The sequence below is a fragment of the Patescibacteria group bacterium genome, from assembly GCA_041675205.1.
In the GTDB taxonomy this organism is placed as follows: Bacteria; Patescibacteriota; Patescibacteriia; order GWA2-46-9; family GWA2-46-9; genus JBAYUF01.
The window spans coordinates 1-46,964 of the sequence record JBAYUF010000007.1; the positions used below are offsets into that span (position 1 = coordinate 1).

63 protein-coding genes are annotated in these 46,964 nt (G+C 48.4%); 62 read left to right on the forward strand and 1 reads right to left on the reverse strand.

The features are described 5' to 3' along the window. The 52 genes from WC052_04570 to WC052_04825 form a co-directional block, all read left to right on the forward strand. Window positions 1-205, forward strand: a 205-nt coding sequence (locus WC052_04570) for a hypothetical protein (protein ID MFA7286903.1), incomplete at its 5' end; no start/stop codon positions are given. 12 nt (window positions 206-217) lie between these two features. Further along, entirely contained in the window at window positions 218-340 is a 123-nt protein-coding gene (locus WC052_04575) for a hypothetical protein (protein MFA7286904.1), read from the forward strand. A gap of 3 nt (window positions 341-343) precedes the next feature. Then, complete coding sequence (locus WC052_04580; protein MFA7286905.1) at window positions 344-580, forward strand: hypothetical protein; 237 nt, start codon at window positions 344-346, stop codon at window positions 578-580. Between the two features lie 358 nt (window positions 581-938). Then, window positions 939-1,421 (forward strand): hypothetical protein, encoded by a 483-nt coding sequence (locus WC052_04585; GenBank protein MFA7286906.1) that lies wholly within the window; start codon window positions 939-941, stop codon window positions 1,419-1,421. Beyond that, window positions 1,421-3,145, forward strand: a complete 1,725-nt coding sequence (locus tag WC052_04590) for a phage terminase large subunit family protein (protein ID MFA7286907.1) — start codon at window positions 1,421-1,423, stop codon at window positions 3,143-3,145. The genes WC052_04585 and WC052_04590 overlap by 1 nt, the downstream gene beginning before the upstream one ends. After that, on the forward strand, window positions 3,146-3,883 hold the full coding sequence (locus WC052_04595) for an FkbM family methyltransferase (GenBank protein ID MFA7286908.1): 738 nt from the start codon (window positions 3,146-3,148) through the stop codon (window positions 3,881-3,883). It abuts the gene before it with no gap. Then, window positions 3,883-5,721 carry a phage portal protein gene (locus tag WC052_04600; protein ID MFA7286909.1) on the forward strand — a complete coding sequence of 613 codons (1,839 nt, stop codon included), beginning with the start codon at window positions 3,883-3,885 and terminating at the stop codon, window positions 5,719-5,721. The genes WC052_04595 and WC052_04600 overlap by 1 nt, the downstream gene beginning before the upstream one ends. A 35-nt stretch (window positions 5,722-5,756) precedes the next feature. Beyond that, the gene (locus WC052_04605; GenBank protein ID MFA7286910.1) at window positions 5,757-7,877 is read left to right on the forward strand and encodes a phage major capsid protein; all 2,121 of its coding nucleotides are present in this window, start codon (window positions 5,757-5,759) and stop codon (window positions 7,875-7,877) included. A 68-nt stretch (window positions 7,878-7,945) separates the two neighbouring features. Next, the gene (locus tag WC052_04610) at window positions 7,946-8,746 is read left to right on the forward strand and encodes a hypothetical protein (GenBank protein ID MFA7286911.1); all 801 of its coding nucleotides are present in this window, start codon (window positions 7,946-7,948) and stop codon (window positions 8,744-8,746) included. 64 nt (window positions 8,747-8,810) lie between these two features. Then, window positions 8,811-9,386 (forward strand): hypothetical protein, encoded by a 576-nt coding sequence (locus tag WC052_04615; GenBank protein MFA7286912.1) that lies wholly within the window; start codon window positions 8,811-8,813, stop codon window positions 9,384-9,386. After that, window positions 9,386-9,796 (forward strand): hypothetical protein, encoded by a 411-nt coding sequence (locus WC052_04620; GenBank protein MFA7286913.1) that lies wholly within the window; start codon window positions 9,386-9,388, stop codon window positions 9,794-9,796. The genes WC052_04615 and WC052_04620 overlap by 1 nt, the downstream gene beginning before the upstream one ends. Beyond that, complete coding sequence (locus tag WC052_04625) at window positions 9,796-10,203, forward strand: hypothetical protein (protein ID MFA7286914.1); 408 nt, start codon at window positions 9,796-9,798, stop codon at window positions 10,201-10,203. Before WC052_04620 ends, WC052_04625 begins: the two co-directional genes overlap by 1 nt. Then, window positions 10,203-10,640 carry a hypothetical protein gene (locus tag WC052_04630; GenBank protein ID MFA7286915.1) on the forward strand — a complete coding sequence of 146 codons (438 nt, stop codon included), beginning with the start codon at window positions 10,203-10,205 and terminating at the stop codon, window positions 10,638-10,640. Before WC052_04625 ends, WC052_04630 begins: the two co-directional genes overlap by 1 nt. Then, window positions 10,627-10,986, forward strand: coding sequence for a hypothetical protein (locus WC052_04635; GenBank protein MFA7286916.1), 360 nt, complete (start codon window positions 10,627-10,629; stop codon window positions 10,984-10,986). Before WC052_04630 ends, WC052_04635 begins: the two co-directional genes overlap by 14 nt. Then, entirely contained in the window at window positions 10,986-11,990 is a 1,005-nt protein-coding gene (locus WC052_04640) for a hypothetical protein (GenBank protein ID MFA7286917.1), read from the forward strand. Before WC052_04635 ends, WC052_04640 begins: the two co-directional genes overlap by 1 nt. Before the next feature lie 81 nt (window positions 11,991-12,071). After that, the gene (locus WC052_04645; GenBank protein MFA7286918.1) at window positions 12,072-12,488 is read left to right on the forward strand and encodes a hypothetical protein; all 417 of its coding nucleotides are present in this window, start codon (window positions 12,072-12,074) and stop codon (window positions 12,486-12,488) included. A gap of 17 nt (window positions 12,489-12,505) precedes the next feature. Beyond that, window positions 12,506-12,859 (forward strand): hypothetical protein, encoded by a 354-nt coding sequence (locus WC052_04650; protein ID MFA7286919.1) that lies wholly within the window; start codon window positions 12,506-12,508, stop codon window positions 12,857-12,859. Next, window positions 12,846-14,849, forward strand: a complete 2,004-nt coding sequence (locus WC052_04655) for a hypothetical protein (GenBank protein MFA7286920.1) — start codon at window positions 12,846-12,848, stop codon at window positions 14,847-14,849. Before WC052_04650 ends, WC052_04655 begins: the two co-directional genes overlap by 14 nt. Next, window positions 14,833-15,690: a discoidin domain-containing protein gene (locus WC052_04660; GenBank protein MFA7286921.1), complete on the forward strand. Its 858-nt coding sequence runs from the start codon at window positions 14,833-14,835 to the stop codon at window positions 15,688-15,690. The genes WC052_04655 and WC052_04660 overlap by 17 nt, the downstream gene beginning before the upstream one ends. After that, the gene (locus WC052_04665) at window positions 15,690-18,344 is read left to right on the forward strand and encodes a LamG-like jellyroll fold domain-containing protein (protein MFA7286922.1); all 2,655 of its coding nucleotides are present in this window, start codon (window positions 15,690-15,692) and stop codon (window positions 18,342-18,344) included. The genes WC052_04660 and WC052_04665 overlap by 1 nt, the downstream gene beginning before the upstream one ends. Beyond that, a complete protein-coding gene (locus WC052_04670; protein MFA7286923.1) occupies window positions 18,344-21,094 on the forward strand; it encodes a hypothetical protein in 2,751 nt (916 codons plus the stop codon). Before WC052_04665 ends, WC052_04670 begins: the two co-directional genes overlap by 1 nt. 10 nt (window positions 21,095-21,104) lie before the next feature. Then, a complete protein-coding gene (locus tag WC052_04675) occupies window positions 21,105-21,515 on the forward strand; it encodes a 3TM-type holin (GenBank protein ID MFA7286924.1) in 411 nt (136 codons plus the stop codon). 1 nt (window position 21,516) lies between these two features. Beyond that, window positions 21,517-21,807 carry a hypothetical protein gene (locus tag WC052_04680; protein ID MFA7286925.1) on the forward strand — a complete coding sequence of 97 codons (291 nt, stop codon included), beginning with the start codon at window positions 21,517-21,519 and terminating at the stop codon, window positions 21,805-21,807. Continuing rightward, window positions 21,795-22,019 carry a hypothetical protein gene (locus WC052_04685; protein MFA7286926.1) on the forward strand — a complete coding sequence of 75 codons (225 nt, stop codon included), beginning with the start codon at window positions 21,795-21,797 and terminating at the stop codon, window positions 22,017-22,019. Before WC052_04680 ends, WC052_04685 begins: the two co-directional genes overlap by 13 nt. A gap of 16 nt (window positions 22,020-22,035) precedes the next feature. Beyond that, a complete protein-coding gene (locus WC052_04690) occupies window positions 22,036-22,470 on the forward strand; it encodes a M15 family metallopeptidase (protein ID MFA7286927.1) in 435 nt (144 codons plus the stop codon). After that, window positions 22,470-23,147: a glycosyltransferase family A protein gene (locus WC052_04695; protein ID MFA7286928.1), complete on the forward strand. Its 678-nt coding sequence runs from the start codon at window positions 22,470-22,472 to the stop codon at window positions 23,145-23,147. Before WC052_04690 ends, WC052_04695 begins: the two co-directional genes overlap by 1 nt. A gap of 315 nt (window positions 23,148-23,462) precedes the next feature. Next, entirely contained in the window at window positions 23,463-23,720 is a 258-nt protein-coding gene (locus tag WC052_04700; GenBank protein MFA7286929.1) for a hypothetical protein, read from the forward strand. Between the two features lie 3 nt (window positions 23,721-23,723). Continuing rightward, window positions 23,724-24,467 carry a hypothetical protein gene (locus tag WC052_04705; GenBank protein MFA7286930.1) on the forward strand — a complete coding sequence of 248 codons (744 nt, stop codon included), beginning with the start codon at window positions 23,724-23,726 and terminating at the stop codon, window positions 24,465-24,467. Next, window positions 24,451-25,320 carry a hypothetical protein gene (locus WC052_04710; GenBank protein ID MFA7286931.1) on the forward strand — a complete coding sequence of 290 codons (870 nt, stop codon included), beginning with the start codon at window positions 24,451-24,453 and terminating at the stop codon, window positions 25,318-25,320. The genes WC052_04705 and WC052_04710 overlap by 17 nt, the downstream gene beginning before the upstream one ends. Before the next feature lie 557 nt (window positions 25,321-25,877). Then, the gene (locus tag WC052_04715; protein MFA7286932.1) at window positions 25,878-26,231 is read left to right on the forward strand and encodes a hypothetical protein; all 354 of its coding nucleotides are present in this window, start codon (window positions 25,878-25,880) and stop codon (window positions 26,229-26,231) included. Then, window positions 26,228-26,539, forward strand: coding sequence for a hypothetical protein (locus tag WC052_04720; GenBank protein MFA7286933.1), 312 nt, complete (start codon window positions 26,228-26,230; stop codon window positions 26,537-26,539). Before WC052_04715 ends, WC052_04720 begins: the two co-directional genes overlap by 4 nt. Next, window positions 26,536-27,357 carry a hypothetical protein gene (locus WC052_04725; GenBank protein ID MFA7286934.1) on the forward strand — a complete coding sequence of 274 codons (822 nt, stop codon included), beginning with the start codon at window positions 26,536-26,538 and terminating at the stop codon, window positions 27,355-27,357. Before WC052_04720 ends, WC052_04725 begins: the two co-directional genes overlap by 4 nt. Continuing rightward, complete coding sequence (locus WC052_04730; protein ID MFA7286935.1) at window positions 27,357-27,500, forward strand: hypothetical protein; 144 nt, start codon at window positions 27,357-27,359, stop codon at window positions 27,498-27,500. Before WC052_04725 ends, WC052_04730 begins: the two co-directional genes overlap by 1 nt. A gap of 102 nt (window positions 27,501-27,602) precedes the next feature. Continuing rightward, entirely contained in the window at window positions 27,603-28,115 is a 513-nt protein-coding gene (locus WC052_04735; protein ID MFA7286936.1) for a hypothetical protein, read from the forward strand. 37 nt (window positions 28,116-28,152) lie between these two features. Continuing rightward, the gene (locus tag WC052_04740) at window positions 28,153-28,593 is read left to right on the forward strand and encodes an NUMOD3 domain-containing DNA-binding protein (GenBank protein ID MFA7286937.1); all 441 of its coding nucleotides are present in this window, start codon (window positions 28,153-28,155) and stop codon (window positions 28,591-28,593) included. 119 nt (window positions 28,594-28,712) lie between these two features. Then, complete coding sequence (locus tag WC052_04745; GenBank protein MFA7286938.1) at window positions 28,713-29,273, forward strand: hypothetical protein; 561 nt, start codon at window positions 28,713-28,715, stop codon at window positions 29,271-29,273. An 8-nt stretch (window positions 29,274-29,281) separates the two neighbouring features. Then, the gene (locus WC052_04750; protein MFA7286939.1) at window positions 29,282-30,106 is read left to right on the forward strand and encodes a hypothetical protein; all 825 of its coding nucleotides are present in this window, start codon (window positions 29,282-29,284) and stop codon (window positions 30,104-30,106) included. Window positions 30,107-30,193: 87 nt separating this feature from the next. Further along, complete coding sequence (locus WC052_04755) at window positions 30,194-31,027, forward strand: hypothetical protein (GenBank protein MFA7286940.1); 834 nt, start codon at window positions 30,194-30,196, stop codon at window positions 31,025-31,027. Then, complete coding sequence (locus tag WC052_04760) at window positions 31,027-31,296, forward strand: hypothetical protein (protein ID MFA7286941.1); 270 nt, start codon at window positions 31,027-31,029, stop codon at window positions 31,294-31,296. The genes WC052_04755 and WC052_04760 overlap by 1 nt, the downstream gene beginning before the upstream one ends. Beyond that, window positions 31,296-32,357, forward strand: coding sequence for a glycosyltransferase (locus WC052_04765; GenBank protein ID MFA7286942.1), 1,062 nt, complete (start codon window positions 31,296-31,298; stop codon window positions 32,355-32,357). The genes WC052_04760 and WC052_04765 overlap by 1 nt, the downstream gene beginning before the upstream one ends. An 83-nt stretch (window positions 32,358-32,440) precedes the next feature. Beyond that, window positions 32,441-32,662, forward strand: a complete 222-nt coding sequence (locus WC052_04770) for a hypothetical protein (GenBank protein ID MFA7286943.1) — start codon at window positions 32,441-32,443, stop codon at window positions 32,660-32,662. 97 nt (window positions 32,663-32,759) lie between these two features. After that, the gene (locus WC052_04775; GenBank protein MFA7286944.1) at window positions 32,760-33,257 is read left to right on the forward strand and encodes a hypothetical protein; all 498 of its coding nucleotides are present in this window, start codon (window positions 32,760-32,762) and stop codon (window positions 33,255-33,257) included. Further along, window positions 33,232-35,277, forward strand: a complete 2,046-nt coding sequence (locus tag WC052_04780; GenBank protein MFA7286945.1) for a DNA polymerase — start codon at window positions 33,232-33,234, stop codon at window positions 35,275-35,277. Before WC052_04775 ends, WC052_04780 begins: the two co-directional genes overlap by 26 nt. Window positions 35,278-35,288: 11 nt before the next feature. Further along, window positions 35,289-35,522 (forward strand): hypothetical protein, encoded by a 234-nt coding sequence (locus WC052_04785; protein ID MFA7286946.1) that lies wholly within the window; start codon window positions 35,289-35,291, stop codon window positions 35,520-35,522. A 2-nt stretch (window positions 35,523-35,524) separates the two neighbouring features. After that, on the forward strand, window positions 35,525-35,749 hold the full coding sequence (locus WC052_04790; protein ID MFA7286947.1) for a hypothetical protein: 225 nt from the start codon (window positions 35,525-35,527) through the stop codon (window positions 35,747-35,749). Further along, window positions 35,749-36,318: a dATP/dGTP diphosphohydrolase domain-containing protein gene (locus WC052_04795; protein MFA7286948.1), complete on the forward strand. Its 570-nt coding sequence runs from the start codon at window positions 35,749-35,751 to the stop codon at window positions 36,316-36,318. Before WC052_04790 ends, WC052_04795 begins: the two co-directional genes overlap by 1 nt. Before the next feature lie 8 nt (window positions 36,319-36,326). Then, a complete protein-coding gene (locus WC052_04800; protein MFA7286949.1) occupies window positions 36,327-36,935 on the forward strand; it encodes a nucleoside 2-deoxyribosyltransferase in 609 nt (202 codons plus the stop codon). After that, entirely contained in the window at window positions 36,932-37,468 is a 537-nt protein-coding gene (locus tag WC052_04805; GenBank protein ID MFA7286950.1) for a hypothetical protein, read from the forward strand. The genes WC052_04800 and WC052_04805 overlap by 4 nt, the downstream gene beginning before the upstream one ends. Continuing rightward, window positions 37,443-38,510 (forward strand): adenylosuccinate synthetase, encoded by a 1,068-nt coding sequence (locus tag WC052_04810; GenBank protein ID MFA7286951.1) that lies wholly within the window; start codon window positions 37,443-37,445, stop codon window positions 38,508-38,510. The genes WC052_04805 and WC052_04810 overlap by 26 nt, the downstream gene beginning before the upstream one ends. Continuing rightward, window positions 38,510-38,947 (forward strand): hypothetical protein, encoded by a 438-nt coding sequence (locus WC052_04815; GenBank protein ID MFA7286952.1) that lies wholly within the window; start codon window positions 38,510-38,512, stop codon window positions 38,945-38,947. Before WC052_04810 ends, WC052_04815 begins: the two co-directional genes overlap by 1 nt. 26 nt (window positions 38,948-38,973) lie before the next feature. Then, the gene (locus WC052_04820; protein MFA7286953.1) at window positions 38,974-41,055 is read left to right on the forward strand and encodes an AAA family ATPase; all 2,082 of its coding nucleotides are present in this window, start codon (window positions 38,974-38,976) and stop codon (window positions 41,053-41,055) included. A gap of 384 nt (window positions 41,056-41,439) precedes the next feature. Next, the gene (locus tag WC052_04825; GenBank protein MFA7286954.1) at window positions 41,440-42,114 is read left to right on the forward strand and encodes a hypothetical protein; all 675 of its coding nucleotides are present in this window, start codon (window positions 41,440-41,442) and stop codon (window positions 42,112-42,114) included. Window positions 42,115-42,170: 56 nt separating this feature from the next. Here WC052_04825 and WC052_04830 read toward each other — a convergent pair whose 3' ends face one another. Further along, on the reverse strand, window positions 42,171-42,425 hold the full coding sequence (locus WC052_04830; protein ID MFA7286955.1) for a hypothetical protein: 255 nt from the start codon (window positions 42,423-42,425) through the stop codon (window positions 42,171-42,173). A 37-nt stretch (window positions 42,426-42,462) separates the two neighbouring features. Between WC052_04830 and WC052_04835 the strand changes: the two genes are divergently transcribed. The 10 genes from WC052_04835 to WC052_04880 form a co-directional block, all read left to right on the forward strand. Then, entirely contained in the window at window positions 42,463-42,840 is a 378-nt protein-coding gene (locus tag WC052_04835; protein MFA7286956.1) for a hypothetical protein, read from the forward strand. A 9-nt stretch (window positions 42,841-42,849) separates the two neighbouring features. Then, window positions 42,850-43,230, forward strand: coding sequence for a hypothetical protein (locus WC052_04840; protein MFA7286957.1), 381 nt, complete (start codon window positions 42,850-42,852; stop codon window positions 43,228-43,230). Then, entirely contained in the window at window positions 43,227-43,598 is a 372-nt protein-coding gene (locus tag WC052_04845) for a hypothetical protein (protein MFA7286958.1), read from the forward strand. Before WC052_04840 ends, WC052_04845 begins: the two co-directional genes overlap by 4 nt. 241 nt (window positions 43,599-43,839) lie before the next feature. Beyond that, a complete protein-coding gene (locus WC052_04850) occupies window positions 43,840-44,370 on the forward strand; it encodes a hypothetical protein (protein ID MFA7286959.1) in 531 nt (176 codons plus the stop codon). A 543-nt stretch (window positions 44,371-44,913) separates the two neighbouring features. Next, window positions 44,914-45,153 (forward strand): hypothetical protein, encoded by a 240-nt coding sequence (locus WC052_04855; GenBank protein MFA7286960.1) that lies wholly within the window; start codon window positions 44,914-44,916, stop codon window positions 45,151-45,153. Between the two features lie 12 nt (window positions 45,154-45,165). Further along, window positions 45,166-45,387, forward strand: a complete 222-nt coding sequence (locus WC052_04860; GenBank protein MFA7286961.1) for a hypothetical protein — start codon at window positions 45,166-45,168, stop codon at window positions 45,385-45,387. Between the two features lie 234 nt (window positions 45,388-45,621). After that, a complete protein-coding gene (locus tag WC052_04865) occupies window positions 45,622-45,933 on the forward strand; it encodes a co-chaperone GroES (protein MFA7286962.1) in 312 nt (103 codons plus the stop codon). Further along, entirely contained in the window at window positions 45,930-46,220 is a 291-nt protein-coding gene (locus WC052_04870) for a hypothetical protein (GenBank protein MFA7286963.1), read from the forward strand. Before WC052_04865 ends, WC052_04870 begins: the two co-directional genes overlap by 4 nt. Continuing rightward, window positions 46,217-46,600 (forward strand): hypothetical protein, encoded by a 384-nt coding sequence (locus tag WC052_04875; GenBank protein MFA7286964.1) that lies wholly within the window; start codon window positions 46,217-46,219, stop codon window positions 46,598-46,600. Before WC052_04870 ends, WC052_04875 begins: the two co-directional genes overlap by 4 nt. After that, window positions 46,597-46,964: hypothetical protein (locus tag WC052_04880; GenBank protein MFA7286965.1), on the forward strand; the 368-nt coding region annotated here is incomplete at its 3' end. The genes WC052_04875 and WC052_04880, both read left to right, overlap by 4 nt.

Genomic DNA, 46,964 nt, shown 5'->3' on the forward strand with positions numbered 1-46,964 from the left:
CTATAACCGCCACATGTATGAAAAACTTTATGCCGCATCACACGACGTTAAAAACCACAGTCGTGCAGCGCGTCGTTCGATGTGGAAACAGGCGGGCCGTCACTTGGCGGAGTGGAAAAAACCGCTTAGTTTGTCAGATCAGTTCCGTCATGCGATGGAAGAAGCAATGATCAATGGCGATCGTACGGTTAATCACACCCTATAGCAAGGAAATGTCATGTATTACGTTATTTGCTTTGTCGTTGGCGTCACCTTGGGCTACTTTTTTGATCTTCGCATCGCCGAGGTGCTGCACAAGATTCGGCGTGTGATCGTTAACGTCCGTGTGCCCAAAGAGTAGACGATGCCGATTCCCACACCCAACGCCGATGAAAAACGCAGCAAGTTCGTATCACGTTGTATGAATGATGCCGTCATGAAACGGGAATATCCGAATCAAAAACAGCGTGCGGCCATTTGCGAAAAGGCGTTCGACGAGAAAAAACATGCTGCCTTAATTGCCGTCATGACGGCACGCAATTTTACGCCTTGCCAGATCAAAGCGGAAATCGCCCGCATCGAACGTGAGCAGGGAGAATGACATGCCCTTGTACGTTTATGAGTGTTATGACTGTGGCCATCAGGTAGAAGAGTTGCGACTCTTCAAAGACAGGGATAAGCCGAAACGTTGCACCAGTCCTTATTGTCTTGCAGGTGGTGATCTACAACGTGTGATTACGGCGCATGCTTCCACACCTAGTAAATGGAGAGTGTAATGCTGATCTACGATCTCATTCATTCAGCATGGCGCAATCATCCGGCCCACCCGTCTACGATGTCAATGTGTGAATCGGAGAAAAAGATTTAGCCGCAGTATGACGCGGTTTCTCCATGGGACTGGGTGTTTGCGGTGTGCGCCCAGTCCCAACAATTTATCTTATACACCGTATGAGGTTCACATGAAAAAGTTCATCACAATCGTCCTTTGTGTGTTGATATTGTCGTTTGTGATACCGTCCAATTTGGCGGGTCAAGCATCACAACAGTCCACCAATGAATGCGTGGTTTACAACGCTGGACAGTACGATGTGTGCATACTCAAAGGTGGACCGGTAGCCAACCCAAGTTTCCTACTGGTGGGCCGTTTGTCCACGTGTGATTCGACGTTTAACGTCCAAGGTGGTCTCGTCGGCAATCCCAGCGACAGTGCGTTTGTGCAAATGGATATGTACGCCCAGCGCATGCTGTCCACCGACAGTTGCGCCGTGGTCGAATTTTTCGCCTTGAATCTGGACGGCAGTGCTGTACGTGCGATCATCGAGCGTGACGGTCTGGCCGAAATCATCATCGTCGGCGAAACGAACTTCCTTCGCATCAGTTGCTCCGCCGAAGGTGAAACCATCCTCATCAATTTTCTTACTCCGGAACCGAACACGATTTAATGGACAAATCTCCTGTGGCAACCTTATCACGTGATGCCCAGATGCTAACTGGTGCAGGTCTTGACAAAATGGCGGACAACTATCCGCGTTTGTTCATGGCCATGATGCACCATCGCACGACTAAAGGCGATCGCATGACGTTCCGTGATAAGCCATGGTTGACAGCGATTTATAAGGACAACAGCCATGACATGGTGATCATCAAGTGCTCCCAAGTCCACATGACGGAGCACGCCTTGTGTGCGATGTTTACTCTTGCCAATAAGGGTAAACGCGGTATGTATGTGCTACCCAGCAAGGAACACCGACGTACCTTCGTTGCCGATCGCATCAATCGACTGAAAGATTACAGCCCACTGTATGCCAATGCCATCAAGAGTGGTGATACGGAAAGCGACAGCAACGTATACAAGTCGCTGTTCGGCCATGGCTGGAAATATGTGGGCAGCAACGTCAAGACCGATTTCTTTGAGTTCCCATGTGATGCGCTATTTTTCGATGAATTTGACCTGCTTGATCAGGACAACCTGCCGTACGCCTATGATCGTATTGCCAACTGTTCGCATCCTTACGTGTGGAAATTCGGTAATCCCACACGTGATAACTTCGGCATTCACAAAGAGTTTCTTGATTCGGACCAGAAGGAGTGGCACGTAACGTGTGAACATTGCGGTCATGAACAGATACTGGAATGGGAAACGCATTTCGTCGAGCCATACCTCAACACATGGAAACTGCGCAGCCCGTCCGGTCAGGCCATCTGCTTTAACTGTCATAAAGAATTTGATCGTCTCGGTTTTGGTCATTGGATTGCGATGAATCCGGGTGTGGGCCGTGTGAGTGGTTACCGTATCAGCAGGTTGTTCACTAACAAAAGCAAAAAACCGAATGACATCATTTGGCTGTTTAAGAAGTTCATCCTTGCACAGAATGACCCGACCTTACTGCAAAACTTCTATAACAACTATCTCGGCGTAACGTACGAGAATGTCGATTTCAAACTGTCGAAGGAAGCGATGCATCGTAGTATCTATGCGGGCGCAAAATTTGAATACGACCCGCATATTTTTCGCACGGTAATGGGTGTGGACCAAGGTAGCAAGTTCACATGTGTGATCAGTATGGTTTGGGCCGGCGAATTGATTGACATTCATTATGCCAACGTCGATCGTTGGGCCGATGTGGAAAAACTGGAAGCGGATTTCAATGTTGTATGTACCGTCATTGATGCGGCCGGTGGTGGCTATAATGAAACGCGTGATTTCGTGAAAGCCAAGGGTCACCGGTGGATGTGTTATTATCGACCTAAAGATCAGGTTAAGACCGAGTACAACCAAGATTATTCGAAGCAAGTGCTGGAGACGAATCGCACGGAATGTCTCGATGCCATGGTTAAAATGATCTTGGATAAGAAATCACACGTCAGGTCCGATTTCATTCATGCCAGCAATAAGCAATACCTTGCCCAGATGATGACTCCAGCGCGTGTGACTGATGCCAACGGTCGTCCTGTATGGACCAAAGGTAAAGATCACTATTTTCATGCAAGTGCCTACCGTTACTTGGCATTTAAAGTCAGTGGCATGCGGAGTAGTGTTGCCGCTGGCACCAGTTGGCACACCGGTGAAGCGTCCGAGTCCAAACAGCAAGACCCGAAAGCACGTGTAATTGGTGAACGTCCGACCAAGGACAAAAAATCCAAACCTAAAAGCTGGTCAGTATAAATGGCTACTCTGTATAAGATGCATGACTGTGGTTACAAGAAATGTGCACCATGCCACATGAAAAGCTATGAAGCGACCGAAATCGACTATGTATGTGATTATCTCGACCGCATCACACTATTCGGTAAACTGAACGGTGTATTCGTGGACATTGGTGCACACGTTGGCCTGTGGTCATTGTCGATGTCCGAATGGTATATTAATCGTTATGCCATCGTTCCCATTATCTACGCTTTGGAGCCGGAGTCAAAAAATTTCATGCAGTTATGCCGTAATGCACAACAGAGTGATACTGGAATACGGCCCGTTCAGGCTGCTGCATGGAATAAGAATACGCATCTATTTTTAAAAACGAATGAAAATCCGGGTCGCCACCAAGTCATCGATGTAAAATCGCAACAGGCTCAAATGATGCGCGTTCAGGCTGTCGCATTGGATAACGTCGTACGTGATGATGCCAATCGGCAAATCGATGCCATCAAGATTGACGTTGAAGGGGCCGAATTGCAGGTACTTAACGGCGCACGTGGTATTTTTGATGCGAATAAAAATCTACTCGTAGTTGTGGAATACAGTATTGAGCACCTTGCCGAATACGGTACGCACCCCAACCAGATTACCGGTTTTATGCAAATGAATGGATTTACACCCGCACGTGAACTTGATAAACACATCGTCGAGACCATCTGCGTCGACGACTTGAAGCGGGTGATATTCATTAAAGGAGACCTTAGTTGATGCGGCATTTTATAAAAACGATTTGGCAATCGGTCCGCAATTTTATTACACTCAAGGACCGTGTTGCCAATGTGGAGATCGAACGTCGTTACAGCACGTTGGATTGGGCGCAACGGCAACCGAAGACTAAACATGATCTTGATGCGCCGAAGGTTAACGCCAACGTGTACATCGCCACACGTGCCATCGCCGATGCGATTAAAGGCTTGCCCGTTAAAATCGTTGAGGTGGAAACGGTTGGTGGTGTGGAACGCGAAGTGGATGATAATGATCATCCTGCCAATGAATTACTACGCAATCCGAACACCGAACATTCATGGTCCGATGTCGTTGATCACATCGTCAAGTCATATCTCAACGATGGCAACGCCATTTTGACCATTGAACTGTTGACCGGCCCGAATGAATTTGCCCAGATTTGGCCGCGTGACCCGCGTTTGGTAGACATTAGCACGCGTGATCGTTCTTACCGATTCGGCGTATATACTGCCAACCAGAAGGTTTACCCGCGTCGGCGTGTGATTCACATCAGAGATATGGACGTAGATGACCCATTTTGGGGAATCGGCCGTGTGAACACCGTACGTGAAGAAATCATGATGGATTATTTCGTTAATCGGTTTAACAGCAACTTTTTCCGATTTGGTGCCACACTCAACTTGATGTTCACACCCGATCACGACTTGACCGAAGACCAGCATCAACAGATTCTGGATGCGATGAGTTCGGAAATCGGTGGAGCGGAGAAGGCGTTCAAAATCTTCATCAATCGGTATGCGGGTAAATTTGAATACCCGGACCAGAAACACAAAGATATCGCCTTCCTCGACCTGTTGAAACATAACCGTGAGAAAATTTTTGGTGTGTTTGGTCTTCCGCCGTTTCGTGGTGGTGTGATGGAGTATGCGAATTACGCGAATGCACTTGCACAAGACATCGATTTCTGGATGAACACGATCAAGCCGATTCTTAAAGTCATAGAAGACGGACTTAACAAGCAGTTGCTGTGGCCCATTTTTGGCCAAGACATCCGCATCAAATTTGACCTTGACAGTGTGCCAGCGATCAAAGGTGACCAAACTGCGGTTGAAGATCGTCTCCTCAAATTGAAGAAGGAAGGCATCGTCAGTGCGGAATACGTGCGTGAACAACTCGGCATCGATGAAGACGCTGCGCCCGTAGTGCCTGATGCGCTTAAGCCGACAGCCGGTGTTCCGGCCGATGGTGAACAACCCGTTGACGGTGAACAACCGCAACCGGCTAAAGCGAAGAAAGGTGAACAACCCAAAAAGGCTGAAAAGGAAGAAGTTGAGAATGCCCTATTTCGGCTGTTTAAACTACAACGTGTGACAGTCATTGCGGCCGCTAATGCTATGACCGGTGGTGGTTCAATGATGAGTGTATTGTGTGATCCAGACACACAAGCTCCTCGTCTATATAACAGTATATCTGCGGCCAAATCGTTCCGTAATAACATCGTTCCCATTCTCCGGAAACAATTAACTGATCGGGGAACGGTTACCTTGGCCAATATTGGCGTGTTCAATCCCAATGATCGGGCCGTCGAGGAATTGTTACGACGTGTGGATTTCCAATTGGAGGACATTGTTGATCAAAATATGACCATGCTGCGTTCCGTCCTAAGCGATGCGGACCGTTATCAATGGTCATATTTGCAACTTGAAAAACGTGTGAAGGCGATTTTCTCGTATACGCGGGCAGTCGCTATCACCAATTCGCTGTTGACTGATTTTGTTAATGGCTCGGCACTGGTGTTGTCCCAGATGAAGCAAACTGGTCACAACAGCCCAATCGATGTCGCCGTGCTCAGTAAATAAATAACCTGTCTAATCTTATTAAGGAGACATTGCGCATGGGTTCTGAACGAGAGCAAAATGCTCTTACACGGCTCTATGATGAATCGCGTCCCGATGTGATTCTCGTTGCGTGTGATGTCGCATTCGAATTTTCCGAAGCAACAGACGGGAAGGAAGGCGACATCGATATTGAGGGTTGGTTCATCACCGAGAACCTGATCGAGTCACGCAATTTGATCGTAAAAGCCAGCGCATTCACACACAAAGAAGGCATGTCGCTGTTCAATGGTCGTGTGTTGGCTTTCCATGATCAATACAAAGAACCTATCGGCGAAGTGACGAAATTAGAGATCGTCAAAAACAAAGGCATTCGGGGAAAAGTGCGTATTTGGCGTGAGAACAGTTCGCTGTTGATGCGTGCGATACGCGAAGGTAAACTGGAAGCCTTTTCCATCGGATTTGTTGTTGATAAATACGAGGTGGAAGAAAAAACGGGAACGGTCACTGTGATACAAGGCCGTCTTAAGGAAGTCTCGATTGTCAACATCGGAGCCGACAGCAACGCACTATTCGAGGTGCGTAATTCACTTGAAGACAAGAAAGCAATTACCACTAACTTATCCGAAAGGAGCCTTAACTTGGCTACCAAAGACAACACCCCGGTTACCGTTGAGCAGGTCATGTCCGAAAATGAAAAGCTCGGCGTGCGGGTTGATGAACTGCAGGGAATTCTGAACGGCATTCGTGAAGCGCAGACGCAAGCGGCCGATCGCATGATCACCAAGAGCGAACTGGCCGAACGGCTGGAGAAATTCTCCACCGATCTGGCTGGAATTAAGACCATGGTTGAGACGGTGAAAGCCGAACGTGCGGTTGCGGATACGCGGTTTGCCTATACGGATTACCGGTCCCTCATTACCGATTTCGTGTGGTTGACGGACGATGACGGCAACAAGCTCGGTGAAGTCGCCCAGCGCGCCTACTGTCTGTTCCAGATGCCGGTTGATTACGACAAGATGGACAACGGACAGGAACTCAAGAACCTCCGCGACCTGCATGATGCGATGTTGATCGCCGATGCGATGAACCGTTACAAAGGCCGCGATCGGTACACGATTCAGAATCTCAAACTCTACAAGCAGCTTGTCAAGCTGACGGAGAAGTTTGATAAGGACGTGGCTCTGGCCATGGCTGGTGGCAACACCGGTTATGGTGCGGAATGGCTTCCTTCCGAACTGTCGTCCGAGTTCAATGAGATTTTGCGTGTGCAGCCGCGTCTGGCCTCCAAGTTCCTTACGTGGAACATGCCCAAGGGTGGCTCGGCCAAGTATCCGTTCCAGAACGGCAAAGCCGTCGTGTACAAAGGTGGGGAAGCGTTGGTGGACAATGCGGAAGAGCACCGCAAAACTAACATCGCCACTGGTGTGAAGACCTTTACGCCCGATTTGTTCGTTGGTGCACTGGTTGCTTCCGAGGAAGTCACCGAGGATGCGATTCTCGATATGGTGGCCTTCATTCGTACGGAGTTGGCCAAGGCGTTGCTGGAAGGTTTGGAATCGGCCATGATCAACGGTGATGACAGTGCGACGCACTTTGACAACGTTGATGAGACCAAATACCAGACCTATCAGGTGGAAACGTCCTTCAAGGGTATTCGCAAGCTCGGCATTACCGTTACGCGTGATATCGAAGATTCTTCGGCCACGACGGGCGTGAACGCGCTCGAAATCGTCAACTTTACCGATGCCAAACAGGACATGGTGGAAGCGGGCCTCAATCCGTCCGAATGTCTCTATGTGACGGGCATCAAGGGCCGTTCGCAAGTGCAACAGGCTTTGTTTAAAGAAGATGCTCTCGGCGTTCTGGCCTTCATGATTTCCGGCACGCTGCCGACCATCGACGGTTCCGAAATTTACATTTCCGGTCAGTATCTGGAAACGTTGGCCTCCAGCGGCCTGTATGCGCCCAACACCGACGTGAAGCACACGTCCATGTGTTGCGTGCATAAGCCGTCGTTCCGTATTGGTCAGCGTCGTGGTGTGACGCTCGAATATAACAAGAACATTCTGACGCAGCAACAGCAATTCGTCGCCACGGCCCGTTGGGATTTCGGCAAGATTTGCGCTGATGCCATCGTTCCGGTCGCCGAAATGATCAACATCCAGCACACGGCGTAATTAACTACGTGTGATAATACTAAAATGTGGGCCGGTAGCACGGCCCACTTTTCCAAAGGAGTTTTACTTTGGCTAGAATGACACGCGCTGTTCGTGCCGGATTGATTAAGTTTGCGCTGTTGACGGGAGCGGCTGATTCTTCGACAGCCGGAATCACGTGTACTGCGGGTGATGGAACGGCCATTTCAGCAAACGATGAACTCATCGGCGTGCTGGAATTGGCCCAGACCACCAACGCTTGGACGGACACTACTGCGTCTTCGTCCATCAGTACCACTAAATTGCTCTGTCCTGCATCTGCGAATGATGTGGTGGCGGTTTGGTGGATGGCATGTGATGCCGGTTTGCAAGTGGATTCGCCGTTCGTCTCCGCCGAAGTTGGAGCGGGTGCATTGGCGAATGTGTCCATTACGATTTCGGGTATCACTGAAGAAGACACACTCATTTCCGTCATTGAAATCAACGCTTCAACCGGTGCATGGACTGATCGTACGGCCGCGTCCAGCATTTACGCTGCCAATGCGATTCGTTGTACGTCCTCTACGAACGGCAATTCGGTATTCGTCATGTGGATGGATGCCAGTCCTCGTGCATTTGCAGCGTTGAACTTGCAAATGCGAGTCGGCACGATTGACAGTTCACCCAGCACTGACCCCTCGTCTGCCACTGTGACGGGCATCAATTCAAATGATGTGCCGTTGGTCGTGTTATGCGTCGATGAAACGGATTATGACGCGTTGGATGAATTGACCAGCGTCACTACCGTTGCAGCCGACGATACTCTCACGATCGATGAACCGTCACCCACGGCATCGGCCGGTGCTAAGTTGCTCGTCTTCTATCAGAAGAGCAACGATCTTGATGCTTAATCTCGGTTCGAAACTACCAATGCGGGCTGTGTAATGCGGCCCGCATTTCTTAAGGAGTTAGCATATGGGTAATATCATCACATTGGATGAATACCGGGATTATGATGATCTTCCAAGTCCTGCTGAAAATGAAGATCAAATCGGTGTGTGCATAACCCTTGCGACCGCTTATATTGAAAGTAAAACCGGTCGCACATTTGAAATTGATCAACCGTCGCCATCACCACATGATGCGATTGAAATTCTTAATGGTAATGGTACGTGCCGACTATACACTCATAATGCGCCGGTCACCGGCATTACCAAACTGGAATATTGGGATGGGCAAGCATGGCAGGAATATGACATCGTTAGTTACCCGTATACCTACAAAGACAGCAGCAACATAATTTACTTTACCGAAGGTCACCGATTCATTAAGGGTTGGCAAAATACTCGTGTGACTTTCGAATATGGTTTTGATGCGGCTATGCCAACCGATCTGAAACAAGCGTGTTATCAACTGGCAAAGCATTTCGTATTGGAAGCGGACCGACTCGGTATCAACAGCCAATCGGACGGCGAACAAACATTCAGTTATGAGCATGCCGTTCCTAAATTCGTTGCTGAAATCATTCAACGTTATAAAACGGCGTACTAATGTCTGATTTCAACTTGACAATGCGGGTCACACCCAAGAATTTTCGCAGTTCCGCTTTGATGAATGCGTTAATTAAACTTGGACAGATACCCACACGGTTACTGACATCGCTTGCGGAAGATGTCACAACCGAAATTCAAACCAATCTTTCAGGTCGTATTCTACAACGGCGATCTGGCCGCTTGCACGATTCATGGAATTGGTTCGTCCAAGCAATAAACGTTGGATGGCAACTCATTATCGAAAGTGACTGTGTATACGCACGTATTCATGAATTCGGTGGAATGACGGGTAAAAATCACCGTACGCACATCAAGGCCACACATTATGCAACGAAGGCGATTATGGCCCGTAGAGCGCAAGTACACCGGTTGTGCACCGATTACATGGCCAAAATAACGGTGAAATAATGGCAAATACAAAGACAACGATACTCGACAATCTGGTCACTCAATTAGAAACGTCGTCCAGCGTGGCCAAGGCCACACGCATACTGTTAACTCCGGTCGATGCTCGTAAACATTCACCGTATGTGGGCTTAATAGCCGGTCCAGAAGAGGTAGTAGTCGAGGATTCAACACACGTTCGGTATGAATTGGACATCAGCATCATCCTGTTGAAAAAAGGACGAGACATCGAAACGATGTTAGATGCCGTCAAAAACGTTTTATATGGTAGTACCTTAGCAGCCACAATCGGTGCTCTTCAAATTCGTGTGATTGGGCAGGAAGAAGTAGCTCTAATTGATGCTGATTCCTACAGTTCAACCCGCATCGTTGCAACGATTACTTATGTTGCTACCAAAGGAGCATTTTAATGAGTGCCTCAACTGCACATAGCACAGTTGTAACGTTGCTGGGAACGTACGCGCCATCACCCATTTTTTCAGCGACGTATAGCACGCATCAAACGGCGAACTTAGTAATTCCATCGTTGAGTGTGGAAGTCGAAACGGATACGCCAATTAAGGGTGATGCGGCCATCGATCAGTCCGAAATCGTTGACAACCGATTAATACGACTTTCTATCCGTGTCCATACCGGTTACCGTTTGGGACCAATCGACACGGCTAACAACATAGAAATCACCGATGAAGTCGTGACTTGGTTGCGACAGCACATTAATCTCGGCAGCGGCTATCGAATCTTTGATGTAGCTGGTGTCGCTTATAATGTGGACCACATGTCAAGTGGAACCACAGGGTCAGAAATAACAGTTGACATACACAAGGTGGAACATTATGCCCAAAGTTAGCAAACCGAAATTAGACAAAACCATGGTGCGGGTGATCAAAACCGACCAACTCAACCAGCGTAAGCTCAAAATGATCGCCAATCGGTACGGTATTTCCCCGATTAGCGTGCGAGAACTGCAACTTGGTTTTGTTGAGGAAATTCCGCGTGTCGCTGCTGATCGGTTAGAAACCGATGGTTACGTTGTGCGGACCAAAGACAAACCACGTGTGGCACAAGCACGCGTTGATTCTTTAACCACTGACCCTATGGAGCCTGTTGAAACGGCCGAAGATACCAACGTTCAATCGGTATCAACCGAAGCGTTGATGACGGGTGACCCGGACAATGACGAGGAGCACATCTAATGTCCCAGACCTATGAAACAAGACAAGTTCGCTATGGTTATGCGGACCAAGCCGATTTTGATACTGTGGCCGTAGATGGGGCTGCCGTTGCGGAGGTCACGTGTGACCCGTTTGACATCGACCCTGATGTTATGATTCATGAGTTGCCGCACGTCCATGGCACGCGGCAACCGGTTGAAAACACGACCGTTCACACGACACAAGGTAGCTCGGCCAAATTCAGCGTAAGCGGACCCGTTGATTTGAATGACATCGACCAGTATGCCTATGCGCATTTTCAGAAAGTCATTGAAGGAGCCGATACTGAATTCACGAAGACCTTCACGTACTTTAGCACGCATCCTGATTTTGGTGCCAATGCTGGTCACTTTTTGACGTGGATTAAACGTCTACCAGTGGCCAGCACGTCACAAAAAGCGATGGGCTGTATTGCCCCACGTTTTAAATTGTCGGCTGAACGTGATGGCATGTTGATGTATGAGACGGATTGGGTTGCTCTTGGTACGACCATTGACACGTCCAATCCGTCCGGCACGTGGACCGATCGCGATGGTTCCGGATTTTTGTATTTCAATGACATTGCCAGTGCGACGTTGACGCATGGTGCAGCCATGGCATCACCTACGGCCATTACGATGCAATCATTCGAAGTGGAAGGCGCATACGAGACGGAAAAAGTGGGCCACAGCGTAACTAATGGCTTCGAAGAGCACGGCATCAAAGGTCGTTCTGGTACGTTCAAGATTAAATTCTTGCGTGACAGCACGGCCGATGAAGCACTGGAAAGCCTTAAAGAAGGCGAAATGGTCAAATTCGATGTCGATTTTGGCACGTTGACGATCTCGGTTACCGGCAAAATCGAATCGATGGAATATGATAAGGAAGGATTGCTCATCAGCCAAATCACTTGTCGCATGCTGTCCTCATATGCGGCCGGAGTTGTGGGTGAATGTTTGACGGTCGTCGTGCAAAACACCATCGATCGTAGTTGGCCCGCTGCCTAAGTTACATCACTAAGACAATGATGCCCGTGGTTATGGCCACGGGCATCTTTCTACTGGAAACTTTCTCCAAGGAGAATTATCATGCCTCTCCGCTTAGTAAACAAGCAACGCACGCATGCAATCACAGCGTGTGACACTATCTTCCGCATTATCAGTATGTCCATCGGGGACAAAGAACGTCTGCTCAACAGCATCTTAACTGTCGGTCCTGAAAATGGTGCTTTTGGACGGCTTTTGGACACCATCACGCCCGCCATCGTCGAAATTGATGGGTATACTGACAGCCCGCGCGTGGTTCTGGAACAGTTAACCGAATTGGCGGATTTGCAGGAAGTCATCAGGGCAATCATTGCGCATTGCCAACTCACGCCATCCGAATCAAAAAACTTACTCTCCTCGTCGGTGCAGCGTACTCCGGAATCGGTGGGGAATGCGGAGAATCATGCCGGAGCGGACGGAGAGCCTGTTTCAATCACACCGACGCAAAAGGACTCATAACGGCCAAAGGTCAAAACATGAAATCATTACGTGTGAATATCAACGATTGGGATAAAGTCGTTGATGCCGCACGTCTTCATGCCAGTGACCCGCATTTACCTATATGGAGTGCATTAGCCAATTACTACAGTGTGTGCATTCCGTCCATTGTGACGGACCTGTCTCGTAAACTGTGGAATTTACACCAACGAATTAGAGGCACACAAAACGAAACATACCAAAGTTACTATGATCTGCCCGCATTTTGGGTCAACGCGTGTGATATAATCGATGCAGAAATCGCACGTATTGATCGAGTTAGGGCCGATAAAGTACAACGTGAACAACGTGAATTACTGCGTCGCTTAGGTCAATCCAATGGCAACAAGTAAAGAAAAATTCCAACTCGTATTTGAAGCGCAGGAAGCTGCCTCCGCCAAAATTAAAAAGCTTAATCAGGAGCTTGCTGATCTTGGTGGACCCGCAATGGTTAAATCGCAACGCGAGATTAAGAAACTCGAACGCGAAATTAAATCATTGAGTGGTGAAACGCAAAAAGGTTCAATATTCTTTTCACGTTTCACACAGGGAATTGCCATTGGTAATATCGCAGCTGATGCTGCCGTTGCCGCATGGCGTGGATTCGTTGGACTGCTTAAGGAAACAGTTACAGCAGCCGGTGATGCCGAACAACGCTGGCAAATGGTAACGGCCGCTTTAGAACGCCATGGTGTGGCTACCAATCAGAATATCGCTGCCGTACGGTCATTTACTACTGATATGATGTTATTGACCGGTGTGGCAGACGAAGATTGGGGAGCGGCCGTTCAGACCATGGTAGACCGTGGTGCTTCATTATCGCAATCTTTCCAATTAGTTGCAGCCACAGCCGATATAGCCGCGTCTAAAGATAAGGACATGGCAAAAACATTGCAAATGGTTGCTGATGCTATTGGTCAACGTGATCTTGGTGCATTGGAAAAGTATGGAGTTGCCGTTGATAAAAATACCAGTTTTACCACACAACTGAATACGGCGATCGCACAACTAAATGCTAATTTCGGTGGGGCCGCAACCGATGCTGCCACTGGATTTTCCATCCGACTGAATGTACTAAAAGAATCATTTGGTGAACTACAAGAGACGGCCGGTGGCGTGTTGTTGCCCGTACTAACTGAATTCATCAATCTGTTGACCGATTTTGTAAATGAGTTCACCCGCATCAATTTCGCTGATCAATTTGACGCACAAGGAAAACAAGTTGTGACGACTGGTGCTGAGATGATCGACATGATGTCCAGCATGCGCAGTCATATGACTGGATGGGTAAACGTCGTCGTCGGTGGTAGTCGCATTATCACCAACGCGTTCCAAATCGTTTATGATTCAGTTAAAATGGCGCTGTCACCGATTGCTGATCTTTTAGCGGCAGCCTTGGCAGTATATAAGGGTGACACCGGAGCCGCAATCGAGATCATAAAGAATTCAGTAAGTAACGTAGGTGCGGTCGCACAAAGCACCAGTGGTGATATTGACGATTTGGCTGCCGCTGTCGTTCAACTAAATAACGGTTTGGGACAAGTCGCATCATCGGGGAATGATGCATCATTGGCCATCAAAAGTAGCACACAAGCTGCGGCTGATGCTATTGCTCAACTTGATGTGGTAGGACAAACTGTTAGTGGTGTAGCTATCAGTAATGCCAATAATTTAAAAGCGGCCATGGACCAAGTAACCGCCACTCTTCCGCAAGCTGTTGCCGATACGGGTGAAGCGGTAGATGAACAAGTTACAATGGCCACGGCGGGAATGATGGACACATCCAGTTATGCCATTCGTTTTACGGCCAATGCTGGCCAACAAATGAAAAGCATGATGGGTGGAGCCGTTGATTCAATGATTGGTAATATGGTTACCGGACGACAGAGCTTTGGCGAAGTATTCAAGGGCATTGCCCAAGACTTTATGACCTTTTTCATTAAGCAAGCCTTGGCCATGGTTATGAATATGTTCATTCCGGGTCTGGGTAGCATTTTGGGTGGCATTTTTGACACACCGGCTAACGATCGCATGGCTGCACAGCAAGGACGTGATTTTATGTCATGGTTCACACGTGGTGCATTGGCCGAAGCGCAAGGTGGGTCCGAATTGGCTGTTGGCATTGGTCGTACCTCTAACCGTATTGTACCCGTGGCTTCCAGTGGTGCTGGTGGTGGTGGCATGGTTATGATGAATGTGACTATTTCGGGCAACGTGATGTCCGATCAATATGTGGAAAAGACAATTGCACCAAAACTACGCAAATTGGTAACGGACGGCCGGTCATTACTAAGTATTCAAAACGAAAATAAAACGGGTGGGCGTGATGTCAATATTACTTGATTTTCACACCTATGAAGTGATGGATGGGGCCACTATCGAAACGGTAAGCAGTGAATCGACAGGCCATCCCGCCGAACATGCCATTTCACCATTGGAACCAAATTTTGCTTGGCAAGCAAATCAAGCTAACACACAACACGTGTTAACCGTTGATCTTGGTGAATCACGCACGTGTGATGGATTTAGTTATATACATCATGAAAGGGATACGACCGGACCACCGGTAGCACACGGCATTACTGTTACTGTTCAGTATTCAGATGATGCGACCACATGGAATGCAACCGAGTTAGCTTATCACAGCGATGGTAGTTTAACTCCGACTGATCACGTAACCGAGTTCATCAAATTGCGCTATTTTATCATCAGTAGTGTACCAGTAGCTATTACTGCACGTTATTGGCAGTTTACTTTTGCAGAATTGGCTGGTCCATTTTTTTACGCGCCGGTTGATATGCGTATAAGCATGTGTTGGTTGTTTCGGTTACATCAATTGGACCGTGGACGGAGTACTCCGGACAATAGCAGCATTGTGTACCCTGTTGGCGATTTAGCTTTACCATTCGGTAAAACATACCGCACAGGATATAGTGTTAACGCTTCCATTCCGTTTACCGGCACATGGATGGTTACCAACACAGAATACGATGTTCTTCGTAGTGTGATGCGTGAATGTAATGGAGTATACCGTCCATTTTTGTTACGTGATTGGGATAACACACGCCGTTTGTGTCAATTTACTTCGGATGAAATTGATGAAGAATTACTCGACTTGGACCTATACCGTGTTACATGCCAATTTGTCGAGTTACCAATCGTAAAAAAGGATAAGTACCACTAATGGCTATCGGCGACATTACCACAACGGCAATCGCAACTTTAGATTATGCTGCGAATGTCACATCTGAACACACCATGGTCCACCATTCTGGGACTACCTATGTACTTGGCCATTCAGATGCTAGTCGACATGGTTATATCCGCACATTTGACATTTCTGATGATGGAACGACCATCACAGCTATCGATTCGTGGAAATTTTATACTGGCACCACTGTTGGTGTGGCCATTGTCAAAGTTGCTGCCAATCTATTTTTTGTATTTACAAAGACCAGCGTTGGGTGTGAAGGATTTACGGTCCAAATTGACAACAGCGGAATAATCACGAAAGCCAAATATACGACAACTGGCCTGCTGTACAACGGCGTGCCATATTGCCCACGTGTGATTCGGATTAAGGACACCGACTACTACGTAACATCCAATCGTCAACAGACAACCAATTTACTATTAATTCGCGTGTTTCACATTGACCCCAATACTGGAGTAATCACCCAGACCGACTATGACGACACACAACCATTTGGTTATAACTCTGCCATCGTTGAATTACCCAATCGCGTGCTGGTTAGTGTAGCCAACAACACGACTAATCAAGGATTTATTCGCACGTGGACCATTAATGTCACTACTGGTTTACTATCGGCCGTTTTAGATAGTGAAGCATTCACCGTTGGAACTTACCCGTATTCATGGGTAAGCGTATTACCCGTTTACGAAAGTGGAAATTTGGTGGTTTTTCACTATTATGGGTCAGGCGACGATGGTTATTTACAAACGGCACGCGTTGACTTGGCCACCGGAGCAATTACATTAATCAACAACCTTGAATTTGACACCGCTTTGGCCACACGTGGACGTTTACACCGACTTGATTACAAAGGCAACTTTATGATTGCCTATAATGGCTACAGCGTCACTAACCCAACAACCGAAGGCTACATTAAAACATTCACCATTGATGTACAAGGTGTTATTGCGCTACACGAATCATGGGCCATGGGCGCATACGCATGGGACCCATATGGTGAATGCAGTGGCACGATTCTTCCCATTGGTGATTTAGATGCTGGCATTTTTGCACTCACACGTTCGCGTACTAGTGGCCATTATGGGTCAATTACGACCATTCATGTTGAGGCTGATCTTAATCTTGCTGGTTCTAAAAGCGTGCGGTTATTTGCACCTGTTGATGCACTACCAATATTAACCAGTGGGCGCAACACAACCGGGTATGCTGTTGGACGTGAACCAAAGTACACGTTAGATAATGACCCGGACACGTGGTGGACACCCAGCAGCACAGCCGACAGCGCGTTATACTATGATTTAGGCAGCGCAAAAACTGTTGATGCAATTACCTTTTGGCTGCACAACTACAATGAAGAGTACCAAGACACCAAATCATGGACTGTTTCGTATAGCAGCGACGATGCGACGTATTACGCTTTGGAAACTAAATTGTTTACCACCTATCGCACGAATTACGGGCCGATGATTGTAGATGAATTTGTTATTCCAGTTTCTGCTCGGTACTGGAAAATCGAATTCACCAATTTTGATGCGGCACCGGTTACGATTAGTCCGGAAATAAGTTGTGTGTGGTTCATGAACGACTACTCCCTACCATGGCATCACCAACGGCCGGAAATCAATAAACTACTATACTTTAACAATCAATCGATCACACGTTCTGGGCACAGTTTTGCCACACACGCTGGTTTGGGCAAACAACGAGTAATTCAACGGGATTTTGTGTTTGTAGAAAATGCAAATCAATGGACTAATCTATATGACGCGTACGCTGCTGCCCGTGGTAGTAACCAGCCAATCATCATTCAATCAGAACTGGATTCAAACCAGTATTATGCGATGCAGTTTGCAATTCCGCTGTCGCCCAATATGATTGACTCCAGCACACGCATGCCACGTGTGGTGTTACGCGAACTCGGCTATAAACGTGTGTCGTATACCGATCACATTTTAGGTGTGTTGGACTTAACAGTTGGTTTGTGGCATTTTCGTGATGACGCATTGGACGACAGCGGAAATGACAATGACTTGACTGTATCTGGCACACCTACATGGTATCATGGTGCTACTGAACATGACAATACATCAGTACAAATAGTCAACCCGGATAAGTACACTTTGGCCGCAGCCGATGCAACTGACTTTGATATGGGAACTGGTAGTTTTACTGTTGAGGTGTGGGTCCGAGTTGATGTGGCCACGACCAGTATGCTGGTTCATAAATACGTATCAGTGGCTGGTGGACTGATCATGGGTTTTGACTTAGGTTTTAACGCATCCGGTGCTAACCAGCGTTGGCAAGTTAAACTTGGTGATGGTGTGACAACCATTGCTACAATCACACCCAATATTGATTTGGGTGAATATCATCTATTTACAGCAGTAGTAAACCGCACGGCTGATACTGTTACTATTTATAGAGACGGTGTGTTATTTGATGGACCAGATGACATTTCAACCATTACTGGCTCAATGAGTTGTAACACACGTGATTTAAACATCGGTAGCACAGTTGCGGGTGTCTACATTGACGAAGTATGTATCACTAAGCGAATACTAACGGCAACTGAAATTGCCACACGTTATGCGGGCCGCATTGCCTACGGCGAATGGGGAATGTAATGCTGACAAAATCAACGATTTTTGATACATACGCAGCTACATCAGGTCATCAACGTGATGTAATTTTGGCCATCACCCAGAATAGTGTTACTTATTACTTTTCCACCCGACCGATGCCACGTGGTTTGACCTGTGGGCCAATCTATCCGATGTTACTGGAGCATGGGTCATTAAATGAAGGCATCGACATATTTACGAAGCAGTGGCATGTGTCCGATGTGACTTTCATTTTGTCAGATGAACCATATTATCCGGTGGATGGTGGCACACCCGTACGCGCTTCAACGTTACTGGAAGACTTAAATGGTGAAACGTGTGTGCTGTACCAATGGGTAGACGGCATCACCAATATCACTGATTGTCTGATTATTTTTGATGGTTACATTCTGCAATCATTGGAAGTAAACAAAAAACAAGCTCGGTTCACCGCACAGGATAAGAGCAAACTGTGGGACATGACCATCCCGGAACGTGTAATTGGTGATGTGTGGCCTAATGCACCTGAAATTAACTTGACCCGTCCGATTCCGGTATTGTATGGCAAGTTTAACGTTGCAGACCCCTATGATGATGCAGCCACAACTGCAACCGGTTTGGCTCTCGGTCTTTCCTACGAGAATAAACTTAACGGCAAATATGTAATAGCCGATCATGCGGTTGACATGGTTGGCACTCCATACCGAGAAACTGGTGGACCAACTGTTTTACCAGCCGCACGTTTGACCAATGGTACGACCGGCCCATCGTGGTTACAAGCACACCAAAACGTCATACTCGATTTTTACCTTGACGAAATTTTACCCGGTGTTTATAATGACGAATCCTACTATGAAAGTGAAGCAAACCGCATTAATTTAGGCGATGGAAGTTACAGCACGACTTGTCCGTTCTACGATCGTTTATCTGATGATGGAGACGATGCCGAAGGTTTAGCTCTGTTTGGTATCCAACATGAAAGCATTCTACGACAGCACGTGTTAAATGCGGGCCATGCGAAAGGTGGTTATCATGGCATCGCACATTCACACTGGCCCGAAGTTGAAATTCACCAGTTACGATTTTATATGTACTACGGTGTAGATGGAGCAACCGATTATCGTGTTGAGTGTGGGTATGCTTCTGACACTGGCACTGGTGGCACCAGTTTATTCCAATGGGAATCATCAAATTGGTTTTATCCGGGTGATACCACACACAATTTGGAATCATCTGATGTAAGTACCGACTTTCCCGGTGCACAGTGGGCTGTGGGCATCTACTGGAATTGTGGTAGTGTCAGTTCTTCTAATTCTGATGGCATCGTTGGTAACGCTATTATCGCAACTATGGCCGATGCAGTGATGCGTTACTATCACACCACAATGTACCAAGACACCCTGTGGTGCGCATCCAGTGGTAAAGAATACTACACCGCATTAACAGTCACTGATCGTGACAATCCTTATAACGTGGGCGCGGCGATAGAAGACCCGGCCTTCATTATTGAAGACCTGTATCGCACGTTCTTTGGTTTAACAAGTGCCAGTATTGATATCGCAACTTTTGACGCGGCTGCTAATGTAAATGTTATGGCCCGTATTGACATTACCGAACGAACATTAATTAGCGACATTGTTCGGCGTTTGTCAGAACAAAGTACATTTGTAATCGCTGCGTCTGGTGCTGGGAAACTACGTTGCATTCCACTAAATGATAAAACGCCAACCACTAATACCATTATACGCCGTGGACAACTGGTTAACGATGATTTTCGCATGACCAAAACGCGTTACATCATCAATGACATGGACATCAACTCCCGGTGGCAACCAGAGTACAACCGTTTCTTGGAGGCCAATAATTACAGCGACAGTATATCAGATGCGGCCGTTCGTACACGCCACGGGTCATTCAACTGGGAAAATATTGCTGGTACCAGTGCATCACATGTTGCCCAGCATTATGTTAACCCCACCGACGGTATCTGGTCAAAAGAACACATACAGGTCCAATTTACAACGGCCGGATTCACACACTCACATCTTGAACCCGGAGATTGGATTGAATTTGACCCCGACATCGATGACCTAAAAACGGCATTTGGTACGACGTGGACTAACAAACAATTGCTGATTATTGAAACGCAAAAGGACATGGACAGCGTAACGATTACGGCCATTGAGTTATATGTGTATGTTGACCCATCAGCAAGTCCGTCTCCATCACCAAGTCCGTCACCGTCGCCAAGCCCAAGTCCGTCACCAAGTCCGTCTCCATCACCGTCGCCTACTGGTGCCAGTTCACCACCGGCCGGAACAGCACCATGGGGCCGATATGATCAACAGGCAGCCACATCACCTATTACGCTGCCGTGGTTGGCTGCCATGACTGATAGCATTACCAATGTTGGGGTAACGACCGACAGCGGCTATATCGCGATGATGGACCATTACGCTTTGCAGTTTGATGCGGCTGTTGAATTGGACACCGATTCGACGTTTATCATCACAATTGATCGTAACCTAAGTGGATTTCCACCGTTACAACATGGAGCCGTAGACATTTATTACAGCAGCAATAATAACACGTGGACTAAATGGGGAACCACACGTTCTTACGTTAATGGCATGCATGGTTTTGGTAATAAAATATATATCGATGGCAATGGTCCGGCCGGTGTAACAGCAACTTATTGGAAACTCTATATCGTAGAGGCTCCGGGTGATGCTGGTACAGTTGGCATGACTGAACTTGAAGCAACCTTAGTCTAAAGGAGAGCACATGGGACTCTTAACATTCCTTGGTGATGTGGTCAAGCCCGTTGCGGATTTGATCGACAATCTCCACACATCAGGCGAAGAAAAACTGACGTTGCACAGTGAACTCACACGAGTCGAAAACACATTTGCGGAAAAAGTGCTCGACTATGAGCAAAAGATCACCCAAATGCAAGCCGATGTCATCATGACGGAAGCCAAGGGTGAATCATGGTTGCAACAGTCATGGCGACCGATCACGATGCTTACTTTTCTTGTGTTGGTCGTGCTGGATAGCCTAGGTCTGTTGACCCATGAAATTCCACCGCAAATGTGGACGTTACTCGAACTCGGTCTCGGTGGTTATGTAATCGGCCGCAGCGCGGAAAAGATCGTTCCGGCTGTCGTCGACAAATTCAGTAAAAAGGAAGGATGATATGTCGAACGGCAGCAATGAACCGATTGAATTCACACGTGGTGATGCAGAACGTCTGATTGTAATTGAAACCAAACAAACCGCCACCAATGAAAAATTGGATGATCTAGCCACCGGTATTAGCACCTTCATGAATGACTACAGTTTGCATCATGTCGCATTGGAAAAAGCCGTTGCTGCCAACACGCGCTTTCGTAAAACTACGATTCGCATTTTGTTATGGGTTATCTCGACCAGTGGAGGTCTGGGTCTACTGGCCGCTGTTGCGGAGGCTGCCGGTTGGCTTCATTGAATGAAGCTGCATCCGATCTCATCTACCACATTTTAGAACGCATTATTGCATGCGAAGGTGGATATATCGAGACGGTGGTACTCGAAACGGGTGAAGAAGCCACCTATCTCGTCCCAGACATTCCACCGCATATGTGGTGTGATGATTGTAAGAAACGATACATGTGCAAAATTCGGTTATTGAAACGCTGGATGGAAGCACCTGAAAAATAACGATAAGGAGTTGATAATGGCGAACTTTAGCCCTGAAAGTGAAGCGTTTTTGGCCACACTCCATCCTGATATGCAGCGCGTTTTAAGACGGGCGATCAAGATTTACGATTTTAAAATACTGTGTGGTCTGCGCACAGAAAAGGCGCAAGCGGAAGCTTTGGCCAAACATACGAGTACGGTCGCTTATCCGGAAAGTAAACACAACCGATCACAAAAATTAGATGGTACTTACGATTATAAAATGTCCGATGCGGTTGATTGTGTTCCCTTTCCTATCAAGTGGCCCGATCTTCGCAACCAAACTACCAATGAATATGTCAAACGCATGGGTGAATTCTACTTTTTAGCCGGTGTGATGTTCATGGCTGCGGCCATTGAAGGTGTGCCTATTCGTTGGGGTGGACGATTCAAAAGCCTCTTCGACGGACCCCATTTTGAGCGGATTCCGTAATGACAGCCGTTATCATCGTTTCATTTGGACGGGCCGAGTTGCTAAAGCATACGCTTGATAGTTTACTCAATAGCAACTATGACCCAGCCCAAGTCAGCATCACTGTGGTCGATAACGGGTCACAACCAGAAGTAGTAAGCCTGTTGACCCATTATCGACCACAAATTCATAATCTCGTGCTATTACGTAACAATAGAGGCAAACCTTACGCTTGGAATTTGGGCGCACGAGTGGCACAAGAACAATGCGATGCTGTGCAAATACCCAGCATTGATTACTTTCTGTTTTGTGATAGCGATCTCGATTTTAAACTGGGATGGCATGAGACACTAACCACAGCCTATAAAGAACATCAAAACCTTCCTCTGTGTGGTTTAAGTGGTATGCGTTGGCCGTCGCATAAATTAGATGCATTACAAACCGGTCCGACCACACAAATAAACGTCGTCCGCTTCCCACCCGGATGCTGTATTTTAATGTCCGCAGAAGCGTATCGACGTAACGGACCTTGGGACACCAAGCGTCTAATCCGCACTGTTGATACCTGTTATTTCCGAAATGCATTTGCACGTGGGTGGAAGAATGCAAGTATTCATCCAAACTCGGTGATTGACCACACAGGAAGAACCAGTCGCACATGGCATATCCAGACAGGTAAGCCTAAACTACTCCCCTGATCAGACGGCCGAACGTGGATACTGTCCCAACCGTTCAAGGTACCCACGGTACCCACGGTACCCGCGTTCCAAATATATGCATTGGATTGCGAAATGTTCGCAACGTAATATACACGCCTGTGCACGAATTTGCAACGAGTACCGTGGGTACCGTAAGTACCTGTAGATTTATTCTACGGAGGTACCCGCTCAACCGGTCGTATTCGGGTACCGTGGGTACCACAGTCGGTTGTGGTCTACCCCTCGGACCGTCGATTTGGCAACTGGTTTGCTATGTTTAATGATATGACCATGGGTGATCAACATGAGGTGACTATGGAATGGAAACGATGTACACGATGCGACCAAAGAAAACCGGATATTGAGTTTTACCGGAACGAAGTGGGTGTAGTTTTAACGTCAGTGTGTATTGCTTGTTGTGTGAACAAGCCACTTAAAAAGAACCAAGCCATCGCAGACGAACGCAACAACCTGCAAAAGCAAGAGGTAATACGCACACAGCGTGAACAGCAAAAGCTTGACATGCAACGTAAACTGATAGAATCAGGGTTGATTGACCCGTTAGGATTGTAAAGTATGGCAAAAAACGAAGCTGGTAAACCAACAGTGGGATTTATCGTTCACACGAAAGTGAAACGATTTGTTGCCACACGACGTAAAACAAAAACTCTTGTGCGTGGTGCGTTTCTCGACAGCTTAGAAAGTGAAGTTAAACGCATCGTGATGCAATCGGCCGAAGCAGTAGATTACCCCAGCCATAAAACGTTAGACACCATCATCGTTTCAGTTCCGAAAATAAAAATCAAAGACTGCTTGGTGTGTCATACCCGCATCAAACAGTGTGTGCATGATTTCAAACCGGACATGCTGGTGTCCAAGCGATTTTTGGCTGATGTAAACACCCACGCGGCCGCAATGGTCATTTCTTCACTGGAGACGATCACTGGTGTGTACTTGGAGCAAGTTGCATCGGGTAATGCAACGGCTAAAATTGTCGATCGCCAACCGAAAATGGCCCAACAAGCGATCGATGCCGAATTACCTGACCTGCCGAAAGCCGATGACGCGGATAAATACACCTTCGAACCTGCTTTGCCGCGTGAATACATAACTGTTACCTGTCAAGTGCAGGTGCAAGGTATGACACTGCTGGTCAATGATTTTATAATCTTCACCGGCAAGACCAATGAACAAATTAAAAAGACCATGACCGTCATGGCCACACGCGCTTTGAGTTTGTTCGGTGTGCGTGACCCTGTGGAGGTTATTGTATTGGAAATCAAGCGACAAAAGGAGCGTTTCAGTGGCGCAACGAAATAGCATTCACAGCAGATATGTTGTTCTTCCGGATACGCATGGTGAATTGGTTGATCGACCCGCGTTGGAGTGCGCGTTGCGTGCAATCGAAATCATCAAGCCGACTGGCATTATCTTTTTGGGTGACATTGGCGAATGGTCAAGCATCAACCATCACCGGCCCAAAGTGGAAAAGATGCCCGCGTCGGAACTGTCGCATGGCGTACGTCGTGATGCCCGCATGGTTCGCAAATACGTGCTTGACCCAATCGACGAAGCGTGTGATAAGGCCGGTGTAAAAGACAAGTACATGTTGGAAGGAAACCATGACCGTTGGTTGGAATTTTTCGTCGATGCTTACCCGGATTATGCCGATACGACGTTCGACGAGGCCACCGGTTACCGTTTCGACCAGATATTCGACTGGAAGCGGCGCAACTGGAAAGTCGAACCATGTGGCAAATTATTGAAGATAGGAGAGCTTCATTTCTACCATGGCCACCTATACGGTGGTATCCATCATGCCCGTAATCATTTGATGCGAATGGGCGTTAATATCGTCTACGGCCACTGGCATGATTTTCAAGCCGTCCACATCACACACGTGGACGGACCCAAAGGTGCCTACTCCTTGGGTTGTTTGAAAAACATCGACCCGGATGCAAATCAGTGGCTGGGCCAACGACCGACGAATTGGGCGCATATGTTTGGTGTCGTCGATTTTTACGCTGGTGGTCGCTTTTCCGTTCATCCTGTTCCGATCATCTTCGGTAAATGTACATTAATTGGCACCAATGAGGTGATTGACGGCCATACCCCACGACCACTGGTCAACGTTAAACGTGGACCGACCAATCGACGGCCGGTGAAGAGGTAAATTTTGCTGTCTCGGTCTAATACTATTTCCTTCCTCTCATTACTGCAGGTCGTCCAAGACCGGCAAGTTGTTGAAGAATGGCTTGCCGGTCGTTTCTCTGGCACGATTTTTGCTTCTATTCCCAATATATGTCCGGTATGGTTTCAACAGAGGGGAACGCACCCCTATCAAGCGCAAGAAAGACCTGTCGTTGAGAGGATATTTCTGGGAATACCTATTTTTATTTTTAAGTTTAACCGTTGGCCTTTGGTGGGCATCGACGACGGGCACCATTCTAAGTTAGTGGTTACTAACTGTGGGGCCACTGCCCTGCATATATGCACGTTCCCAATACCTTTTGTTTGCATAGTCGGTTTGGCCAGAGTTGGTTTTTTCGTTGGTCCACCGACAAACGACGAGGCATCGTCGTTTAGTTTCATTTGTTTCATAGTTTCTGAAACGATATTCCGATCGGCCACCCAAGGAAAGGTTTCTCCTTTGGTTCTACGGTTTGGCACGTCGTATGCTCTCTTTTATAGTGTAGACGATAAGACCAACCACCTTTTAAGGAGGACGTTATGAACCAAAACAAGGAATCGGATGAAATGGTCGCCCGCGTTAAGCGGGCTTTCGATGCCATTCCTCATGACCGGGAACTGTCGGATAAGGAGATATCGGAAGCGGCCGAGGTGCTTCGTAATTCTGATCAGGAAATGGCCCAAGGCCACCTGCAGTTCTGTCATGATAACCCCGGTATGTATGGCCTTTGCGCTTGGTGCAAGCACTACTTTCTGCGGGCCGACAACAGCCGGATTTCACCAGCGTTAACTGAAGAGCAATTCGAAGCGACGCGTCTTGACGGTACGAGTCATGGTTGCTGTCCCGAATGTCGCGATCGGATGATCGCCGAAGCTCATGAGGTGAAATCATGACGACCAAGACGAAAGCCCAACCGTTGACCGACGCGGATTTCGAATTACTGAAAAGACGCGAAGAGGTTAAAGCCGAACTTAAACGGCTGGATGAGCACCTTAAGCCCAGAATAACGGCGACGATTGATGCTCATGGAACGGGCAAGGCGAAAATCAGCCACCATGAGGTGGAACTTAAGCGTTCGGTTCGGAACACAGTCTCATGGAAATCACTGTGCGCGTCGCTTGTTCCGGAAGACGTGATCTTGTCAACCCAACCCGATTTTACGGAAGAATATAACGTCGATTCGGTGGAGGTGCTGTCATGAACCGTTCAGAAAGAGAAAAATTGGCGGACGTGTCGAACCAGCTTCATAATTTGCTGGAACGCAAGGACTTCGATGGAACGACCTACCTTTACGCGGAACTCGAACGAATTCAAATCGACGTGAACCAACTGTTGGCCGATTCTGAAATCAAATTACCGGCCGATAACGTTGAATCTGGTTTGTCGGCGACGCTGGATGGGCTGGACCTAATCGAGGAAGCGACCGAAATCGAACAGCCCAACAAGACCTTGCGCGTTGGTGATTACGTGCAGGTGGCCCGTATTCTGGACGAACAGACGACTGACAAACGGAATGTCGGTCGTTGTGGTCAAATAGTGAAGCAAATCCTGTCGGCTCAAGACGAAGCGGGCGATCTTTACGAGGTGGAATTCCTGCATCCGAACGGTCAGCCGCAACATTGGATGGATACGGAAGCGGAAATGCCGCGTAATCATTCGGCCCTCTATCGGGCCGAACTGGACCAGATCGAAAAACCGGCCCGCTTGACGATCTGGGGTAAAGACGAAATGGGTTGTTATGCTGATGGGACCAACGGTGAAGACAACAGACGGTGTGTTTTGCGTCAACTGTTGCAGTTGGTTATTAATATCGAAGAGCGCGAAAATGGCGATGACCCGGATTTCCGGCCCGTCATCGACGAAGCATATGCCTTGCAGGTGGAACTGGTGGGCGATGCATCCGAAGGTTATGAAGAGGAAGACGCGGCCATTGGTCTGCTGAACAATCACACCGAGGATGGATTTTCGTTTCAGATGTACGAGGGTGACTTGATGTTGGTGGATAACGAGGTGGTGTGATGTCGCATTTGGTGATGGACATCGTAACGTACGATTTGCCGAATGGAACCAAGGCTTATCGTACGTTAATCTATCGGATTCCGGATACGTTCAAGGAATACATTGAAGACCCACACAAGGAGGACGGCAATGACTCGGTTTGAACAGGTAGCATTGGGAGTAGCGGCCACTGTGGTTGGTATCGTTCGTTGATCAACCTTGGCGATAAAATCGTTGGACCCGATAAGTAATAAAGGAAGGACCAAATGCCGTATATTAAACGACAGGAACGAACCGAACTTGACCCGATGATCAAGCCGTTAGTGGATTGGTTGCGGGCCAAGAGTGCAACCGAGGTGGTGGGCTTTCTCAACTACGTGTTCACCAAGATCGTTATTTCGTTGTGGGTCAATTGCCGATCGTATCATATGGGAAACAGCATCGTCGGCGCATTTGAGTGTGCATCGCGTGAATTCAGTCGTCGGTGGCTGGACCAATACGAAGACGAAAAAATCGACAGCAATGGCGACGTGTTTCCGTTCCCCAAGCAGGTGCCGACAGTGGCTTTCAAGAAACCGGCCTACCCGCACGCATTACCGGAAGGCACTACCGTTCAGAATCACACCGATCACAAGCGATATATGGTGGTCAATGGCTATCATCCGTCCGACGTATTGCACGGCCGCAAGATCATCTTGTTGCCGTTGGATAGTCATCCATCCATTTCGTTTTTGGCTGATGCGAACTGCATCGGGAACGACTACCGCGTCATACACTAAACAGGAGCATAAACCGCTTTATTAGGAGAATTGACTGATGAAGAAGACCAGAAACAACACGAAAAAGGCGAAGACCGTCAAGACGAAGACCGTCAAGGCCAAAACCGTGAAGCGTGCGAAGACGACCACCGGTGGTCCGCTTTCCAAGGAACACAAGGCCAAGTTGAGTGCGGCACTCAAGGGCTTGATTCCGTGGAATAAGGGTAAGAAGACCGGTGTCAAGCCGTGGAATGCGGGCAAAAAGACCGGTATCGAACCGTGGAACAAGGGCAAACACACCGGTTTGGCTCCGGCCAACAAGGGCAAACGCGTGAAGAAAGCCAAGTCCACGAAGCGTGCGAAGACGGCCAAGGCTGCCAAGCCCGCGAAGGTGCAAAAGTTGCATTTGCGCCCGCACATCGTCAAGTCCATCAAGGCCAGTGAAATCAACGCGGCCAACGCAAATACTCCGGCCGTTGCTCCGGTTGCTGCCGAGTAGCATTACACGCCAATACAAGCGGGCCGGACCTAAACCGGCCCGCTTGATAACACGAACCTTGTAACATAAAGCACGTTGTCATGATTCTACGCGAAATACCTATCGTTAAGAAGAGCCGCATGAACAATCCCAGACGACGACGCTTGACGGCGCAAGAGTGGGCCGATCTTTTTGAGCGTCATTGGGCTTGTGTGCTCGACTGCCAGTGGGCGCATTTTGCTGCGATTTCCGGTTGTCGAATTTCGACCGTACGCGCACGCTTTAATCAGTTATATCCGGCCGGTCGCATACGACAAACAGTATCCATCGAGAAGCACCCACTCCGACAAACCGATTGGACCCAAGACGAAATCGACACATTAGTGGAACTGGTTGAACGTGGCTATGCGCCCGAAGACATCGCCACCACCATGCATCGAACGATTGGAGCCTGTCGTGCGAAATACGCACAAATCGAAACGGGTGATCTTCCGATGCCCGCTACCGCTACCGATTTGCCGCGTTGGAATGCGGTATATCGCACGCTGTACAAACAACAACAGGAACTGGAACTCATCGCCCAGAAAGATGCGGCCGGTCGTTCAGCAGCGGGTATTGCCCAAGACATCGGCTGGACGGTAACGGCCGTGGAACAAGCATTGCGGCAGTTACAAGACAAGAAAAGGTCGATACGAGCTTAGTGGGCTGTATGGGAACCGAAGAGGCTAATACGAACCAGTACGAAAGGGGTGATGCCACGCTAATCATCACACGCTCGTTTAAAGACATCGTGGATAGTAAAAGACTGAAAGATGAAACGACAAACCTGAAAGAGGAGAGTATCATGGCTAAGGCCAAAATACCGTCACCCAAACCGAAATCGAAAGCGCAGAATGTCGTTGACACGTGGGCCGACCCTCGTACGCTGGGAATCAGCGATCGATCGTTTTTCAAGCCCGAAGACGGAAAGACCAAGCGCATCCATTTGATGGGCGACCCCGTGCGGGCGCATGTGCAGTACGTGCAGGGTCTCGGATTTATCAAATCGTTCTGTCAGTACGAGAATCGCAACGGCGCACAAGTCATGGTGGAGCAGGGTATCGATGTGGACCTGCTCGGACGTGAACCGCAGATGCTATGGATGGTGCCCGTGCTGGTGTATGACACCGACAAGAAAGGCCAAGTTGGTGGCAAAGTCGAGTACGAATTCCAGTTGTGGAGTTTCTACGCCAACGACTACAAACGGCTGTACACCATGGTGACCGAGTGGGGCCGCGGGGAATTCATGCGGAAAGACCTGCTGGTTACCGGCACGAAGAAAGGCAAATACATCAACGCCGATTTCAACGTCGCGGCCAAAGACGCGCTTTGTCTGGCTCCTGGTGTGTGCGAACGTGTGGAAGCGGAATTTTCCGCCTACCAGTATCGCGATGCCAATCGCTGGATTGCGCGTGATGTAACGGAAGACGAACTCCGTGCGGCCGTTGCCAATGTCGATCAGTCAACGGGCAAAGTCGCCGATGCCCAGAAGTAGAACGGAACTGCAACCATAACCCGAACGCGGGCCATAATAGTGTGGCCCGCGTTTCTAAGGTGATAATGGATAGAAAAGAGTACATGCATGCAAACACTATTCATTAGCCCCTATGTGGGAGAAACGGGTTGGGAGTTGATGTGCTGGCAAGGTTTTATACGGAAACTGGCCAAACAATATGACTATGTGACCGTAGCTTGTCGTACAGGCCACGAGTTGTTGTACTGTGATTATGCTGATCACATTATTCACTATGACCCACACGTTGAAAATACGGACATGTGGAAAAACTACGGGGAAGAATATGGTGTGTCACTGTTTTTAGCATCATTACCATACCACAATAATCAAACGATTATACACAATGATGTGTATCAAACACGTTGGTGGAACCATGAGCGGTGGGATGTACAACAGGAACTTATCCCGTTTAATCGTTTTGGAGGTGACGTACCGGCCTATGATGTGCTGTTGATTGTACGCGATACGAACAAATGTAATACTGGTTTTCGTAACTGGCCGGTATCACACGCAACCGAGTTTACTCAACGGCTAAGATCAAGGGGTTTTACTGTTGCATGCGTTGGCAAACGCGGGTCAGCAGCAGCAATACCCGGTACGGCCGATCTTCGTGACCTGCCGCTTTACAAGTTGGCGCAGATTATGGATCATGCGCGTGTAATCGTTGGCCCGCAGAGCGGCCCCATCCATTTTGCTACGTTATGTAAATTGCCTCAAGTATGCTGGCAAACGTGCCCAGAACACGCCGTTCGAACGGTTCAGCATTGGAATCCATTTAACACCAAGGTGTATACAATGCCATCCGATGCGAAATATTGGCGTGAACGTATTATGTGGCTTCCTTTGATAGAAGATTTAATGTATGCAACCAATACCCTGTTACGTGGAGGACTGGTTTAATGAAACAGCTATTTATCCGTTTCTGGCAGTGGCTGTTACGTGTGATGCATCTTGCCAAACAAAACGTGCAACAGGCCTTGGGCAAAACGAAAAAAGCGGTCTACAATTGGCGACGCGGCCATGTGCTGTGGAACAGCCAACTCGGTACGTTTCGGCGTAATCATCCAAAAATTGGCCGTAATGACCCTTGCCCCTGTGGTTCGATGCGGCAATCTCCGCGTGCGACGGACCTACCCAATAAGTTTAAGTGGTGTCATGGTAGGTCATAATGTATAGACGACGAGCTATCAAAGAAGAACGTAAACGACGATTTACTACACCGAAGGAGTCCATTATGCGTGGACCAATGCGGGTATTGGTTTGGGCTTGTGGCTTTGAAACGCGTTTTGCTGGTCCTTATATCGCGGCCGAAGCCAAACGACAGGGACTTGAGGTTCGTGTGTGTGGCAGTCGTGAAAATCCACGGCAAATGTTGCCGGTGTTGGAATCGTATAAGCCCGATCTCGTGCTGTCCTGCGCCATTCGGCCACAATTACGTGGCTATTATGATATCATTCGTGCGACTGGTGCGAAATTAGCGTTGTGGTATCCGGATATGACGGAAGCGCGTCGTGATCGTATGTGGCGGAACTATCTGGATAATGCCACCGACGTGCTAATCTTTTCCATTTTGGAAACGGCGCAGCGTTATCAGGAGTTGGCTCCCACTGTGCTGTGGATGCCGCAGTATTTTGACCACCGTTTTTGTTCGGATGCTAATGGCAACTTGCCAAAAAGATTGGACCCCAGCAAGCCGATTTACGATGTGTGTTTCATCGGTTCGTGTGACCCGTTACGTGATCATTGGTTGGACCACTTGGAACAACGTTATCGGTGTTTTTTCCACCGAGACGGCATCAAAAATCGGCATGAACTACGTGGTTATCGCATGGCCGAAGTTTATGCCCAAAGCAAAATTGCAATCAATATACAACGGGAGTTGTTTATGAATTGCGGCTCGTTCGTTACCAGTAATCGCATGTATAATGCCATGGGCAGTGGTGCTTTCTACATCAACCATGTCGTCAAAGACCTTGATTTGGTCTTTACTCCGGGTAAACATTGTGTGATGCACGCCGACACGTTGAACGATTTGTGCTGGATGATCGACGAGTTTCTGCGTGAAGAACGACTACGTGAAGAGATCGCGTATGCGGGCCAACAGGAAGTGCTCAAACATCACACGCTGGAACAGCGCGTCAAGGAATACTGGACTGTATTTCAGGCTGTGGTTGATGGAAAAGCGGGCAGTATTCCTCCGGGTGCTTTTGGCCAATGGGTGAAGAAATGAGCGGCTGGGAAGTACCACCGGAAAGAAAGTCCACGTACAGTCGTCCGAAACATGAACCTCGGACGATCACTAAGCACGTGTCAATGGCTGATGACGATTATGCCATTCCGACCGAAGAGCAACTTGCATCGAAGACTAAAACCGAATTGATTGAAGAGGTTATGCGTCTTCAAAAATTAGTGCGTGAAATAGCTGTGGAGCTTGGACTTGCGCGTCGTTGTCCCAGCAGCGAATGTGTGATCGATATGCACTTTGTCGGCCACATTCAAACGATCGTCAAGGGCAACTGGAGATATAAGTTATGAACGAAACTTTAATTGCTTACTGGAAATGTATGTGCTGTGGACACGTACAATTAAATTGGTTTGTGGTTTGTAGTCATTGTGGACACCGGAGATCAGCATGAACGAAACGACTATCACACGCCAGATAATGAAGGACTGGAAACGGCAGAATGGTTCATCGCTCTGGTCTTATAAAATACCGGACCCAAGGTTTGGAAGTGAAACTAATGACCGTGCTGTGGACATTGTGGCTTGCTACGACGGAGTATTTATCGGCATCGAGTGGAAAATAACGAAGAACAGTCGAGCTTTGCCGATTGATGGCTGTGGTAGCGTACGACTTGGCCAGTTAGCAACGCTGTGTGATATTGAAGCGGCCGGAGGGATAGGTTTTGTTGCCGTTGTCGTGTATCATGGGCCACACGATAAATGTGTTTATATGGTGCCCATTTTCGATTGGAACCGCATGGTGGCCGTGATCGATACTAAATCCGTTCATGTGGAAAAGGTTTTTCCGCAATGGAAGATAGTACAGCGTCGTGTGGGACCGCTCATACATTGGGATTTCCAAACGATAGAAAGGTATATTGATGCACGAAGACACCGCACCACTTGAAGCGGAGGTGATTCAGGCGTTGACGCATTGGGATGCGACTTCGCGCTATCGAGACATCGTTAGCACGAAAGATTTGGAACGCATTGTGCGAACCAGTGCCAAGATCACAGAAATGAGCCTTGATACGGAAACAACGGGCATCGACACCATCACTGCCAAGGCTCATGGTTATTCATTCAGTTTTGAGCCACACGTCGCATTTTGGGTGCCGATTAGGATGGACCCACAGTTGCGGCTGTTGGCTCAACTGGTCAAAGGCAAACGTGTGATTTTTTTCAACGCGGGCTATGATTTGGCCATCGTTGAGAAAAATAAAGTACGCATTCCGGAGGCCATGATATGCGATCTCATGATTGCCTGTTTCTTTCGGGACGTTCTGGGATACAAACTCAATCCCGGACTGAAAGCGCAAGCCAAAGTCATATTGGGTGGCATGACGACATTGGAATTGAAGGACATCATCGCGGCCAACACCGGCAAAAAGCCAAAAAGTAACGAGATCGATTTCACATTGTTGGATGAGCGGCAACAACGCATTTATGGCTGCCAAGATGCGGATTTGACGATGCAGTTGTGGCGTGACCCCAGCGTCCAAGCGGCCGTTAATCTCCGGCCCGACATTTGGAAACTGGAGCATCGGCTCATTCGGCCCATTATGGAAATGTATGCAAATGGTGTGGGCATCGACCTCAAACTCAACACCAAGTTTGATGCCATGCTGGAAAAGGCGTGTGATGACCTAAGTCGCAAAGCGCATAAAATGGCTCTTAAGGATTGTGCTACAGTGAAGGGTGAAGATGGCGAACCAGTTTTTACCAATGAGGAACTTGCACGTTTGACGCGTAAAAAAGGTTTGAACTTGGGTTCTTTCCAACAGAAACAACTATTGCTGTTTGAAGAACTTGGGTTACCACATACGCGTCGTGTGGCATCGGGTTGGAGTACCGATCAGGAAGCGTTATCAGATATTGAAGGTGAACACGATATCGTGCCGGTCGTTATGCAGTATAATCGGGTAGTGTCTCGTCGTACGATGTACACGAAAAAGCTACCCGATCTGGTCAATCCGGTAACTGGTCGCATTCATCCCAGCCTGTGGGCAACAGGTGTGAAATCCGGCCGTTTTTCGTGTTCGCATCCTAATATGCAGGGTATCAGCAAAGACCATGCGGCCGATGATATCGTGCAGATACGTGAGGTGTTCGTTCCGGCCAAGGGTAATGTGTTAACATCGGCAGATTATTCGCAAATTGAGTTACGTATTGCCGCTTCACTGTCACGTGAGCCGGTGTTATGTAATGCTTATAACGCGGGCAATGTGGACGTTCACCGGCAAATGGCATCAGAAATTTATAAGGTGCCCTTGGCCAAGGTCACACCTAATCAGCGTGATATCGCAAAAACGGCGAATTTTTCCATTTTGACGGGTATCAGCGCGTATACGCTATCCGCACGAAATCGCGAAATGTTGCCTACGCAAAAAGACGCACAAGATGTGATTGATCGCTGGTTTGACGCTCTACCGACGTTGACATTGTGGATTGAACACATTAAACGTACGGCCCGCGTTCAAGAACGAATCGACACATACTTTGGCCGTCCGCGTCCGTTCCCCGAAATTCAGCATCCGAATCCAGATTCAGTAATCAAACGTATGAACAGTTTACGGGCCAATGCTTGGGCCGAAGATAAAAGCGATGGTGAATTGGAGGAAATCGCCATTCGTTCACTAACGGCCGGACACGAACGTAAGGCATTGTCACACGTCATCCAAGGAACGGCCGCAGACATCATGAAAATCACCATCGTTAATGTACGGAACCACATCAAGAAGGCCAAGTTGCCGGTTAAGATGTTGTTGACCGTACACGACGAGTTGCTATTCGAACACCCACAGAAAGTTACGAAAGAGTTTCATGCATTACTGCAGGAAGTCATGACCTTCAAACAGCTCGGTTCCGGTTGGGTGCCACTTACTGTTGATATCAACAGTGGCAAAAATTGGGCCGTAGCACACTAAAGGAGAACACCGTGTCAAAGTTAGGTGACAGACCACAAAACAAAAAAGGTGCGGGCCAGTATCACAAAGAAAGTCGTTTACGGAGAAGCGAGAGTGCTTCTCGGTTGTACCGACTGACTTTGCAATCGGTGGATACAATGGCCGCACGTTGGGAGCAAGTGGCCGAAACAATCAATGTGCTTCTTGATATCATGCCATCCCAGATTCGTGATAAGCACATTCGTTTTAGAAGGAGAAAACGGTAATTATGCCACAGGAAAACAACAAGTCTCTTCGTGATGACAGTTTGCAAGCCGCATCCGAAGGGGCAATTGAATCAACGGCTCGTGATCTGATCGATGGAGCTACCATCAGCATCTGTCGATATGTGAATACGACGGCCGGTGATGTGATTGTTGCCAATCCGGACCTTGCCATCCGTAGTAAGTTGCTTGATCTACTGGTGGCTTACGAAGAAAGGAAAAAAGCGTAATGCGGGCACGTGTGATTTACAACATGAAAGATCGCACAACGTATCAGTTTGATGTTGAAGGTGATGATCAACGGGCATGGCTGCGGGCCGGTGAGAAGGAATTGGTGGCGGTTTTAGTGGAACGTAATCGTGTAGGAACCACTGGAGCTATTATCGACACCTTCCAAACCATTCCGGAAGCGGCCGGTCCGGGTCAAGACAAGCAAGACGGCATCGCCATTCGGTCAACGTTGCAAAAAGTGCGGTTAGACCTGTTGCCCACAGCACCATTAGCCATGGTCGCACGTGTTTTTACTTTTGGTGCCTATAATTATGGTGACCAAAATTGGCGTGGTGGTTTTGCATGGTCACGTTGTATTGGCGCAGCGAAACGTCATATCATGAAGTGGGAAATGGGACAAGATGCGGATGAAGAATCTAATCTGAATCATTTGGCCCATGCGGTTGCCAATCTTTTGTTCTTACTGGAATTCCAATTGCTGGGATTGGGAACCGATGATCGTGTGAAATACGACCCTAAACTCATCGTGGAATTGCTGGCAAGCTTTCCAGTCGATGACAACCGATAGGAGATCGCATGCCGCGAATCGACAAAAGGTATATCTATCTGGCCGGTAAGATAAAAATCGGCCACGGTGCAACAAGTTATCGTGCGGCTGTTGCTCCGTTGTTGCGCAAGCACGGCATTTTCGCACTTGACCCGCTTCGAGGTAAATACGGCATGACCTCATGGAAATCGTTGTCAGATAATGAGGTTGTTGTGCGCGATTTGCAGGACATTGAACGGGCACACGTCGTGTTGGCCGTCATGATGAAATGCGAAGATACCAGTTTCGGTACGCCGTGTGAGATCATGTATGCATGGGAACGGCGTATTCCCGTCATACTCATCACTAATGAACGTTATCTGGCCGAGCATTTTTGGGCGAAATCGTTGTGTTCCAACATCTTTTTCGTCGATGAAGTGGCCGGTCAGACGTTTGATGAGGTGCTGATGCAAGCGATCACACACATCTGCGCGTGGTATGGTGCTCACATCGAAGAAGAGGTCTATGATCAGCCGACGTTGGCGCAAGAAAAACCGTCGTCGGTGTGTAAACATGATGTCAATGGCTTATGCACGTTTGGTGGGGTGAATATGACGTGCAAAGACAATGACGGCACGTGTCCGGAGCGCAAATCATGATTACAATCACACTATTCATGGTTGCGGCCACCGTTTTTACGATTTCGAGCATCTTTCAAATCGTGCGGATGTGTCGTACTGGTTCAGCACGGGATGTGTCGTTCTGGTATATGACTTTGATGACCTTGGGCATTATTGCCACATGGGGCATCGTCATGATCGACCAAAACGGCTTTTACATCCGCGTCGAGCGCACATTAGGCGTTGCTTCCAGTCTGGTCGTTTGGAGTGCCATGCTGCATTTCAAACTGAAAGATCGGAACAAACGGCGACATGACAACGCCATATTTGCATCAGTCGCCGACCAGCTTCGTGAAACGCAGCGTAAAGTGGCCCATCTTGAACGCGAAAATGGGGCATTTAAAACGAAAGATATGCAACAGCGTCGCACGTTAGCCGCTTTACATGAACGTGCGGCTGAACGTAATGCCTATGTTGAAACGTTGCTGGAGGTGTTGCATAACCATGGCATCACCATCACACCACCCATTCATTTCGTGAAAGGGGATGCCCCTAATGCGAACGCCAGTTGACGTTATCTTCGGTGGACAATACGGTAGCGAAGGAAAAGGCGTAATTGCTGCGTTCCTTGCTACCGATTACGACGTACACGTGCGTGTGGGTGCGCCGAATGCGGGCCATTCTTTCCTCGGACCTGATCGGGAACTGTGGAAGATGCAAACTGTGCCGTGCGGCTGGGTAAATCCCAAGGCTGTGTTAATCATCGGCCGTGGTGGATTGATCGACCCCAGAATCATGCGTGCGGAAGTGGAGGCTATTGCCCGTATCGACAGCACCATTTATGCGCGTCTGTACGTCGATGCCAAATGTGGTGTGCTCGATTCGCAATTCCACCGACAGGAAGGTGGCGTGGATGGGGAAATGCACAAGCGTATCGGTTCGACGGGTGAAGGTGTCGGACCCGCACGTGAGGCCCGCATCAGTCGTGACCCCAGCCGCTTCCGTCTGTATTCGGACCTGTCGATCGAAGACCCGTGGTTTGCTCAATTCCAGATGGAAAATACGCCGTTCGTGATCAACCAATTGCGGCTCAATGCCAACCGCGTGCTGCTGGAAGGTGCACAAGGTCAAGGCTTGTCACTCATCCATGGCCCGTGGCCGTTTTGCACCTCGACTGACCCCGGACCGGCTCAATTGTGCGCCGACGTTGGCATTCCACCGACCGAACTCGGACGTGTGATAGCCTGTATGCGTACATTTCCGATTCGTGTGGCTGGGAACAGTGGCCCGTTGCCCAACGAAACGACGTGGGAAGCGATGTCCCAGCGTTTGGGTAAGTCCATCGAAGAGCGAACCACCGTTACCAAGAAGATACGACGTGTGGCTTTCTGGGATGATAATGTTGCCGACATGTGTCGCATTATTCATCGACCGACCGATATCGCCTTGACGTTCATGGATTATATCAACCCGGTCGATGCCGGTGTCAACTGTTATAATTCGCTGTCGGTCGAATCCCAGCAGTTCATCACACGCGTTGAACAAGTGATGCAGGCTCACGTTTCGTTCGTTGCCACTGGTGGACCGAAACTAAGAGTTTTTAGGAGACCCTAATGAATCGGGCTGAATATATGCGCGAATGGAGTCAACGGCCGAGAGTAAAAGCACGTAGATTACAGCAACAGCGCGAACGACGTCAACGACCGGAGATAAAAGTGCAACAGCACGAACACTATCAACAGATGAAGGTAAAGGCGTACCAACGCATCGGCGGTGCCCGCTGTGTGCTATGTGGCTGCGAAGAACCGATTTTTCTTACTGTTGACCATGCCGACGGTAATGGTCATCTACATCGCCAACAGATGTGTGGTCGTCGTGCGGGTAATGGTCATATGCCTGAATGGATACTTAAGGCCACTAATACTGAACTTGCCAAATGGCATTTACGTGTCTTGTGCGGCTCCTGCCAAAAGGCCACACAACATAGTAATGATGCCGAAGTTCGTGCTGCTGCCAAACGTGAGCATAAACGAATTAGGAGTACGAAGTGATACTTCGATATCCTGAGTTTTGCTATGTGGACACAGCGATTGGTGGGGCTACCAATCGCAACCATATCGTCGATATCAATGATCTGTCGATATCGGTCGACGCCGTTGACACGTACACGACCATGTTTCGCTTCCAACAGGAGTATAAAGAACATGTCGAGTTGACAGGTAGTGTACGAGGAGCCGACCGGTTTGTCGTGTGGTCCGATTTTCTGTGGTTCGACATTGACGCACTTGATGTGTCGGATGCGACTCTTAACATGCAGACATTGTTGCGTGGATTTAAATCCATGGGCGTGTTGGAGCATGTGGTCGTGTTTTTTTCCGGCAGTAAAGGCTATCACATCGGCGTAGATGCGGGCGTATTCGGCTTTGAGCCGTCACAAACGTTGCCCGATCAGATGCGCCGTACGGCCGTTCAAATCGCATCGTTGTTTAACATCGACTTGCTTGATGTGAAGGTGTACAATCACAACCGTTTATGGCGTGTGGTTGATACCATCCATGGCAAGACGCAATTGCGCAAAACGGCACTCGACCCGTCCAAAGCCATTAATATGACGGTCGACGAGATCAAGCGGGCCGCTTCATCCGGCAAGAGTAGGCGTCGTCCACGTCACATAGTTTGTGACAACGCTGAATCAGTGGAAACGTTAGTGCGACTTGCCCGCGAAGCCAGTGCGGGTGTGGTCAAGAAAAGCGCGAACTGGGACGCACCTCCGCTGTCGGATAGACGCGCAAAGCTGATTAACGCAGGACTTAGTTATTTACTTGAACACGGTGTTGCCAAAGGCACACGTGATAACGAGGCATTGTTACGTGCTTCGGAGTGTCGCAAGGTAGGTATTGAGAAAAATGAGTGTCTGGCCAAATTGAACGGCTGGAATGCGTTGAACCATCCACCGCTTACTGATGATGACTTACAGCGTGTGGTTGATTCGGCGTATACCGGTCCCGGTTACGATTTTGGCACGAACCATGATTCTCTTCGCATGGCCCGCATCCAAGGTGAGCGGACGATGGAAGAAATCAATGTAGATAAACTGTTGAATGACGATCAATCATCCGATGAGGAAGAAAAGATCGTTAAACGTCCTTATACGCTTGCCGAAATTCTGGCCGGTGGATACGAGCCACAGCCACTGGAAGTGGTGGGTGAGTGGTTTTCATGGCGTAAACGCATCACACTGGTGGTGGGCCGCGAAAAGTACAGTGGCAAATCGACGCTGTGTACTTTCGAGGCCATGGCCGCAATGAAACGCGGCTTACGTGTGATGTGGATTTCGCCTGATGAGCCACAAGAGGACATCGTTTATCGGTTCGTTAAGGCCGGTGCTCCAACTTATTCCACCCAGCTATTCATCGTGGGTGATGCCATGGTGCCGAGCAGTTGGAAACAGTTGGCGCAGTTCGTTGCCGACGTACGACCCGATCTCATCATTCTTGATTCGATTCACTCATTGTTTCCCCTATTAAGTGAAAAAGGAACGGTGCCAGATAGCTCGGAAAGTGCGGCTTGGCAAAAATTGGTGTCGTGTTTGCGCCCGTTGGCCATCGCCATTGATGCGGCCGTCGTGTGGATTCACCATGCCAATAAAGCGACAAGTCTATCATCTGGGTCAATCGGCATTACGGCCGGTGTAGACATCATCATTAACGTCGGCACCAGTCGCAAAGACAATCGTCGCACGTTGCAATATTTAGGTCGTCGTGTCAGTGCGAAAATGAACTGCGCTTTAGATTACCTTGGTGAAGAACAAGGTTACGAACGCGTTAAAGATTGGAGTCAGGAGGCTCAACATATGAAAGATGAAAAGTCCAAAACGGAAATGGCGCGGGATTGGGTTACGGAATTCATTGCCCAACACAAAGGTGATGAATTCACCGCAGCCGAAAGTGATGCGGCTTACTTGGCACAGTTTAACGAAGACCCCAAGAAAGGTGACATGATGAAAAAGGCACGCGCTTGGGCGTGTGATGTGGGTTTATGTCGTCTACCTAAAACGCGTCGCATGGTGGATGGTAAGCCCACGGCTTTTTATCAAATACTGCGACGTGATCTACCTACCACTACCAACGATCTTCTCGATGAGGCCGATGATGTTTAATAAAAAGGAGTATATGTCTATTTACAGACTGCTACCCCATGTGCAAAAAGCAAAGAAAACGTGGCGACGGAATAACCGCCATCAGACACGTATACGCCAAAATGCGGCCAATTTTTGGTGTAAATTGTGGGTACTGACTATCCTTGGTGGCAAGTGTGAATTGTGTGGTTGTTCCAACCCGTTAATGCTAACGCTTGATCACCGTTTGGGTGATAGTGCTGCACACCGTCGTAAAGTGGGTGGAAATTCGCAAACTATGTATCGTATTGTACTTAAGGCGGGCTGTCCTACAACACGTTATCGTGTGCTGTGTGGTTCTTGCAATTTAGCCGTGTCTAACTACGGTGAAGTTGTAATAAAAAGGTCGTTGTTATGAAGAATGATATGGCCCCTAAGTGGTCAAAGGAAATGCGCACGTTCATCGTCGGCGAATTGGCCAAATGGACACCCTATAAAGAGGTGTGGGAACGTGTGACTTCCAAAAGTCTGACCGAAGATGTCGGTTTGGGGCCGTTGGACCCGAAGGTCTTCAATTATGGTATGTTTCGTGCACGTTGTAAGCGCATTCCCAAAGCGGTGATTGCCAAGGCGCACGAAGAGTATCTTACCAGTTTTGACGGCATTCGTTGGGCCAACGACAAGAATCGCATTCAGGGTCTATCTGATTTGATCGATCGTGTGAATGAACAACTCGACGACGGCGATTTCGACAAGAATACCACCGGCACGATGGCCCAACTGGTCGTTGCCTTACGTGGCATACATGAGCAAATGCGTAAGGAGGTCCAAGCCGACCTTGATCGGGCCGCGTTATCAGCAAGCGGCGTGCGGGTGCTGTTGACCAACCCACGCAACGTGACGATCGACGTTGGCTATATGAACGAAATGATCATGGTTTGTCGTACTGAAATAGGTGGACTGCACAATCTTGATTTTACTGCCTTGAGTGTGACTGAACTCGGACAACTTAAGCAGGTAATCGAGCGTGTGCTGGAAGCTAAAATCAGTGCGGCCACACAAATCGAAATCGTCGAGGAGGTCGATGATGAGGATGTGTGATGCCATATGTGACCCAAAATATGGTCCACAAATACGAAGTTATATCGAAGAGGAAATCATGGCGTATGTTCCGGGTATGATTGAAAATGCACAACGTGATATGACGTTAGTGCAACACTGGAATATAAATCGCTATCGTGTACGGCAATATGTTTTTGCTCTGGAAGAACAAAATACTCTTGATTTTCCTTTTGGTAGGTTAAAGGAATTTCGGTGGAGTAGATGTGCCAATTGTCCAACCGACGCATATTCTGACCAACGTTGCCGAACATGCCATTGGCAGGTATGCATACTAAAAGACGTAGGTACATGTTGGCATATGGTGGATCCTCAAATGGAGTGTCGGTAATGCCAATAGATCAAAACAAAAAGTTGAGCGGTTGGGGTGATGCCGATGTTCAGTACCAGCGCATGCAGAAAAAATTGGCCGCATTCATGCGCATCGGTGGTGAATGTCGCTGTGAAACGTGTGGCTGTCGAGAGCCGGAAATGTTGACCATCCATTACACCGACCGCAACAAAATCGAACACTGGATGGAACAATGTATCTTAACTGATGCAGCCATGCATGAATGGGTACTTCGAATTCCCGTTCTTACGCTGGTTTTCACACATCTGTGCGTGCTGTGCGGCTCCTGTGATCGCATGGCCGAAACGCATGGTTACGACGAAGTTCGTGCGGCTGTCGCTCGTGAACACAGCCGCATAAAAGGTAATTTAGTCTAAGGAGATCACATGTACACACTGCTTAGTTCCATCGTCATTGCGCTGGTCATTCTCTTTCTGGTCGTTTTTGCGGCCATGGCCCAGATGCAACGTGCTCGTAATGCGCATTTCCGGATGGTCGATGCCAAATATCGGGCCATGCAACGCGAAGTGGAAACGTATCGTACGACCAGACAACATGAAGCCATTCAATCAGCCCATTTTCGCCGATTGTACAAGGCCGCATTGGACGTTTACGAGGCTGGAAATTGGGTGTTACATAATCCGTCCACCAAGTTTGAGACGGGCAACCGTACGGAAGCGGACCTTTTCAAGCGATTGTGCAACGCGCTGGATGGGAAACCGGAAGCGGCTCCTGTTCCCACTCCGGAGCAAGGACGGCCGGAGTGATCACACCCAATATCAGCGAATACGTTTTGGTGCGTGGGCGTACGGGCACCCTGCCGCAAATAGTGACGGACCGTCTGCAAAACGGCTGGCAATTGCTGGGTCAGCCGTTTCGCACGGGTAACCGCATTCGATTTTTGCCGGAAGGTTGCAGTGGTCATGGTGATTGGCTATACACCAATGAAATCGCCCAAGCCATGGTACGGAGTGCGATTGATGTGCTGCCTCCGCCATTAACCGTTTCGGATGAGGGCGTGCCACCGATCGTCGTTGAACTGGACGATAAGGACCAATCAAAACAACAATTTGCCTACGTACGACCTATGTTTCGCCGTGGTCGCTGGTACAGACGTGGGAGGTCGCAATCATGAGCATAGATCGATTTCATGCAAGAAAGATCGTATCCTATGAACATCATGGACACGTGGCCTTCGTATTCGAAGAGCTTAAAGGCAAACACCATGAGTGTTGTCTATGTTGGCGTTGTGATCGGTTCAAACCGGCCGACCGTGTGGCCAACTGTCCCATTGCCAACACACTATATGCTGCCTGTGTTAAGTACAACCTCGTCACCCCGGTGTTTGAGTGTCCGGAGTTCAAGGAGAAAACAGCATGACCGTAGAACGGTTACACATCAGCTACGGCGGGTATCTCCTGACGTGCTTACGGTTGTACGGCGTGCCGGAGCAGGAATGCGAAGACGTTAGACAGGACATTTATTTGCGTCTGTTGGAATCGAAACGCAAAATTAGTGACGATAACATCAAAGGTTTCTGTTCCAAAATCGCACGTGATGCAGCCGTCGATTTCAAGCGCAAATCGGACCGTACGCCGACCATGGAGAGCATGTCGATCGTGGACGAGCACGGCATGACCAGTATGCATCCCGAACTCGACGCGCAAGCCTTGGCCCGTTGGGAAACGATGATCGCCAATCCGAATAAGGAGCGCATCGAGCAAGCCTTGGAGTTAGCCCAGATGTACGAATGTCAACCCGGTGGGCCAACTGCCTATGAAGTCATCGATGACCTATTATTTGGGTTGTCGATGGAACAAATTGGTGAGAAACACAATGTAGCTAAAGCCACCATTTCACGCTGGATGAGTGACTGGTACGTGTGGATAAAGGAGCAGTTGTCCTGATACTCCTACCTTGACGCTGGGACCAGTCCACGGACTGGTCCCAGCATTCCCCTGAAATACGCGGGTACCTGTCCCCATTGTTCAAAGTACCCACGGTACCCACGGTACTTGCGGTATGCGGACGTTTCTTACATACAGTACCCACGGTACCCGTCATCCCGAAGAACATATTGAAACACCTATATTTTTAACTATTTTCGCCCAAGCGGGTACCGTAGGTACCATGAGTACCTGTAGGAATATCCTACGGAATAGGGGTACCCGTTTCAAATGGTCTCTGTGGACATTAAAATCACACTCGAAGGTAAGGAGGTCATATATATGCAAAATGACGACCAGTTAGTGATCACTAAGTTGCTCTTTTTATGAAACGCTGGCCTGTTTCGTACGGATAAACTTATAAGAACGGGCGATGTCGGCATAAGGCCACCGTCACTCCAAGTCATAGCGGTTTGCAACCACAACGACCTCTGGGAAACGGCTGAGCAGCCAACACCACTTGTGTAAACGAAGAAATTCACACGCAACGGAGCAGGTTATGTAATGCACAAATTAAACGACACCTATCGCAACGTCGGTCGTCGTGGTCCGCTTCACACGAAGAAACGATTTGCCAATGTGACGATCAGGGAATTGGCCTACTGGCACCCAAATTCCGTTTATGCGTCTCTTCTATCAACGGCCAACTGGATGAGCCAACTCGACATTTCACCCCAAGCGAAACGACTTTCACGTTTGCAGGGCCGTCAATTCGTCGCTGCCGTCGATGTGATTCTCTCTTGAAAGCAGGACATCGTGACCAATGATGACCGTAAATTGATTCGCAATCTTTGTTCCAAGTTGGATAGACAGAAAGAACAGGGAACGGAGATCATCCTTCGCTTGCAAGCGTTACAAAGCACGTTCGTCCGGCTGATAGATAGTTTGATTAGGGCTGCCAACTCCGCCGTCATTGAAACTGAACCTGAATCACCCGGTTTGCAAAGCGATCACATTGATGAAAAATCTACCGATTGAAATTAAAATCCACACGCTATTAAAAGGTATAATCTGGGAAGCACTCGGAGTTTTGATCTTGGGTACTTATCTTCTTTATACCACAGGCAAGTGGAGTGACGCGTTGTCGATCGGCGTCGGTTATCCGTTGTTTCGTGCTTTCGCCTATTATCCGTACGAAAGAATTTTCAAACGCGTTCAACGTAAGAGACGCGCACACACCCAATAGACTACTCACATTAGGAGACACCGCAAATGTCACATCCTATAAGATTTTTACCCTTGGGCGATCGAGTCTTGGTTGATGTCACACCCGTTGAAGAAACGACCAAATCGGGTTTGATCGTCGTCCGTTCACAAACGGAATCGATTCCCACTATTGGCACTGTCGTTGCCATTGGCCGTGGTCGTTATGATAATGGCGAACTTTCGCCGATGACGGTGGAAGTCGGCGATCGTGTGATCTGGGGTAAGTTTGCCGGAGTCAACGTCGAAATCGACGGCCGGTCTTATCTGCTCATGCACGAAGGTGACATCAGTGGGGTGTTGGGCACGGAGGCCGGATGATCACACATCTTACACCCAAGATGGTTTTGGTTTTATGGCAAGATTGCCAATCACATGAAGGTTGGAATGACTTACCCAAAGACGACGCGGACGTGGCCTTGCCGTTGATTGAAACGGTCGGTTGGTTGATCGCTGAATCACCCACTGTGGTTTGCGTTGCCAGCAGTTTCGATTCTTCCAATGAATCGGCTTGCATGCGAATGGACATTCCACGTGCGACGATCGTGCAGATACAGGAACTGGACGTGCTCCGTAACGTGCGTAATGCGTACAAGGAGCAAAAATGAAATGTGATCATCCCAACGGCTGCACAGTTGATGCAATTGTCGTTAGCATCATGTTTGGTGTATTGGCTACCATGTTTGTAACCCATGTGGCTACGTGGGTTATGGCTTTAATTGCTTGTGTGATTGTACACACAATTAAAGAACGTCATGCCATCGACTACGAAAGCAGCAAGACATCTTTTGGCTATTTTGAGTTCAGCATCGGCCTTGAAGGATACGAAGCACGTGACTTTGATTTGACTCTCTCCTTTCACCCGCAGTATGTAACAATTCACATTTCACTGTGGTTTATCACTTTCTACGTCAGTTGGTCGATGTACGGCACGCATGCCGATTGCGCCGACGACATGGCCAAACGGGAAGAGGAGATCACATTATGATGCTGATCACACATCTGATCACCAAGGGTAACGTCTGGCAACGCGGCAACGTTGACCCTACGCCGTTGATCGTCGGCGAAGTCTATGACGATGCAGTGTTGGCCATGATGCCCGATCGCCGCGCCGTCATCATTCCGCGTTATCTGGTGGAAACGCCAATTCTGTGTTGCCCCATCTGTGGAAAGGCAGCGTTACTCAAGGAAAAACGATTTTCCAAGGACGAATACACCGAATGTCCCGACTATAACCGCCACATGTATGAAAAACTTTATGCCGCATCACACGACGTTAAAAACCACAGTCGTGCAGCGCGTCGTTCGATGTGGAAACAGGCGGGCCGTCACTTGGCGGAGTGGAAAAAACC

Excerpts from the sequence above, each read along its gene's own strand:
- WC052_04780 (MFA7286945.1), top strand. The coding sequence starts at position 33,232 with ATGCACGAAGACACCGCACCACTTGAAGCGGAGGTGATTCAGGCGTTG.
- WC052_04645 (MFA7286918.1), top strand. The coding sequence starts at position 12,072 with ATGCCTCTCCGCTTAGTAAACAAGCAACGCACGCATGCAATCACAGCG.
- WC052_04620 (MFA7286913.1), top strand. The coding sequence starts at position 9,386 with ATGTCTGATTTCAACTTGACAATGCGGGTCACACCCAAGAATTTTCGC.
- WC052_04830 (MFA7286955.1), bottom strand. The coding sequence starts at position 42,425 with ATGTACCTACGTCTTTTAGTATGCATACCTGCCAATGGCATGTTCGGC.
- WC052_04740 (MFA7286937.1), top strand. The coding sequence starts at position 28,153 with ATGAAGAAGACCAGAAACAACACGAAAAAGGCGAAGACCGTCAAGACG.
- WC052_04700 (MFA7286929.1), top strand. The coding sequence starts at position 23,463 with ATGGAATGGAAACGATGTACACGATGCGACCAAAGAAAACCGGATATT.
- WC052_04590 (MFA7286907.1), top strand. The coding sequence starts at position 1,421 with ATGGACAAATCTCCTGTGGCAACCTTATCACGTGATGCCCAGATGCTA.
- WC052_04800 (MFA7286949.1), top strand. The coding sequence starts at position 36,327 with ATGCCGCGAATCGACAAAAGGTATATCTATCTGGCCGGTAAGATAAAA.
- WC052_04775 (MFA7286944.1), top strand. The coding sequence starts at position 32,760 with ATGAACGAAACGACTATCACACGCCAGATAATGAAGGACTGGAAACGG.
- WC052_04635 (MFA7286916.1), top strand. The coding sequence starts at position 10,627 with ATGCCCAAAGTTAGCAAACCGAAATTAGACAAAACCATGGTGCGGGTG.
- WC052_04745 (MFA7286938.1), top strand. The coding sequence starts at position 28,713 with ATGAACAATCCCAGACGACGACGCTTGACGGCGCAAGAGTGGGCCGAT.
- WC052_04690 (MFA7286927.1), top strand. The coding sequence starts at position 22,036 with ATGGCGAACTTTAGCCCTGAAAGTGAAGCGTTTTTGGCCACACTCCAT.
- WC052_04625 (MFA7286914.1), top strand. The coding sequence starts at position 9,796 with ATGGCAAATACAAAGACAACGATACTCGACAATCTGGTCACTCAATTA.
- WC052_04660 (MFA7286921.1), top strand. The coding sequence starts at position 14,833 with ATGTCAATATTACTTGATTTTCACACCTATGAAGTGATGGATGGGGCC.
- WC052_04680 (MFA7286925.1), top strand. The coding sequence starts at position 21,517 with ATGTCGAACGGCAGCAATGAACCGATTGAATTCACACGTGGTGATGCA.
- WC052_04855 (MFA7286960.1), top strand. The coding sequence starts at position 44,914 with ATGCACAAATTAAACGACACCTATCGCAACGTCGGTCGTCGTGGTCCG.
- WC052_04630 (MFA7286915.1), top strand. The coding sequence starts at position 10,203 with ATGAGTGCCTCAACTGCACATAGCACAGTTGTAACGTTGCTGGGAACG.
- WC052_04715 (MFA7286932.1), top strand. The coding sequence starts at position 25,878 with ATGAACCAAAACAAGGAATCGGATGAAATGGTCGCCCGCGTTAAGCGG.
- WC052_04765 (MFA7286942.1), top strand. The coding sequence starts at position 31,296 with ATGTATAGACGACGAGCTATCAAAGAAGAACGTAAACGACGATTTACT.
- WC052_04835 (MFA7286956.1), top strand. The coding sequence starts at position 42,463 with ATGCCAATAGATCAAAACAAAAAGTTGAGCGGTTGGGGTGATGCCGAT.
- WC052_04770 (MFA7286943.1), top strand. The coding sequence starts at position 32,441 with ATGGCTGATGACGATTATGCCATTCCGACCGAAGAGCAACTTGCATCG.
- WC052_04675 (MFA7286924.1), top strand. The coding sequence starts at position 21,105 with ATGGGACTCTTAACATTCCTTGGTGATGTGGTCAAGCCCGTTGCGGAT.
- WC052_04875 (MFA7286964.1), top strand. The coding sequence starts at position 46,217 with ATGAAATGTGATCATCCCAACGGCTGCACAGTTGATGCAATTGTCGTT.
- WC052_04585 (MFA7286906.1), top strand. The coding sequence starts at position 939 with ATGAAAAAGTTCATCACAATCGTCCTTTGTGTGTTGATATTGTCGTTT.
- WC052_04810 (MFA7286951.1), top strand. The coding sequence starts at position 37,443 with ATGCCCCTAATGCGAACGCCAGTTGACGTTATCTTCGGTGGACAATAC.
- WC052_04720 (MFA7286933.1), top strand. The coding sequence starts at position 26,228 with ATGACGACCAAGACGAAAGCCCAACCGTTGACCGACGCGGATTTCGAA.
- WC052_04670 (MFA7286923.1), top strand. The coding sequence starts at position 18,344 with ATGCTGACAAAATCAACGATTTTTGATACATACGCAGCTACATCAGGT.
- WC052_04840 (MFA7286957.1), top strand. The coding sequence starts at position 42,850 with ATGTACACACTGCTTAGTTCCATCGTCATTGCGCTGGTCATTCTCTTT.
- WC052_04575 (MFA7286904.1), top strand. The coding sequence starts at position 218 with ATGTATTACGTTATTTGCTTTGTCGTTGGCGTCACCTTGGGCTACTTT.
- WC052_04795 (MFA7286948.1), top strand. The coding sequence starts at position 35,749 with ATGCGGGCACGTGTGATTTACAACATGAAAGATCGCACAACGTATCAG.
- WC052_04655 (MFA7286920.1), top strand. The coding sequence starts at position 12,846 with ATGGCAACAAGTAAAGAAAAATTCCAACTCGTATTTGAAGCGCAGGAA.
- WC052_04825 (MFA7286954.1), top strand. The coding sequence starts at position 41,440 with ATGGCCCCTAAGTGGTCAAAGGAAATGCGCACGTTCATCGTCGGCGAA.
- WC052_04750 (MFA7286939.1), top strand. The coding sequence starts at position 29,282 with ATGGGAACCGAAGAGGCTAATACGAACCAGTACGAAAGGGGTGATGCC.
- WC052_04870 (MFA7286963.1), top strand. The coding sequence starts at position 45,930 with ATGATCACACATCTTACACCCAAGATGGTTTTGGTTTTATGGCAAGAT.
- WC052_04755 (MFA7286940.1), top strand. The coding sequence starts at position 30,194 with ATGCAAACACTATTCATTAGCCCCTATGTGGGAGAAACGGGTTGGGAG.
- WC052_04595 (MFA7286908.1), top strand. The coding sequence starts at position 3,146 with ATGGCTACTCTGTATAAGATGCATGACTGTGGTTACAAGAAATGTGCA.
- WC052_04865 (MFA7286962.1), top strand. The coding sequence starts at position 45,622 with ATGTCACATCCTATAAGATTTTTACCCTTGGGCGATCGAGTCTTGGTT.
- WC052_04760 (MFA7286941.1), top strand. The coding sequence starts at position 31,027 with ATGAAACAGCTATTTATCCGTTTCTGGCAGTGGCTGTTACGTGTGATG.
- WC052_04615 (MFA7286912.1), top strand. The coding sequence starts at position 8,811 with ATGGGTAATATCATCACATTGGATGAATACCGGGATTATGATGATCTT.
- WC052_04600 (MFA7286909.1), top strand. The coding sequence starts at position 3,883 with ATGCGGCATTTTATAAAAACGATTTGGCAATCGGTCCGCAATTTTATT.
- WC052_04735 (MFA7286936.1), top strand. The coding sequence starts at position 27,603 with ATGCCGTATATTAAACGACAGGAACGAACCGAACTTGACCCGATGATC.
- WC052_04805 (MFA7286950.1), top strand. The coding sequence starts at position 36,932 with ATGATTACAATCACACTATTCATGGTTGCGGCCACCGTTTTTACGATT.
- WC052_04640 (MFA7286917.1), top strand. The coding sequence starts at position 10,986 with ATGTCCCAGACCTATGAAACAAGACAAGTTCGCTATGGTTATGCGGAC.
- WC052_04730 (MFA7286935.1), top strand. The coding sequence starts at position 27,357 with ATGTCGCATTTGGTGATGGACATCGTAACGTACGATTTGCCGAATGGA.
- WC052_04790 (MFA7286947.1), top strand. The coding sequence starts at position 35,525 with ATGCCACAGGAAAACAACAAGTCTCTTCGTGATGACAGTTTGCAAGCC.
- WC052_04850 (MFA7286959.1), top strand. The coding sequence starts at position 43,840 with ATGACCGTAGAACGGTTACACATCAGCTACGGCGGGTATCTCCTGACG.
- WC052_04815 (MFA7286952.1), top strand. The coding sequence starts at position 38,510 with ATGAATCGGGCTGAATATATGCGCGAATGGAGTCAACGGCCGAGAGTA.
- WC052_04605 (MFA7286910.1), top strand. The coding sequence starts at position 5,757 with ATGGGTTCTGAACGAGAGCAAAATGCTCTTACACGGCTCTATGATGAA.
- WC052_04705 (MFA7286930.1), top strand. The coding sequence starts at position 23,724 with ATGGCAAAAAACGAAGCTGGTAAACCAACAGTGGGATTTATCGTTCAC.
- WC052_04650 (MFA7286919.1), top strand. The coding sequence starts at position 12,506 with ATGAAATCATTACGTGTGAATATCAACGATTGGGATAAAGTCGTTGAT.
- WC052_04580 (MFA7286905.1), top strand. The coding sequence starts at position 344 with ATGCCGATTCCCACACCCAACGCCGATGAAAAACGCAGCAAGTTCGTA.
- WC052_04695 (MFA7286928.1), top strand. The coding sequence starts at position 22,470 with ATGACAGCCGTTATCATCGTTTCATTTGGACGGGCCGAGTTGCTAAAG.
- WC052_04725 (MFA7286934.1), top strand. The coding sequence starts at position 26,536 with ATGAACCGTTCAGAAAGAGAAAAATTGGCGGACGTGTCGAACCAGCTT.
- WC052_04665 (MFA7286922.1), top strand. The coding sequence starts at position 15,690 with ATGGCTATCGGCGACATTACCACAACGGCAATCGCAACTTTAGATTAT.